Origin of the sequence: Pseudomonas sp. R25(2017), from assembly GCF_002112565.1 — a bacterium.
Lineage (GTDB): Bacteria > Pseudomonadota > Gammaproteobacteria > Pseudomonadales > Pseudomonadaceae > Aquipseudomonas > Aquipseudomonas ekonensis.
In genome coordinates this window covers 1-57,671 of sequence record NZ_NEHZ01000022.1, presented here as the reverse complement: position 1 = coordinate 57,671, position 57,671 = coordinate 1, and the positions used below count along the sequence as shown (strand labels likewise).

The following is a 57,671-nucleotide window of genomic DNA, read 5'->3' as shown; positions in this document are numbered from 1 at the left end:
CGCTGATCGACAAGATGCCCGGCGACCGCTGGCAGAAGTTCGCCAACCTGCGGGCGTACCTGAGTTTCATGTGGGCCCATCCCGGCAAGAAGCTGCTGTTCATGGGCTGCGAGTTCGGCCAGTGGCGCGAGTGGAACCACGATCAGCAGTTGGACTGGTATCTGTTGCAGTATTCCGAGCACCAGGGCGTGCAGAAACTGGTCGCCGACCTCAACCGGCTGTACCGCGAAGAGCCGGCGCTGCATGAGCAGGACGACGTGCCGCAGGGGTTCCAGTGGCTGATCGGCGACGACGCGATCAACAGCGTCTACGCCTGGCTGCGCTGGAGCCGGGACGGCACGCCGTTGCTGGTGGTGGCCAACTTCACCCCGGTGCCGCGCCAGTCCTACCGGGTCGGCGTGCCGTTCGCTGGGCGCTGGAACGAGTTGCTCAACAGCGATTCCGACACCTATGCCGGCTCCAACTACGGCAACGGCGGCGGCGCGTTCGCCGAAGAGGTGCCGAGCCACGGGCAGGCGCTGTCGCTGGAACTGAACCTGCCGCCGCTGGCGGTGCTGATCCTCAAGCCGGAAGGTTGAGCGAAGGTGTCCGGCCAGGCAGTTCCGAGGCTGCATGTGCCGGCCTCATCGCTAGCAAGCTAGCTCCCACAGGTTTTGCGGATGTCCACAAGGCCTGCGAACGCCCGAGAACCCTGTGGGAGCTAGCTTGCTAGCGATTGCGACCTGTCAGCCACCGGAGATGTCTGTGGGGCTCACCAACGCATCCGCACACCCAGGCTGCCGATCAGTCCGTTCAGGTCGTTGTCGTCCACATCGCTGCTGTAGTCGGCGCTGACGTACAGGCTGACCGTCGGCGTCATGCGGGCCACCAGGCCCAACCCCAGTTCCACCGTCGATGACTTGCGGCTGCTGCTGATCTTGTCCACCTGGTCCAGCGTCACGGTGTTGCCGGTGTACACCGTGTGCCACAGGTTGGTGCGCACGTAGGGTTCCACCGGCAGGCCGTTGAGGTCGTAACTGCCTTTCAAGCGGGCGCCGACCCGGCCGCTCCACGCCGAAATGTCGCTGGAGGACGCGTTGCCCGATCCCGCGTACGGCGTGTCGAGGGTGATGCGCTGGTTGATCAATTGCGCCTGCGGTTCGACCACCCAGTTGTCGGTCAGGCCGATGGGAAATCCGCCCTCGACCGAGAACGTCATCGCGCTGCCTTCGGTGGCCAGGCGTGCCCCTTGCTCGTTGCGGCTGAAGCCGCTGACCCGGCCGCCGCTGGCCGACAGGTCGACGTGCCAGCCTTGGGCACCGGTCAGGCTGTAGTAGGCCCCCAGGCTCTGGCCTTGCAGGTTGAGGGTGTCGCTGGTGGGGTCGGCGAGGGCGCGGCTGGTGACCAGCCCGCCGCCGTTGACCTGGATCTGTTTGACCCCGCCGATCAGGCCGATCCGTTGGGTGTGGCCGTTGTCGCTTCGCACCGTCAGCACCGCAGGGCCCTTGAAGTCGCCGCTGCCGGGCGTCGCGAAGCCGGGCGAGAGCACATCCAGCTGCGCCTGGCGCGAACTGGCGCCGTACAGCCGGTCCCAGGCGCCGGGGGCCAGGTCTTCGGTGATCAGGTGTTCGCCCTGGCGGTCGGGGCGCGGGTTCAGGCGTTGCGCCTCAGGGGTGACGAGGGTCGCGGGCAAGGTCATGACCGGTACATCCTTGCGATACCACGGCGTGGTCTCGTCCTGCGCAGGGCCGGCCTGCGCCTCCATGGACGAGCACAGCAGGATAGAGCTTGAAAAGGTGCAGAAGGTGATTGTGATCTCATGTGAGGTGAGTGAGGTTTTCATGGAGGTCAACCTTGCTATCGCATGCGCTGTCTCGCCTTGGCGTCTCTCCTACCCCGAATGAGGGGCGACCGAATGGAGCGGGGCGAACCGTGGCCGCCCGTTTTCGCGAGTGTCCGAAGGCCCGCCCCGGGTAGTGATTCCGGGGGTAGTAAGGTAGAGATAAGAAGACCTGCGCCAGTGCGTCAAGAAATTGGACGATAAGCGGTAGGCGCAAAACGGGCGCCACAAGCGATTGTTTAATGTGACTTATATAAGTTCTTGTTTGTGCGGCGTATCGCTCCGCGAGCACCCGCAGAGAGGCGTCCGGACAGCCGACAACCGGTCACCATTCGATGCGCAAGCCGAGGTCGGCGCTCATTTCCCGGCTGTCATTGCTGTCAATACTGCGGCTGTAGTCGGTACTGGCGTAAACGGCCACCGACGGCGCCAGCGACACCGTCACCCCAAGGCCCACCTGCGCGGTGGACGCCGCTTGGCGGGTGTCGATGCGATCGGCGTGGTCGAAGGTCACGCTGTCGGTGCCGGCGAACGTGCGCCACAGGTTGGCGCGCAGATAGGGTTGCACCGGGCGTCCCCAGACGCTGCCGTTGTCCTTGAGCCGTACGCCGAGGCGCCCGGTCCACGAATCGTCCGAATGAAACGAAACCCGCGCGACTCCGTCGTCCTGGCTGTCGAGGGCAATGTTCTGGTGGATCACCTGCACCTGCGGCTCGACGGCCCAGCCATCGTCCAGCGCCATCGGATAGCCCGACTCCACCGAGAGCGTCAGGGCGTGGCCGCGGTTGTCCAGTTTCAGGCCCCGGTCGGAGCGGCTGTCGCCCGAGAAGCGGGTGCCCATGGCCACGGTGTCCACGTACCAGCCCTGAGGGTCGAGCAGTGTCCAGTAGAGGCCGCCGCTGTCGCCCTCAAGCCGGACTTTGCCTGCCTGCTTGCCGGATATGCCTTGGTTGAACCCATCGACATCGCCCCGCAAGCGGCTGTGGCCGATGAAGAACCCCACGCGGTGGGTTCGGCCTTCGGCAGAGACCGAGTCCATCAGGTCATGGCCGACCTGGAACCCGGTGAGCGAGCCGTCCAGGCGTGGCGCGACGGTGCCGGCCCACGTGCGGTCGATCTGGTTGCCGTAGGCCCTGGCCCACCCGGCGCCGAACGTGGCGGGTTGCCCGGTGAGGCGTTGGTCGCCCTGGCGCTCGTGGTAGGTGCCCAGCGCGTTGAGGGTCAGGAGCGCGGCAACCGGGGGCAGCACCGACCAGGTCGGCACCTCCGGGCGGTAGAGCGGAATCGGCGCGGCGCCCGGAACGGCGACCGGCAAGGGCGCAGGCGTGGACACGGCGGGGGTGCCGGGGGAAGCGGCTGACGCAGTGACCGGTGCCGCGACCGGCACAGGCACCACGGGCACCGACAACGGCGGCAGCGCCGGGTCGGGATTGGGCACGCTGACGACCTGAGGCGCGACCACGGCCGAGCGCAAGTACCAGTTGTTTTCCGTCCCTACGGTGACGCCGCCCTTGAACAGGAAGTAGTCGTAGGCGCCGGCGGACACCGGGCCGCGCAGGGAAAACGCCGTGTTGTCACTGGTGGCGGTGCCCAGGGCCTGCACCAGCTCGATGCCGTTTTCCCGGGTCAGTGCGCCTGTACCCTGGAGGTTGGTCACCGCGATGACCGTCGTGCCGGTCAGGCTGCCGTTGTTCACCACCAGTCGGTCGCTGGGCGAGCCGTCACCGGCGACCTGGCTTTGCAGCCGCAGTTGGCCGCCGTTGCCGGCATAGTTGCCCTGGATCGTCAGGGTGTCGTCGGTGCGGGTGTTGTCGCGGGTCAGGTCGATGGCGCCGGCATTGTTGACGGTCACGGCCCGTCCTGCGACGGCGGGCGCCACTTCGCCCTGTGCGGCGCTCAGCACGCTGCTGGCGTCGATGTTCAGCACACCGCTGCCGGTTTGCGGGTCGCCCAGCACCAGCCGGGCGGCCGCCAGATCCAGCTGCGAGCCGTTGCTGAGGTTGACCGTTTCCCAATTGACGGCGCGCTGGGCGAGGGCGGTCCGGGTGTTGTCGTAGGTCAGCGTGTCTTGGCCGAGGCCGCCGTCGATGCGCGGCGTCGGGCCGAGGAGGGTGTCGTCGAGGTTGCGCAAGGTCGCGCTGTCGTCGTTGTCGCCCATCAGCACCGCGGAGCGGATGATCCCGCCGCCGTCCCACAGGAAGCGGTCGTTGCCGAAGCTGGTGCGCACTTCACCGACGATTTCGCCGCCGCTGACGGTCACGCTGTCGTCGCCGCCGCTGACGCTGAGGTTGCCGCCGATGCGGCCGCCGGACACGACGATGGTGTCCCTGCCGAAGCCGGTCACCAGATTGCCCAGGATCTGGCCGCCGGAGAGGTCGAAGACGTTGTCGTCCAGCTTCATGTCGACCCGGCCGATGGTGCCGCCGCTCATGCGGGCGGAGTCGCCGTCCTCGAACGCCCCGGCGATCGTGCCGCCGGTCATCGTGAATTGGTCGTACCCGTCGCCCTGGGCCAGCGAGGCGATGGTGCCGCCGTTCATGATGAACGTGTCCACGCCGCTGTGCTGGTGCACCTCGCCGGTGATCCGCCCGCCGTCGATCTGCAGCACGTTGGCGCCGTCGCCCATGTCGAGGTCGCCCTGAATCGTACCGGACTGCATGAGCACCCGGTCGGCACCGCCGCCGAAGGTGATGTTGCCGGGCACGTTGCCGTTGCCGCCTGTGGGGAATGTCAGGCTGTTGTTGCCGGAAAGGTCGGTGAGCGGGCCGCTGCCGGGGCTGTCGCAGACGTAGCGGTCGTCTCCCTGCGTCGGACTGAAGGCGCAGGCGGCGAGGGCGCCCTGCGGCAGGAGTGAGGCGAGCCCGATCGAAAGGGCCAGCCGTGCGATGGCGTACGGTGCAGGAAAACCGGGCGATTTCATGCCGTATCCCCGTCCATTGGCGCCGGTGGACAGCGCAATGCCTGCACCCTAACAAGGCTTTCCCAAGGTGCCTACTGTCAGGTCTGACAGGTGCGGCGGGGTATCAGATGCGCACCTCCACGGCCAACGGCAGGTGATCCGACAGGTGCGTCCACGGTTTGTTGCCGAGGATCTGCGGGTCATGGCTGCTGGCGTTGCGCAAGTAGACGCGGTCCAGGCGCAGCAGCGGGAAGCGGGCGGGGTAGGTCTTGGCCGGGCGGCCGTGGTGGCGTTCGAAGGCTTCATGCAGGTAGTTGCGCCGGCCCAGGGCGGCGTTGCCTTGCAGCTGCCAGTCGTTGAAGTCGCCGGCGATGATCACCGGCGCGTCGTCGGGAAGGGACTCCAGCAGTTGGCAGAGCAGTTGCAGCTGCAATTGACGATGGCTTTCCAGCAGGCTCAGGTGCACGCAGATGGCGTGCACCGCCGGGTGCCCCGGCACGTCCAGCACGCAATGCAGCAGGCCGCGCCGTTCGGGGCCGGTGATCGAGACGTCGAGGTTGCGGTATTCGCGGATGGGATACTTGGAGAGCAAGGCGTTGCCGTGGTGGCCGTCGGGGTAGACTGCGTTGCGCCCGTAGGCGAAATCGCTCCACATGCTGTCGGCCAGAAACTCGTACTGCGAGGTCGGCGGCCATTCGTTGTAGCGGCTGGAATGGCGCTCATGCTCGCCGACCACCTCTTGCAGGAACACCAGGTCCGCCGACGTGCTGCGCACCGCCTCGCGCAGTTCCGGCAGGATGAAGCGCCGGTTCAGCGCCGTGAACCCCTTGTGCGTATTGACCGTCAGCACCCGCAGCCGGTGGATGGCGGGCGGGTCGGCGGGCTGGACATTGCGGCTGTGACGCTCGGGATCGCTGGACACGTTCGCTCCTCTGAATCATGGCATGCCTGTGCATGCGACTGACCGCAGGCCAGGCAGTTCATTTTGCCTGCGCACGCCTTCGCGCCGCAGGCGGCTCAGACAAGGACGATTTCGTAGGGCAGGCGCATGCGTTCCAGGATCACCTTGGGCAGCAGCGGCTCCAGGCCCACCGCCGGCTCGCCGTTGAGCTGGCTGGCGTAGGCGTGGGTGGCGTGGCTCTTGCGCGCCACGGTCCAGGTGTCGAGCCGCAGCTTGCGCGCCCGCTGCCAGGGGATCAGCGCATGGTCGCGCTCCGGCCAGTGCCACGCCCAGACCGGCACGTCATGGAACGTGGCACCGGCCCTCTGGGCGGCCTGGGCGCTGGCGCGGCCCACCGCCTCATGGTCGGGGTTGCCGTCTTCGCACCAGGTGCTGAACACCACGTCGCCGGGGCGCAGGTAGCGGCTGATGAAGTCGGTCAGCTGGGATTCGTGCTCGATCAGGGCATTGTCGGCGAAACCGCCGCGCACCCACTTGAGGCTGTGCATCGGCAGGCCGAGGCGGCGCAGGGCCTCGACGCTTTCCTGCGGGCGGAACACGCTCAGGCGTTTCTCCGACCACTGGCGCGAGCCGGGGTGGCTGGCGCTGCCGTCGGTGATCGAGAGCAGTTGCAGGGGATGGCCCAGGCCGCTCAGCAGTTGCAGCAGGCCGCCGCAGGTCACCACTTCATCGCCCGGATGAGGGGCGATCACCACCGCGCGGGCGCCGGCGGGCACCAGGCTTTGGGTGTTGATGACGGGGATGTGTTCGATTTGCGGCGCGCTGTTCCAGATCTGCGCCGGCAGTCTCTGTTCACTCAGGGATAACGGTTTCATGGGTGCTACGTCCTTGTTGTGCGTTGCCCGCAGCCGAATGCGGCGCTTGAAATCCGGGTGCCGTCCGGTCTGTTGAGGCAGTGGGTTGCCGTGCGACGCTCCGAGCCCTGGATTGCCGCGATGCAGAGTATTGCTCAAGAAGCGCGGTTCGTCGCGCTGCAGATCAATCTGATCTGCTTTTTTTTGTCTTGCCTGTGTCGTGTGTCGCAGTTGGCCCCGTGAATCCGGGCGTTTGCTCATTCGTCTTGCTCATGCTGCAGCTCGAACAGCAGCAGCGAGCGGCCGGTGACCGAGTAGCGATGACCGAACGCGAACCGTTCCTGTCCGCGCACCTGCGGCTGGTGGGTGTCGACCAGGCAGATCCAGAAACTGCCTTCAGGCACGTCCGGCAGCGTGAAGTCGACGATGTCGTGGTGGGCGTTGACCACCAGCAGCAACGTCGCATCGCCGCCCTTGCGGCGGATCCCGGTTTCCTGGGCGCGGCCGTCGAGCAGCATGCCCAGGCAGCGGTTGTGCGCGTCGTGCCAGTGTTCGGTGGTCATCTCGCTGGCGTCGGGGGCCAGCCATGTCACGTCCTTGACCCCGATGTCCTCGTTGTAGTTGCCCACCAGGAAACGTCCCCGGCGCAGGATCGGGTAGGTCAGGCGCAGTTTGATCAGGCGCTTGACGAACTTGAGCAGGGCCTTGCCGTCATCGCTCAGATCCCAGTTGACCCAGCCGATCTCGCTGTCCTGGCAATAGGCGTTGTTGTTGCCGTCCTGGGTGCGGGCGAACTCGTCGCCGGCCACCAGCATCGGCGTGCCCTGGGCCAGCAGCAGGGTGGCGAAGAAGTTGCGCATCTGGCGGTGGCGCAGGGCGTTGATCTCGGGGTCGTCGGTGGGGCCTTCGACGCCATGGTTCCAGGACAGGTTGTGGTTGCTGCCGTCCTGGTTGTTCTCGTCGTTGGCCTCGTTGTGCTTGTCGTTGTAGGACACCAGGTCGTTGAGGGTGAAACCGTCGTGGGCGGTGACGAAGTTCACCGACGCATAGGGCCTGCGCCCGCGCTGGTTGAACATTTCGCCGGAGGCGGTCATGCGGTTGGCGAAGTCGGCGAGCTGGCCTTCGTCGCCTTTCCAGAAGGCGCGCACGGTGTCGCGGAAGCGGTCGTTCCACTCGACCCAGCCCGGCGGAAAGTTGCCGACCTGATAGCCGCCGGGGCCGCAGTCCCAGGGTTCGGCGATCAGCTTCACCTCGCTGAGCAGCGGATCCTGGCGGCAGGCCACCAGGAAGCTGTGGCGTTCGTCGAAGCCGTCGTGGTAGCGGCCCAGGATCGTCGCCAGGTCGAAGCGGAAGCCGTCCACGTGCATCTCGCCGGCCCAGTAGCGCAGCGAGTCGGTGACCATCTGCAGCACGCACGGGTGGCTCAGGTCCAGGGTGTTGCCGGTGCCGGAATCGTTGATGTAGAAGCGCTTGTCGTCGGGCATCAGCCGGTAGTACGAGGCGTTGTCGATGCCGCGCATCGACAGGGTCGGGCCTTGTTCGTTGCCTTCGGCGGTGTGGTTGTAGACCACGTCCAGGATCACCTCCAGCCGGGCTTCGTGCAGGTGCGCGACCATCTCCTTGAATTCGGCGATCTTTCCGCTGGCCAGGTAGCGCGGGTCCGGGGCGAAGAAGGCCAGGCTGTTGTAGCCCCAGTAGTTGGTCATGCCCTTGTGCAGCAGGTGCTGGTCGTTGACGAAGGCATGGATCGGCAGCAGTTCCACCGTCGACACGCCGAGCTTGCGAATGTGGTCGAGCACGTCATCGACCATCAGCCCGGCGAAGGTGCCGCGCACGTTCTCCGGCACCGAGGGGTGGCGCATGCTGAAGCCGCGCACGTGGGTCTCGTAGATGATCGTCTTGTCCCACGGCACGTTGACGCGCTGATCGTGGCCCCAGGTGTGCGCCGGGTCGATGACCTTGCACTTGGGGACGAAGGGCGCGCTGTCGCGTTCGTCGAAGCTGAGGTCGGCGTCCGGATGGCCGATGGTGTAGCCGAACAACGCCTCGGACCATTTCAGCTGGCCGATCAGCTGTTTGGCGTAGGGGTCGATCAGCAGCTTGTTGGGGTTGAAGCGGTGACCGTTGGCCGGGTCGTACGGACCGTGGACGCGGTAGCCGTAGATCAGCCCCGGATGGGCGTCGGGCAGGTAGCCGTGGAAAATCTCGTCGGTGTATTCCGGCAGTTCGATGCGTTCGAGCTCGACTTCGCCTGCGTCGTCGAACAGGCACAGCTCGACCTTGGTGGCGTGGGCGGAAAACAGGGCGAAGTTGACGCCCAGGCCGTCCCAGGTCGCGCCGAGCGGGAAGGGCCGGCCTTCGCGGATGCGGGTGGGTTCGGTGTGTGTGGCGGGCTCGGTCTGCTTGGGACGGGTCATGCCAATGCTCCTGCAAAACGGGAAGGGGCGGTTCGGTCACCGTCTTCCCTGTGGGAGCGCGCCTGCTCGCGATGGCGTCGTGAATGGCGACATCGGCGGTGGAGGGCCGTCCGCAATCGCGGGCAAGCCCGCTCCCACAGTGATTGGGTCAGTGATCTATATGTCAGGCCACCGGCGGCTTGCGCGGGGCCCGGGGCTTTTTCTCGGTCGCCTTTTCGCCCGGCGGAAGGACTTTGGCGACGCCGGCCGGTTTGACCTTGGCGGGGGCCTTGGGTTTGGTCGCGGCGGGTTTGCCGGCGGCCTTCGGCGGTTTCGTCGGCGCCAGCGCCTCGGCCTCCGCCAGCTTGCACGCCATCTCCCAGTGGCGCGCTTCCTGGCCTTCGGGTTTGCCTTCGGATTCCCAGATCTGATAGGCGAACTCGCGGATGCGTTTATCGTCGTTACTCATCGCAATGCTCCTGGACTGAACTCATGCTTTAGAAGAGTTGGATAAACAGATTGACCGGGATCTCCCCCAGCGCGGCGCTGACGTACAGCTCCCTGTTTTTTGTGACTGCCCCGCTTGAGAAAAGTCCCTTCAGGTTTGTTTCCCCGGGGGCGAACGGCAGCATCACCCGGGTGTCGCCCCAACGCAGCGCGTCCACCTGGGGCACGGCACCGTTTTCCAGCAGGGCGGCGCAGCGGATCGGCACCACGATGATGGCCCGCTGTCCCTCATGCTCGCGGGCGAACGCGAGCACGTTGTGCGCCTGGCTGCCCAGCACCTCAAGGGCCTGATAGGAACCCCGGCGAAACAGCTCGGTGTGTTCGGCGCGCCGTTGCAGCGCCTGGGCGATCAACGCCTGCTTGAGGCGCCCGTCGCGCCACTGCGTCAGCAACTGCGCAACCGGCACGTCGGCCTGCAACGCCTGCTCCCGCGCCGGGTAGTCCACCGGCCGGCGGTTGTCCGGATCCACCAGGCTGAAGTCCCAGAACTCGTTGCCCTGATACAGGTCCGGCACCCCCGGCACGGTCATGCGCAGCAAGGTTTGCGCCAGCCCGTTCAGGGCGCCGGCGGCGGCGATGCCGTTGACCGACTTGGCCAGCGCGGTCCGCAGCAGTTCGCCTTCGGGGGCCAGCAGCAGTTGTTCGGCGAAGGTGTGCGCGGCGTGTTCGTAGGGCTCGTTCGGCGAACTCCAGCTGCTTTGCAGCTTGGCTTCGCGCAGGGCCTTGCGTTGCCACTGGACGATGCGCCCGGCGTACTCGGCCATGGACGCGTGATCGTCGAGATCCAGCTGCAACGGCCAACTGCCGACCAGCGCCTGGTAAAGGATCAGTTCGTCGCCGGACGACGGCACCTGGTCACCGCTGCGCAGGGGGCGGGCCAGGGCGCGCCACAGCTCGACCTGTTCGGCGTACCACGGGCCGCGCTCGCTGATCGCCGCCAGGCGCGCGCGGGTGTCTTCGCCGCGTTTGTGGTCGTGGGTGGCGGTGGTCAGCAGGTTGTCGGGAAAGCTCGCCAGACGCTGTCGGTTCGCCTCGTGGAAGTCGCTGACCGGGGCGCTGAAGCGTTCGGTGTCGTAACCCACGTCGTTGCGCGACAGCAGCACCGCCGAGCGGTACAGCGCGGTGTCCTCCACGGCTTTGGCGGCGGTGGGGGAGGTCAGTTGCTGAAAGCGCACGCAGGCATGGCGCAGGATCTTGCGCGGGCGGCCCCGGGGCCTGCTGCGCCAAGGGTCGCCGCCGAGCCAGCGGGCCAGGCACTCGAGCACCGGCCAATCGCTTTCGCCCAGGCTTTGGCGTGCGCCTTCCAGGGCTTGCCCGAAGAACACCTCGTCGCGGGCCGGACGCCCCAGCGGGCCGATGTAGGTGCGGTACACCGGGAAGTGCACGATCAGCGCCTGCAACGCCCGGCGGATCGAGCCCAGGGTGAGGTCGCGGGTCATCAGGTCGTCCCGCGCCACTTGCAGCAGGGCTTGGGCGACGCTCTCGCAGTCGCTGGCCAGCGAACCGTTAAGGATCTGCTGCCGCGCCAGTTGCGCTTCTTCGACGAACGCGGCGGGCCGCTCCGTGCGACGCTGCCAGAGTTCGCCGAGCACGTGCTCGCCGGCCGGGTCATGCTGCAGCAGCGATAGCTGGTTCATGAACTCGTAGCCGGTGGTGCCGTCCACCGCCCAGTCGGCGGGCAGCGTTTCGCCGGGGCCGAGGATCTTCTCGACATAGATCGGCAAGCGGCGCCCCGGCGTCAGCCGGTCCAGCCTTCTGCGCAGCTTGCGGCAGTAGCTGCGCGGGTCGGCCAGGCCGTCGATGTGATCGATGCGCAAACCGTCGACCAGGCCTTCGGCGATCAGGCGAAAGATCGTGCCGTGGGTGGCCTCGAACACCGCAGGCCGCTCGACCCGCAGGCCGCCCAGCTCGTTGACATCGAAGAAGCGCCGCCAGTTGATGTCATCGGCGGCGGTGCGCCAGCTGGCCAGCCGGTAGCTCTGGCGCTCCAGCAGGCGGTGCAGGCGGGCGAAGCCTTCTTCGGTCTTCGAGTCGTACAGCGTCAGGTTGCGTTCGATGGCCTGCAGGATCGGCCCGTCGTTCGCCAGTTCCGCCAGTTCTTGCTTGAGCGGGATCGACAGCGAGCGGGCGTCGCTCTGGTAACTGAGCGCCTCGAAACGGTCGGCCAGCGCCTTGAGCCGAGACCGGCGCTCCTCGTCCAGCGATTCGTCGGGCTTGAGCAGTTCGCCGTAGTCGCTGGGGCAGACCGGGAAGCGGTGTTCGTAGTGTTCGACGTGGAAGGCGCCGGCATCGAAGGCCAACGGCAGGGTGGCTTCCTGCAACGCGACGCCGTAGTCGCTGCCCAGGAACGGCAGCAGCAACTGGCCTTCCATCAACGGGTCGGGGGAGTGCCACTGGATGTCGAAGAACTCGCCGTAGGGGCTCAGGCGTCCCCATTCCAGCAGGTCGAGCCACCACGGGTTGTCGCCGCCGCCCACGGCCATGTGGTTGGAGACCACGTCCAGGATCAGGCCCATGCCGTGCTCGCGCAGGGCCGCCACCAACTGGCGCAGCGCCGCTTCGCCGCCGAGCTCCGGGTTGACCCGGGTCGGGTCGACCACGTCGTAGCCGTGCAGGGAGCCGGCCCGTGCGGCGAGCAGCGGCGAGGCGTACACATGGCTGATGCCCAGCCGGGCAAAATACGGCACCAGCGGGATCGCCTGCGCGAGGGTGAACCCCTTGTGGAACTGCAGCCGCACCGTGGCGCGCAGCGGCCGGGCCGGCGGCGCGCTCATCGGTCACGCTCGGCGGCCTGCAGGCGAGCGCAGGCGAGCAGTTCCAGGCGCCGTGCGGCGTCCGCGCCGTCGAGCAACGCTTCGCCGAGGCCCGGCAAGCGCCTCGACCAGTTGGGGTGGGAGTCGAGGGTGCCGGGCAGGTTGGCTTGCTCGTCCAGGCCCAATGCATCTTCCAGCGGCAACAGCACCAGCGGCGCCCGGGTATGGCCGAGGAAACGCACGCTGGCGTCCACCACCTGATCGGCCTCGTGGGATTCCTCGCGAAAGTTCTGCGGATCCTGGCTCAGGGCGGCGCGCAGGCCTTCGCGCTCCCGCTCGCGGTAGCGGCGCCAGTCGATTTCGCCGTTGGCGTCGATCAGCCCCAGGCGCGCGTTCCAGTCGATGTCGCGGCCGTGCCACCAGCCGTTGAGCGTCGGCAGGTCGTGGGTGCTGGTGGTGGCCAGCGCGTTGTCGGGCCAGTCGAGGATCGGCTTGAAACGGGTGTTGTCCTGTTCGAACAGCAGCACGCGCATGCCGAGCATTCCCCGGGCGCTGAGCTTTTCCCGCAGCCCGTCGGGCACGGTGCCCAGGTCCTCGCCCAGCACGATGGCCTGATGGCGGTGGGACTCAAGCGTCAGCAGGCGCAGCAGGTCGTCCACCGGGTAGTACAGGTAGGCGCCGTCCGCCGGGGCCGAGCCGTTGGGGATCACCCACAGGCGTTGCAGGCCCATGACATGGTCGATGCGCAGGCCGCCGGCGTGGGCGAAGTTGGCGCGGAGCATGTCGATGAAGGCGCGGAAGCCGTTGCGCACCAGGCCCTCGGGGGAGAATGCGGAGATGCCCCAGCCTTGGCCGCTGCGGTTGAGGATGTCCGGCGGCGCGCCGACCGTCAGCGAGGCGAGCAATTCGTCCTGGAAGCTCCAGGCCTGGCTGCCCGCGCCGTCGGCGCCCACCGCCAGGTCGGCGATCAGGCCGATGCCCATGCCGGCGCTGCGGGCGGCGGTCTGCGCGCGCTCCAGGCCGCGGTGGATCAGCCACTGGCAAAAGGCGAAGTAGCCGATGCGGTCGGCCTGCGCCTCGGCGAACGCCTTCAGCGCCGCGCCTTGCGGGTCATGCCACTGGGGCGGCCATTGGCGCCAGTCGAGGCTTTCGCCGTTGGCGGCGCGCATGGCCTGGATCGCCTCGAACCGGCAGTGGTTCTCCAGCGCTTCGCCGCCGGCATGGCGGAAACTGGCGAAGTCCGGATGCAGCGGGTGCTGGCCGGCGATGAACCCGTCGTACAGGGCCTGCAGCAGCGTTTGCTTGGCGTCGGCGGCGGCCGGCCAGTCGATCAGCGTGAGGTCTTCCAGGTGCCTGAAGCGGTCGCTCAGGCCGCTGCTGTCGATCGCATCGCGCAGGGCCCGCTCGCCCAGGATCATTCCCGGCGCGGCGTACAGGGCATTGAGGAACAGGCGGCTGGACGGCGAATAGGGGCTGTAGCGCCCGGTGTCGGCACTGAACATCGCGTGCAGCGGGCTGATCGCCAAGGCATCGGCGCCGCGTTCGCCGGCCACCCGGGCCAGTTCCTCCAGGGCCTGGGTGTCGCCGAAGCCTCCGTCGCCGGGGCGGCGCAGGCCGTACAGTTGCACGCTCAGCCCCCAGGCGCGGGGAACCGGTTGGTCCACCGCGTCGGCGACGGTGTAGCAGCGCGGCGGCGCCACGGCCAGGGTGAAGCGCTGGCCGGCGATGTGCACGTTTTGGTAGCCCACCGGAACCAGGCCCGGCAGCCGGGCCTGGTCGTCCAGCCTCAGGGACAGGCGTGCGCCGTCTTCAAGGTGGATTTCGCAAGGTGTGTCGGCCTCGAAGTAGCGGGCCAGGTCCAATGGCGTATCGACATCGACGGTCAACAGGGGCGGCAGGCGGCGTTCCTGCTGGCGTTGCTGCAGCTCCAGCAGGCTGGCGTCGATCTCCTGGGCGGTGCCGGCCGGATGGCCGAGTTCGGTGAGCACCGCGCGCAACACCGCCGGAGCGACCTTCTGCGGGCGGCCGTTGGCGTCGATCCAGTCCACGGCGAGGCCTGCCCGGCTGGCGAGGATTTCCAGTTGCGCATCACTCATGCACGCTCTCCGTCAAAGGGGGCAAAGGGGTGGCGGCCGTGAGGCTGACCAGCGCGCAGTGCGCAGGCAGCAGGCCCGGTTCGGGCCACTCGTCGGCGGTTGCCGGGAACAACCGCCGGGCGTCAGGGCGTGGAGGGTTGACCTGCGGCGAGTCGCTCAGGTTCAGGTCGATTCGCAGTTCGCTGCCGTCGCCCAGCCGCCAGCGTGCGCTGACGGCGCCATGGCCGAGTACTTGAGTGCCCAGGGCCTGGGTGCCGGGCAGGTGCGGGATGATGTGCCGGTGACGCAGCTGCAGCAGCTGCCGGTACAGCGCCAGGGTGGCGTGTTGCCGGGGCGTGGCGGTGCCTGCCGGCCGTGGTTGCGAAGCGAGGAAGGTGCGTTCGGCGTTGGGGTCGGGAATCCGCTCCCGTGCGTGCGGGTCGGCGAACGCGCTGAAGGCGGCGAATTCGTTGCGCCGGCCTTCGCGCACAAGTTTCGCCAGTTCGCCGTGATGGCTGGTGAAGAACAGGAACGGCTGTTCGGCGGCGTATTCGTCGCCCATGAACGTCAACGGAATCATCGGCGACAGCAGGAGCAGCACCGTGGCGGCTTGCAGCGCCTTGGGCGCGGCCAATTGATGCAGGCGCTCGCCTAGGGCGCGGTTGCCGATCTGGTCGTGGTTCTGCAGGAACAGCACGAAGGCCGTCGAAGGCAGGTGTTCGCTGGGCTCGCCCCGTGGCGTGCCGTGGCGGGAGATGTCGCCCTGGAACACGAAGCCCTGGCTCAGGCACCGGGCCAACTGTTCGGTCGGGTGTTCGGCGAAGTCGGCGTAGTAGGCGTCGGTCTCGCCGGTCAGGAGTACGTGAAGGGCGTTGTGGCCGTCGTCGTTCCACTGGGCGTCGTAGGCCTCTTCGAGCAAGCTGGCCTGATTTTGTTCGTTTTCCAGGGTCAGCCAGACGTGGCGGGCCGGATCCACCTGCCGGCGCACGCGATGGGCCAGTTCCTGGAGGAAGTCCGGATCCTCGATGGCGTGCACCGCGTCCAGGCGCAGCCCGTCGAAGCGGTACTCAAGCAGCCACATCAGCGCGTTTTCGATGAAGAAGTCCCGCACTTCGCGGCGGCGGAAGTCGATGGCCGCGCCCCAGGGCGTGTGCTTGTCCTCACGGAAAAAGCCCTTGGCGTAGCGGTGCAGGTAATTGCCGTCGGGGCCGAAATGGTTGTAGACCACGTCGAGGATCACCGCCAGGCCATGTCCGTGGGCGCTGTCGATCAGGTGTTTGAGGTGTTCCGGCGTGCCGTAGGACGCCTGCGGGGCATAGGGCAGGACGCCGTCGTAGCCCCAGTTGCGCTCACCGGGAAACTGCGCGACCGGCATCAGCTCGATGGCGGTGAAGCCGAGCCCCGCGAGACGTTGCAGGTGCTGCTCGACCTCGGCGAAACCGCCCATGGCGCCGACGTGCAGTTCGTGGATCACCGCTTCGTTCCAGGGCCGGCCGTGCCAGGTGGTGTGCCGCCAGGCATAGGCATGGGGGTCGACCACCACGCTGGGCCGCGTAAAACCACCGTCCTGCGCCCTGGAGGCCGGATCCGGCACCTCCAGTTCGCCGTCGATGCTGAAGCGGTAGCGGCTGCCGGCCGGACACGGGGTCTTGATCACGAACCAGCCGTCGGCCTGGGGCAGCATCGGCAGCGAGCGGCCGCCGTCCAGTTCGACGCTGACGTAGAACGCATCCGGCGCCCACAGGGCGAACTGCGTGTGCCCGGTCTCCAGCAGGGTTGCGCCGTGGGGCCAGGTTTCAAGGGACCGTGACGGCATCGCTGACAACCTCCCTGGTTATTTGTGGCTCGCTTTGCCCAGCGCCTTGGCCACCAATTGCTCGTAGAGTTCGGCGTAGGGCTCGACGGCCTTGCACCAGTTGAACGGCGCGGCCATCGCCCGGCAGCGCATGGCGTTGAGCAGGCCGGGGTAGGCGAACACCTTGAAGGCGCGGCTCAACGCTTCGCGGTAACTGTCGGCCGTGGATTCGTTGAACAGGAAACCCGTGACGCCGTTCTCGATGGTATCGGCCAGGCCGCCGGTGTTGCGCGCCACCGGCAGCGAGCCGAAACGCTGGGCGTACATCTGGCTCAATCCGCAGGGCTCGTAACGCGAGGGCATCAGCAGGAAATCGCTGCCGGCGAACATCCGCCGGGCGTCGGTCTCGTTGAAGCCGATGCGCACGCCGATCCGCCCCGGAAAGCGCAACGCCAGTTCACGCATGGCCTGTTCCTCTTCCGGTTCGCCGCGGCCGATGATCGCGATCTGGCCGCCGTTGCGTACTATGTACTCCGACACCGCCTCGGTCAGGTCCAGGCCTTTCTGGTAGACCAGCCGCGAGACCACGGCGAACAGCGGGCCGTCGCAATCGTCCAGGCCGAACAGCTCGCGCACATGGGCGGCGTTGGTCGCCTTGCCGTCCCAGTCGCCGATGGCGAACGGCGCGAACAGGTGCGGGTCGGTCGCCGCGTCCCAGCTCTCGTCGATGCCGTTGGGGATGCCGCTGAGCAGGCCTTGCTGGGTCTTGGCGGCGAGGAAACCGTCCAGGCCGCAGCCGAAGTCCGGCGTGGTGATCTCCTGCGCATAAGTGGCGCTGACCGTGGTGATGTGGCTCGAATAAGCCATGCCGGCCTTGAGGAACGACATCTTGCCGTAGAACTCCATGCCTTCCTGTTGCAGGGCATGGGCGGGGATGCCCAGTTCCGGGCAGGAGCCCAGGCTGGTGACGCCCTGGTAGGCCAGGTTGTGGATGGTGAACAGGGTCGGGGTGCGCTGCCCGCGCCAGTGCATGTAGGCGGGGGCCAGGCCGGCGGGCCAGTCATGGGCGTGCACCAGGTCCGGGCACCAGTGGATCTGCGCCAGGTTGGCGGCGATGTCGGCGGCGGCGAGGCCCAGGCGGGCGAAGCGGATATGGTTGTCCGGCCAGTCGCGGCCGTTGTTGGCGCCGTAGGGCGAACCCTCGCGGGCATAGAGTTCGGGGCAGATCAGCACATAGATGACCAAGCCGTCGGGCATGTCCATGCGCCCGATCTTGCACGGCGGCAACGCCGCGTGGCCGCCCAGTTCGCCGACGACGTGGATCGGGTTTTCGCTGTTCATCACTTGCGGGTAGCCGGGGATCAGCACGCGGACATCGTGCAGGTGGGCCATGGCCCGGGGCAGGGCGGCGGAGACGTCGCCCAGGCCGCCGGTCTTGACCAGGTCGGCGATCTCCGAGGTGACGAACAGCACTTTCTTGCGGTTGGGGTTCTGGCCGGTCGCGGGCGTCAGCGGACGGGCCACCGGGGCGTTGATCGACCGGCTGCCGGAAACGGTCATGGCGTTCGCGTCGCCGAGGGACGAATGGGCACGCTCTCCCTGAATATCCAATGCCGCTCTGATCATTTGAATCTCCCGTGTCTTTGAACTGATTCTTGTCTGGAACAAGCGATGTCCATGGCCGGATCCTGTGGCCGGGCGCAAACGCGCCATGCATCGGAGAGCACACGCTACCCAACACGCGCAAGCAGAATGGGTGAAGAGGCCATTGCAAGAGTCGAACCAGCCGCCTTGGCCCTGTCTTTCTGATGACCTGTCGCGATCAGCAAAAGTTTCTATTGTTTTTCTACTTTGTGACCGGTCGGTCTTGTGCCGCGAAAATCAGTCTAGGCCAGATCCTAGAGCGGGCCATGACAAACGCATGAATTGTTTGACAATCCGTTTCCGGGCCTTGGAAACCGTGGGCTGCGGGGCGAGACGCACCGACGAAGTGCAGGTTTTGCGGCGGGCTTGGCCCCAAGTTGGTGACCGGTCAGTCACGATTCCGGGCGCGGGGAAGGGGCAGGTGCACTATTGCGGTGCGGTGGGCGGGGAGACAGTCAGGCATCATCGCGGGCAGGTTCGTGGCTACAGCATTCGACTGTAGACGCGTGCCTGCCCGCGAGGGCGGCGTCAGTTGAGCAAGCGCAGCGGTTCACCGGCGGCCCAGGCCTGAATGTCTTCGATCATCTGCGAAAAGAACAGGCTGTAGTTCTGCCGGCTGACATAACCGACATGAGGCGTGGCCAGTACGTTATCCAGCGTGCGCAACGGATGCAGCGCCGGCAGCGGCTCCTGGTCGAACACGTCCAGCGCGGCCCCGGCGATCTGGCGCTTCTGCAAGGCCTTGATCAGCGCCGCTTCGTCGACGATCGGGCCCCGCGCCGTGTTGACCAGCAACGCCGTCGGCTTCATCCAGCCCAATGCCTGGGCATCCACCAGGCCGCGGCTGCGCTCGCCGAGCACCAGGTGCACCGACAGCACATCGGCCTGTTCGAACAGTGCCTGCTTGCCGACCAGGGTGACGCCGGCCTGCGCCGCGCGTTCGGCCGTGAGGTTCTCGCTCCAGGCGATCACGCGCATGCCGAACACTTGACCGAACTGCGCCACCCGCTGACCGATGGCGCCAAGGCCCAGGATGCCCAGGGTCTTGCCGTGCAGGTCGCCGCCCAGGCCTTGCTGCCACTGGCCGGCGCGCAGGGCGTTGGCTTCGTTGACCAGGTTGCGGGTGGCGGCCATGACCAGCGCCCAGGTCAGTTCCGGTGCGGCGTGCTTGTAGCTGTCGGTGCCGCAGACCTTGATCCCCAGCCGGGCGGCAGCCGGCATGTCCAGCGCGGCGTTGCGCATGCCGCCGGTGACCAGCAGCTTGAGGTTCGGCAGGCGCCCGAGCAGGTCTTCGTCGAAGCGGGTGCGTTCGCGCATCACGCAGATCACGTCGAAACGGGCCAGGCGGGTGGCCAGGGTGGCGTTGTCCGCCGGGTAGTCGTGAAGGAACGTCACCTCGCCCAGCGGGTCCAGCACCGACCAGTCGACCACGTCGCGGGCCACGTCCTGCCAGTCATCGAGCACTGCAATCTGTACCGCCATCAGCCTTACCTCTTCAACGAACGGGAGGGGGGTTGTCCAGCCAGCCCAGCAGCGCCTGGTGGAACTGCGCGGGCTCTTCCATCTGCGGCGCATGGCCAAGGCCCGGGAACTCCACCAGCGTGGACTGCGGGATCAGCCGGGCGACCTGTTTGCCGAGCTCGTCGTAACGGCCGATCCGGGCTTTCACCGGCGGCGGAGCGATGTCCTTGCCGATGGCCGTGGTGTCCGACGTGCCGATCAGCAGCAGGGTCGGCATCTTCAGGTCCTTGAACTCGTAGTAGACGGGCTGGGTGAAGATCATGTCGTAGATCAGCGCCGAGTTCCAGGCGACCTGAGTCTTGCCCGGGCCGTTGCTCAAGCCCGCGAGCATGTCCACCCAACGGTCGAACTCAGGCTTCCAGCGGCCGCCGTAATAGGTGCTGCGCTCGTAGTCGCGGATGCCTTGGGCGGTGACCTTCAGTTCGCGCTGATACCACTGGTCCACGGTGCGGTAAGGGACGCCGAGGGCTTTCCAGTCTTCCAGGCCGATGGGGTTGACCAGCGCCAGCCGTTCGACCTGGTCGGGGTAAAGCAAGGCGTAGCGGGTGGCCAGCATGCCGCCGGTGGAATGGCCCAGCAGCGTGGCTTTCTGCACGCCCAGCGCCTTGAGCAATTGCTGGGTGTTGGCCGCCAGTTGCTGGAACGTGAACTGGTACTGCGCGGGTTTGCTGGAGGTGCAGAAGCCGATCTGGTCCGGGGCGATCACCCGGTAGCCGGCGTCGCTCAGGGCTTTGATCGAGCCGTCCCAGGTGGCGCCGCAAAAGTTCTTGCCGTGCATCAGCACCACGGTGCGCCCGTTGGCCTTGCCGTGGGCGGCGACATCCATGTAGCCCATCTGCAGGGATTGGCCTTGGGACTGGAAGGCGAAGTGCTTGAGCGCGTAGGGGTATTCGAAACCTTGCAGTTCGGGGCCGTACTGCGGGGCTTCGGCCAGTGCGGTCAATGGCAGGGCAGTCAACGGCAGGGCGGTGCTCAGGAACAGGCCGGGCAACCAGCGGCGGAGCGGGACGGGCATGGGACGGACTCCGGTGGAAATCGGCCGATGCTGGAACGGCCGGATTAGGGCGACGTTAAACACAGGCAATACCCGCACGGGAACGTTCAACCGGCCCAGCCCAGGGTCAGCAGGGCCAGCACCCCGTAGCGGGCGCCCTTGGCGAACGTGACGATGAGCAGGAAACGAGCGAGCGGTTCGCGCATGGCGCCCGCCACCAGCGTCAGCGGATCGCCGATCACCGGCAGCCAGCTGAACAGCAGCGACCAGCGACCGAAGCGCCGGTAGTGGGTACGGGCGCGGTCCATGTGCCGTGGGCTGACCGGAAACCAGCGCCGGTCCTGATACCGCTCAAGCCCCCGTCCCAGCCACCAGTTCACCAGCGAGCCGAGGACGTTGCCCACCGTCGCCACCGCCAGCAGGCCCCAGAGCCAGTAGCGGTCGCTGGCCAGCAGGCCCACCAGCGCCGCTTCCGATTGCAGGGGCAGCAAGGTCGCCGCCCCGAACGCGGCCAGGAACAGCCCGACGTACGCCGTGGCCATCAGTGGGCCGGGTAGTCCGCCACCACCACATCAGTGCCGTCCTTTTTCAGGCCGATGACCTGATAGGCGTCGCTCATGCCGTCCATCTCCATGCCCGGCGAGCCCATCGGCATGCCCGGTGCGGCCACGCCGAGCAGGTCGTCGCGCTGGCTCAGGGCCCGCACCTGTTCGGCGGGCACGTGGCCTTCGACGAACTTGCCGTTGAGGATCGCCGTGTGGCAGGACGCCAGGCGCGGCGGTACGCCGTGCTGTTGCTTGAAGGCGCTCATGTCGGACTCGACATGATCCTCGACCTTGAAGCCGTTGGCCTCCAGGTGGCTGACCCACTTCTTGCAGCAGCCGCAGTTGGCGTCGCGGTGGACTTCGATCGGGATGAGGTCGGCGGCCTGGGCCAGGGAAGAGAAGAGCAGGACGCCCAGGGCGGTCAGACGCAGGAGGTTTGGCATGGCAGGTTCTCGACTCGGGTGACGGCCAGAAAAGGAACGCATTCTGACCGGTTTTTCCGGCTCGGCATCAACGGAGTGTTTCCAATTAATACGAAGCGGGCTGACAGCATGATCCTAGATCAAGGCTGTCAGCCCGCTGAGCGCCAGATGACAAATCCGTCAGCCGCGCAAGGTTCACCGCACCTTGAACCGCCCCATGATCGCGCTCACCCGGCCGTTCGCCTCTGCCAGCTGGCGGGTGTTGAGTTCGCTGGCCTGGCCGCTCTGCACCAGTTCGTCGACCATCTGCCGGATCTGCACCATGCTGCGGTTGATCTCTTCGGTCACGGCGCTTTGCTGTTCGGCGGCGGTGGCGATCTGGGCGCTGAGGCTGTTGATGTGGCCGACGGAGCCGGCCATCTCGTCCAGCCCGGCGTTGACCCGGGCGGTGGCGTCAGCGGCCGACTGGCAGCTGGCCTGGGTGTTTTCCATGGCGCTGACCGACGAACTCACGCCCTGGGTCAGGCGGGTCAGCATTTCGTTGATTTCCGAGGTGCTGGCCTGGGTGCGGGCGGCGAGGGCACGGACTTCATCGGCCACCACGGCAAAGCCGCGGCCCTGCTCGCCGGCGCGGGCCGCTTCGATGGCGGCGTTAAGGGCCAGCAGGTTGGTCTGGCCGGCGATGGCGCCGATCACCCCGAGGATCTCGGTGATGCGCTGGGCGTCCTGTTGCATGCTTTCGACCTTGTGGGTGGCGCTGGCCACTTCGTCGATCAGCGCCACCACGCTGCCGGAGGCTTCGCCGACGACGACCCGCGAGCGGTCGGCGTTCTCGTTGGCGCGGCGGGTGAACGCGGCGGTCTCGGCGGCGTTCTGCGCGACGCTTTCGGCGGTGGAGCTCATTTCATTGATGGCCGTGACGGTCTGGTCGGTTTCCGAGGCGTGGCGCAACAGGATCTGGCTGGTATGCGCGGAGGTGCGTTGCAGGTTGTCCAGGCTCGAGGCCATGGCGCCGGTGGCCTGGGTCACTTCGCCGATCATGTTCTGCAGATAGGCGATGAACGCATTGACCGAATGGCCGATGGCCCCCAGTTCGTCCTCGGCGCGGATGGTGATGCGCCGGGTCAGGTCGGCGTCGCCGCTGGACAGGGAATCGATGTTGGCCTTGAGGGCCTTCATGCGCTGAATCAGTTGGCGGATGGCATAGACCTGCCACAGCACCAGCAGGATCACCAACGGAATCTGCAAGAGGCTCAGGGTGCCGAGCACGTCGTCGCGCTGGGCGGTGATGGTGCTTGTCGGCAGGGCGGTGGCCAGGAACCACGGGGTGCCTTCGATCGGGCGCATGAAGAAGGTGCTGGCTTCGCCGTTGTCGTCGAACTCGCTGCGCTGGGTCCGGTCGCGCTGCTGCAGGCCGGCCTTGACCTGGCTGGCGAAGGGCGAATTCAGCTCGCTGATGTTCTTGAGCACGATCGGGCCGCTGATGCGCGAGCTGTTGCTGATGATCTTGCCGTCGGCCTCGACGATCAGCATTTGCGCGTTGAGGTCCTTTTCCTTGCGCGCCACCAGGTCGTTGAAGAAGCCCAGCGTCACGTCGATGGTCGACACGCCCCAGGCCGCGCCGTTCTTCTGGATGGCCATGGCGCAGTTGGTGCGCGGCTCGGCGCTGGCGTCGTCCTTGTAGGCGGCGGCCCAGGCGCACTGGCCGCGCGGGGTCTGCATGCCGCCCTTGTACCAGCTCTGGTCGTAGTAGTTGGGGGCCGCGTCGCTGTTCCAGAAGGTGTTCACAGCCAGTTTGCCCGAGGCGTCGCGGTGCCAGAACGTGCTGAATTTGTTGCGTCCGGCCTCACGCTGGCCCGGCAGCGGCCAAATACCGCCGCCGAACACCTTGAGTTCGCCGTACTGATCCACCAGGCCCGGCAGCACCGTGTCGATGGCCGCGCTGTCGAGCAGGGGGACGGTCTGGGTGATGCTGCGTTGCTGGGCCTGGACCTTGTTCAGTTCGCCCTGGATCTGTTCGGCGACTTCGGCGATCCGGTTGAGCGCCACTTGCTCCTCGGTCTGGCGCAGCTTGGGCGCGACCAACTGACTGATGCCGACCACGGTCAACACAGAGAGCAAGAGGATGAATAGAACCAGAAACAACGTGTAGCGAGCCTGAATGGTGCGGAATGCGGGCATGAAGACCAGTCCTTGAGCGGCGATTCTTATTGTGGGCAGCGAAAAAAACACGCAGGTGTCCTTAGCTATCGTCGGCGTTTCGCGAAGCTTTAGGTACTTTCGTGCCAGAACGGCAGTGGGCGACAAACGGGCGTATCCGAACTGTTACAGAGAAACTAACCGAACCGTACGTTAGAGCAAAATAACTACTTCCGCCGTTCGCTTATGCCGCTCTGGGTCAATGGATTCGGGGTGTCCGTCATTTGTGTCAAGAATGTACAAGAATTGTAAAAAAGGACAGAAAACGGTTGGTGCTATCACTTTGCCGGCCGATACTCGCGTCCAATCAAGTCGTTCACCAAGGACTTTCCATGTTCATCCCGCAAGGAGCCCAATCATGACCGTCGGCTATACCGGCGCCTGGCAAAGCAAGGCAGGCTTGTTGGTCAGAGACACCCGTTCATCGAGCAAGCCCGTCTCCCAAAGCGTCAAGGTCAAGCAGATGCTCGCCCTGGTGGGCAACGACCCCACCGCGCTCAACACGGCGGAGATGGACAGGCAGCGCCTGCACAAGAACATCAAGGGGTTCGATCCGGAAAACGTTTCGCCCAAGCAACTGGGCACCCTGAGCACGTTCCTGCGCAGCCGCGGGCTGATCTCCGACATCACCGCGATGACCTTGCTCAACGCCGGCGACAAGTTCGACCGCTTCGGCGTCCAGAAGGATCCGGATGCCAAGTTCAACGCACTGGAGTATTTTGCCACCCAACTGGACACCATCCAGAACAACAACCTCAAGGGCAACAAGTACGCCAACGGGTTGATTCCGGAATACAAGAAAGCCATTTACGTGCTGCAGAACCTGAAGACGTACGGACAGGGCGGCGAACGTGCCCTTCCGAGCGACAAGGGCGTCAACGCCAAGGCGTGACGAACGACAAAGGCCCGCCCCCTCAAGGCGGGCCTTTTTTGCGTCAAGGCCGGGCGCTCCGCTGCAGGTCGTCCTGCAGACCCTGCATGTAAGGGCAGTGCAATGTCAGCGCGCATTGCCGAACGCCCCGGTGGAACAGCGCCAGCCAGCCGTTGCTCCCGTCATCCGGCGTCACGCCGCAAAACACGAACCCGGCCTGCGACAGGGTCTGCAGATCCGAGGCGAAGTCCTGCCCCAACCTGAGCCTGAGGGAAATCCGCCAGCGTTCCGGGAGGCCGATCAACTGCCGGGCCAACTCCGCGTCGAGCGCCTCAAACACCCCATCGTAGCGGTCGCCGCGCAAGCGCAGGCGTGCCGCGGGTCCGACCCAGGGCTCCGCTCGGTGATCCGTGCCGAAGACATCGCACAGGTGCTGCATGAGGCGCCGAGAACTGTGTGGCCAACGTTGTGCAGGCAGAGGCCGCCGATGGCCGGCGAGGGGCCGGTAACCGATGACGACGGACTCCGGTTCCGGATCGCCGACGGGCGAGGGCGCGTAGTCCGCAAACAGGGCGGTGCCGTGAAAACCCAGCGTCTCGGCCATGCGCTGGGTGTAGGGGTGCCGGGTCACTTGCTTGATCGTCACGCCCCGGTAGCCCATGGCCTCGGCTTGGGTCAACAGCTCCCGGCCCAGCCGTGTCGCGATGCTTCGGCCGCGGGCATCGGGGTGCACCACGCTCAGCGCCAGTTCGGCGGTGCGCCCGCCCTCGTCGCGGATCAGCGCCGCATGCCCCACCACCCGGTCAGCGCTCACCGCCAGCAGGGAGTGCCAGCGGCCATCCGTTTGGTTCTGGGTGATCATGCGGGGCAGATACACCTGGGGTTGAACGTAATGGTGTGCGTAGACCTCGCGGAACAACTGAGTCACGGCGGCCGCATCGTCGCTGCGGTAGCGCCGCAGAGTGACCGGCTCCATCACGGCTGCTCCTGGGGCTGATTTTGGTAGGGGCGCAGATCCACCACCCGCCGGCATTTGCCCGAGCGCGGATGGCGCAGCAACTGCTGCACCGTGCAGCGGCCGATGCGCAGCTCCAGCAAACCGTCGGCGATCAACCGTTCGATCTGCGGGTTCTGTGCGGTCAGCGCATCGCGCAGCGATTGTCCGGCGGTCCCGACATCCGGCTTTGAAGTGTCCGGCACCCAGTTCAGGCTGACGAAGTCCCGGCCTTCGCATTGCTCGATGAGCAGCTGCCAATCGTCACTGGCGGTGATGCGCCGCACGCACTCGCCGATGGCGTGCGGCTCCAGGCTCAGGATGCCGACCCGCACCCGCTGGCTGTCGCTGCTGCGGCCCGTCAGCGCGAATTTGCGCTGCGGCGTTCCGGGCGGCTCCCGCCAGCAGGCGCGGTCGCCGACCGGATAGCGGATCAACGGCATCAGGCGGCGGGTGAGGTTAGTGACCACCAGCCGGCCGGGGCGGTTGCAGGCTTCGATCGCTTCGCCCGTTTCCTCATCGAGGATCTCCAGCAGGCTGTGGCCGTCCGGCGTGCGGTGTTCATCCATCGCGCAATCGGGGTGGCGGGTGCCGATGAGCCCGGCATCGACGCTGGCGTAACCGATGGACGCCACGCGAGCCCGGGGAAAGGCCCGTTCGAGCAATCGCCGCTGGCCGGCGAATACGCTTTCGCCGCCGTAGAGCAAGGCCGTGACGCCCTCAAGCGTCTGGCCCCGGCCGGCGAGCCAGGCGGCGAACGTCAGCAGTTGCGCGGGCACGCCAGCCAATACGTTGATCCGATTGCGCACGACCGCCTCGGCCAGGGGCGCCGGATCCACGCTGCCGGTGAAGGGGTACTCGGTGATGGCGGTTCCGACGTGCGCGAGGGCATCGTGGACGAAAATGAAACTGGCATACAGATCGCCGACAAAGAACAGGTTGGCCACCCGGTCGCCGTGGTTCAGTTGCAGGGCCAGGCTGCGGCCGAAGTCCCGGGTCAGCATGTGCCATTCGTCACGGCTGAACACCGACAGCTTGCCGTCGCCGGTGGTGCCGCCGGTCTTGAACACCAGGGCGCCGTCTGCCTCACCCGTCAGCACCGGCCAGCGGTCAAGGTGTTGAGCGTCTTTCCAGTATTCGCCGGGATCGACGACCGGCAGTTGAGACAGTGAACCGAAGTCCCGGGGGGCGTCTGCATGAAGCAGTCGGTAGTAGCGCGAATGCCGACGGGCGAACGTCACCAGCCCGTTCAGCGTTGAAGTGCTCAGCATAATGTTCTCGACAGTGGATTCAGGGAGAGTGAGCGCTGCGCCAGCCATCAGCGGCGCGAGTCGATCAGCAATGGCGTCTTGCCGCTGTGCCGGTTGCGGGTGAACCGCTCGGCGGGGCACCTTTCGATCTCCAGCGTCAGCAATCCGGTGTCGATCAAGGTCGCCAGGATCGGGTAGCCCAGCAGTCGTTGGCGGGCATCCTCGACCGGCCGTTCGCTGCGGATCCGCAGGCGTTCGAGGCCGTCGGGGGCATGGTCGAGCAGCACCTGAAACGCCGTCTGCAGGTGCTGCGCAAGCTCGGCGAGGGAGATGAAGTCGGTGCCGATGCGAATGAGCTTGCCGTGGCGATCCAGCAGCTCGAAGCGCGGCGAAACCAGACCGCAGGCACAACGGCCTGGCACCCAGCGTCCGCTGTCGCCGATGTCATAGCGTTGCACGTCCTGGCTCTGAGCCCCGATCGAGGTGAACAGCAGGCGCCCGGGCTCCTGACCGTCCACCGGCCGGTCGGCATCGAACGCGACGATCTCCAACTGTTGGGTCTCGCTCATCAGATGAAAGATGCCATCGCCCGTGGCGCGGCAGGCGTGCCCCAAGGGGCCTGCGTCGACGCTGCCGTAAATGGCCGAGCGGATCAGCGAGACCCCGCAGCTGCGCATCAGCGCTCGGCTTGGCTCGCTCAGGTGCTCGCCGCCGGTGAACACCTTTTCCAGGCCGCCGTAGGCCCGCAGGCGTTCCTGTCCGTCGAGAAACAGGCGGTGCAGGGTGCTGGGCATGCCGACCAGCACCGTCACCCGCAGGCGAATGATCAAGTCCACGATTTCGCGGTAATCGTCATCGGCCGGGGCGCCCATGGGCAGGTGGGTGACGTCGAGCAGTTCCAGGGCCTTGGCGAAACTGAAGAATCCGCCGTACAGCCCGCCGCTGAAGAACAGGTTCATCACCCGGTCGCGGGCCGGTTCCAGGCCCGCCGCAAACAAACCGTCGGCGGTGGCGCGCATGTGCCGGCGGAAGTCGCGGTGGCTGAAACCCGCGAGCGCCGGGGCGCCGCTGCTGCCGCCGGAGCGAAAGTACAGCTGCGCCGCCGGGTCGACCGGTCGCTGGGTGAAGGCGTCCTTGGACAGGATCGGCCGCTCGCCGGGCGGCGGCGCGGCGGGCCCCTCATCCAGCGTGGTGCGGCTGCCCGACAGGGCCGCGGTCAGGCTGACCGACACTCGTCGGCTCAGGCGCTGCAAGGCGTAGACGCCATCGTGGGGTTCGCCGGGGTAGCCGTCATGGATGGACGGGGCCGGCGCAAGGCGGGTGACGCCGGCGGTGAGCAGCCGGCGCGACAGGTCGGCCACGTCCTGTTCGGCGCACTGCAGCGCGCAGCTTTGCAGCCTGTTGCGCCACGGCAGCAGGGTTTCAGTCAGCTGCGCACGGGGCACCGGGCAGAGGTGCACGGTGCGAAACAGCGGCGACGGTGTCAGCGGCTGGTCGTGGCTCCAGATCACCCGCCAATGCCGGCCGTCCCAGACGTGGCCGGTCTCTGCGGCGAAATGCCGGCCCAGCCGGGCCATCGCCGTCACGGTGGTGATTTCCGACGCCTCCTCAAGGGTCGGCTCAAGGATCGGCCAGTGCTGCGAGCGGCGTTCGAACGCCTGGGCCAGCGCCGCGCCGATCCGCTGCAGCAGCGCCGGATCGTCGCTGTCCACCAGCAGCCATTGCGGGCTGGAGCAGGCCTGTTGGTCGAGACGGCAGACTTCGTCGACCACCGCCTCCAATGCTGCCGGCGAGGCGCTGTCCGGGGTCAGGTACGCGAAGCTGATGCGGTGACCCCAGTCGATCCAGCGGCAGCCGGGCGGCAACTGTCGGCTGATCGCCTGCAACGCCGCTTCGCCGCCCCAGGCCGAGACGCCGTCGGCCCATTGGCACAGCTCGCGGGTTTGCGCGGTGGTGGCCGGCAGTACCGCCACATGGCCGGCGAGCAGGCCGTCGGGGGCGCAGTGCACCAGCGCGTGCAGCAGTTGTGCGGTCAGTCCCGTGTCGCTGGCGCTGGGGCGCAACCAGTTGACGTTGCCGGCCAGCAGGCTTTCGACCACGGCGCAGAAGGCCAGCAGCGGCGCATTGCCGGGGGTGATGTGAACCACCAGGCCCAGCGGGCTCCAGCGTTCAAAGCGCGATTGCCGGTAGTCGGTGCGGCGCAAGGAGTCCGGTTGCTCGCCGAGCTCGCGCTCGACTTTTTCGCGCAGCGCCGACGGCTGGCAGAAGTCGATCAGCGCCTGGCGTTGCTCGGCTTCCAGGATCGGCAGGGCAGAGACGTCCCGCAGACGTTCGGCAAGGGCGGCGGCTGCGGCGATCACGGTCGTTGATCGCACTGCGGTTGCCAGGCGTTGCGGCAGTTCGGTGCGCAGGTATTCGAGTGCGTCGCTGAGGGTGCAGTCGTCGCGCAGGTGTCCGTTGATCAGGTACATGTCAGTGGGTCTCCAACAGTTCGGCGGCGGCCATGGCGCAACTTCTGCCTGGGCTGGTGCCGGCGCGTCCGTGCAGTTCGAACCAGTCGCCGGTCAGGCCGCAGCCGCAGTCGGCGCCGGGGTGCAGGGTGGCGAGGTCGCTCATGACCACGGCATGGGCCGGGCTTGAGGTGATGTAGGGGGAAACGAAGCCCAGCAGGCCCGGACGGCCGTAGGGCTGGACGCGCAAGTCCGCCGGATCGCGCACGAACGCCTTGGCGTACACCGGCACATGAAAGCGGTGCCGGGCGCATTCGATGTAGGGCACCGCGTGCTCGACCGCGCCGTAGCCGTCGCGGCAGCGGGCCGGCGTGATGCCCAACTGTTGCTGAATGCGTCGGTAGAACTGCTGTTTGGGGATCTCTTCGCTGGCACGGGCCTTCCAGCCGCCGCCGAAGAACGCCAACGAGTCCGGCGGCAGCTGCAGGTCAGGCAGGCCCTGGGCGCTCATGTGCTGCAACGCTTGCCAGAGAAACGCGGGAAAGCCCAGGATGCGCACCGGCAGGCCTTCCTCGGCGAACGACTGCAGCGCCTGGACGACGCCGAACAGATCGAAGCGATGGCCGTCGGCGGTCGGGCGCAAGGCGTAGGCCACCCGGTGGGCCGGGGCGAACCGGCACAGGAACTGATCGGTGTAGGAGGTGCCCAGGCTGATGCGGCCCTGGGGCTCGTAACTGAGCAGCAGGTAATTGCAGGGCGCGTGCGGCGTGTCCCACCCGTAATGGCTGAAGATCCGGCCGACCATGAACTGCGCGGCCTCCAGGCTGCGCCGGTCATAGCGCATGCGGCTTTTCTGGCCGCGGGTGCCGGACGAGGTGAGTTCCAGGGCGTCTTCGCCGGTCGGGCTAAGCAGCATGCGGCGCTTGAAGAAGTTGGCGAACACCGGCGGCAGCCGCGACCAGTCATCGAGGCTGTCCAGATCCGCGACGGTCAGGCCGTTGGCCTGGAGCCAGGATTCATAGCCGGGCGTGTGCCGGGCATGGAACCGCGAGACTTCGGCCATGGCCCGGTCGAACAGGCCCGGCGGTACGGATTGCGGGCAATAGGGCTGCGTCAACGCGCAGAGCGCATCGCTGTGGGGGAAATGGAACACGGATTGTCCTTATTGTGGTGCCGCAGAAGTTCGGCCGTTTGGCTGGCCGCGAAGGAAACGGTGGAGCAGGGGCAGGCTGAGCAGGCCGCCCAGCGCGGCCCAGAGGGCAAAGGAGGCCAGCCGGGTGCCGCCGCCGACGGCGACGATGAGGGCGCCGCCGGCTCCCATGACGCCAATGGACAGCATGCCGGCGGCGGCGGACACCAGGCCTTTGCTGTCATCGCTGGAGAACAGCGCCAGGCGATACAGGGCGGCGTTGCTCATGCCCACGCCGAGGGCGTAGACCGAAAGCCCGCCGATCAGCCAGACCACCGAGGGCGAGGTCGCGGCTGCGCCGGCCAGGATGAGGAGTCCAAGGCAGAAGGGCCAGAGCGAAAGGCGGATCACGGCGGTCAGGTCGCGGCTCGCCAGCAAGCGGTCGAGGATCAGGTTGCCGACGATGACTGCGCAAAACACCGGTATCTGCCACAGCGCGTACGCTCGGGTGGACAGGCCTGAAACCTCTACCAAAAGCAGCGGCGCCAGCCCGATCCAGGCCATCAGCGGCAAGCTCATCAGGCCCAAGGCGAGGCAAGCGCCCAGGAACCTGCGGTTGCGCAGCAAGGTCAGGTAACGGCGGCCGATCCGGCGCCAGCAGAACGGGGATGAAGCCTGTGGCGTGCGGCCGTGCCGCAGGCTGGCGACCGTTTCCGGCATGCACAGGTAGAGCCCGATCCATGCGACGGCGCCGATGATGCCCAACCCCAGAAACAGGTCGCGCCAACCGATCCATTCCAGCAAAAGACTGCCGAGCAGCGGGCCCAACAGGGGAGACAGCAAGGCGACGTTGCCCAGCAGCGCCATGAGGCGCACGGCGTCGGCCTCCCGGAACGCTTCCTGCAACGCCGGATAGCTGACGGCCACGACAAAGCCCAACCCGATGCCTTGCACAAAGCGCAAGGCATTGAAGGCTTCAATGCTGTGGGTGGCCCATGCCGCCGCGCAGGCCGCACTGAACAGCGCACAGCCGGCCAGCAGGGCGGGGCGTCGGCCGAACCGATCCGACAAGGGGCCGATCAGCCATTGCAGGCAGGCGCCGCCGATCAGGTAGAGATGAAAGGCATACGGAACATGGCGCGTATCGGCTTGCAGCTCGCGGGTGACGGCTGACATCGCGGGCATGACCACGTCGCTGGCCAGGTAGGTCAGGCTTTCGAACAGGGTGATGGCCAGGCAAAAGCCGAACACCTGTACGGGCCGAAGGGGGATGAGGGTTCTTTGCATGCGCGTCCATGGCGGTCAATCGATGAGGAGCGCAAAGAATAGGGGGCGGGGGCGGGAGGCTGCCACGCCACAGGTGTGACCCGATGTTTGGCCGATTTGCAACGTGTTGCCAAAGAGGCCTTTCCTGCGCTGGCCGGTTTCTTTTCCGGTGCGTTTCAGGCCGGGTGCCCCACGAAAAATGCCCACATCCTCGTGGGCATTCCTTCAGGTGTTCATCAATTGGTTACAGTTGAATGGAGCGCGACAGGCTCCTGGGCGACGGGCTTATCGATGGTAGTAATAGCCGGGGCCTTGCGGAGCGTAGTAACGGTGACCGCCATGCCAGCCGTCGTGGGGAAAGATGATGCAGCCGCTGAGGGTCAGCAGTGCAAGAACCGGAATCAGCCAGGTGATTCGACGCAGCATTTCGAAAATCCTCATGGTTAAGGCCGCCTGCGAGCCAAAACTCGTCATCGGCTGTAACATGAGACCCCGCCCGCTGCCGCGCATCCCCGCAATACGGTAAGCGCATGGCATGCAAGCCGATACAAACCGGATACATTCCAAGATTCAGGAACCCGCAATGACCCAGTCGCAACGCTTGAAATATTCGATTCTGATCGCCCTGGCCGTTCTGGCGATCATGCTCGGCCTGTCCTGGCTGCAGAACGCCGGCATGATCGGCGAGAAAACGTTCCAGTACATCGCCATCGGTGTGGCGGTGGTCGTGGTGGTGATCAATGGCGTGATGCGCCGCAAGGTCAAGCCCTGACGGCGATCGCAGGCGGCCTCAGTCGGCGTTGAGCACGGCGCAGGCCTGAGGGTGCAGGCTGTAGCTCTTGTCGGCGTTGTAGATGACCACGCCTTCGGTGCACAGGCGTTTGAGCACTTCGCGCACGCTGAGGAAGGACAAGGGAATGTCCAGGTCCAGCAACTGGCTGTGCACGCCGCGCACACCCAGGCGGCGGTCGTTCTCGGCGGCGACCAGCAGGGCGTCGATGACTTTCAGGCGAATCAGGCTGGTGCGCAGGCCGAAGCTTTTGAGCAGCAGGCGGATGCGCTCGTTGCCGTGGCGCTCGGGGCGTTGACCGAAATTGCTCGCGAGGGGGCCCATCGAAGCGCCTTGCGACGCCAGGCTACCGTCCGTTGGTAGTGGTGGGTTGTACATGGGATTACTCCTTTCTCAGAGCCTGATCAGGAAAATGTGGCTGCTCTCTCTGTAACAAGACGAATCAGCACGCCAAATCATGAAGGTCAAAATGTAGAAAATTTGTCGCCGATTCGTTGTTTCTCCGTCATCACGGGGCGGAACGGGCGTCGGGCCGATTAAATTTTTTTTACCGGGCTCGTTCTCTGATAAGGCTCATTGCGCGTGGACGCGTGGGTGTTTCCGGAGCGGATCCGGTCTGTCCCGGTGCCCGGGCAAGACGATCGGACCTGCTCTTCGGCATTTGATCAGGAGCGAGCGTGATTATTTCCAGGCAGTTAACCGGACTGGCCCTTGCCGGTATGTTTCTCGGGCTGAGTCTGCCCGCCCATGCGTTGAGCCCCTCGGCCCAGACCGGCGCCGACATCCGCCGCACCGGTTTCGGCGTGCCGCACATCAGCGCGCAGAACGAGCGCGGCCTCGGCTTCGGCATCGGTTATGCCTACGCGCAAGACAACCTGTGCCTGCTGGCCAACGAGATCGTCACCGTCAACGGTGAGCGTTCGCGTTATTTCGGGCCGGAACAACTGACGGTCGAGGAACGGGAGAACCGCGTCAGCGACCTGTTCTTCACCTGGCTCAATACCCCGCAGGCCGTGCAGGCGTTCTGGCAGGCGCAGCCGGCCGAAGTGCGCGACCTGGTGGAAGGGTATGCCGCCGGCTACAACCGATACCTGGCCGAACGGCGCCCGCAGGGGCTGCCGCAGCAATGCCAGGGCGATTGGGTGCGTGACATTTCGGCCCAGGATCTGGTGAAGCTGACGCGCCGTCTGCTGGTCGAGGGCGGGGTCGGGCAGTTCGCCGAGGCCCTGGCCGGCGCCACACCGCCTCAGGCGAGCGCCCGGATCGCCGACGATGCGCGGGCCTACCGGGTGGCCGACCTGCACATGCAACGCTTCGCGCTGGATCGCGGCAGCAACGCGGTGGCCGTGGGCAGCGAGCGCTCGTTCAACGGTCGCGGCATGCTGCTGGCCAACCCGCATTTCCCCTGGGTCGGCGGCATGCGCTTCTATCAGATGCACCTGACCATCCCCGGCAAGCTGGACGTGATGGGCGCGGCCCTGCCGGGCCTGCCGGTGATCAATATCGGCTTCAACCGTCACCTGGCCTGGACCCACACCGTCGACGCGTCCAAGCACTTCACCCTGTACCGTCTGCAGCTCGATCCGAAGGATCCGACCCGCTACTTGCTCGACGGCCAATCGGTGCCGATGGGCAAGCAGACCCTGACCGTGCAGGTCAAACAGGCCGACGGGCAGGTCGTGCCGGTGACGCGTGACGTCTACAGCTCGCAGTTCGGGCCGGTGGTGCAGTGGCCGGGCAAGCTCGACTGGGACAACCAGTACGCCTACAGCCTGCGCGACGCCAACCTCGGCAACGACCGGGTGCTGACCCAGTGGTATTCGATGAACCGCGCCGCGGACCTGAAAGCCTTCCAGGACTCGGTGCACAAGATCCAGGGCATCCCGTGGGTCAACACCCTGGCGTCGGATGACAAGGGCCAGACCCTGTACATGAACCTGTCGGTGGTGCCCAACGTCAGTGCCGACAAACTGGCCCGATGCAGCGATCCGCGTGCGGGCCTGCAAATGATCGTGCTCGACGGCTCGCGCCGCGACTGCGCCTGGGACATCGACCCCAAAGCGGCGCAGCAAGGCATCTACGCCTCCGGCCAATTGCCGCAGCTGCTGCGCAAGGACTTCGTCCAGCATTCCAACGATTCGGCTTGGCTGGCCAACCCGGCCCAGCCGCTGACCGGGTTCTCGCCGCTGATCAGCCAGGAAGGCCAGCCGTTGGGCCTGCGTTCGCGCTTCGCGCTGGACCGCCTGGCCTCGTTGGGCAAGAAAGGCAAGCTGTCGGTGCAGGACCTGCAGGCCATGGTGATGGACGACCAGGTGTACCTGGCGACCCAGGTCATGCCGGATCTGCTGAAGTTCTGTGAGGCGAGCGCCGACGGGCAAGCGCTGAAAACGGTGTGCGCGGACCTTAAGGCCTGGAACGGCCGGGCCGATCTGGATGCGGGCCTTGGGCTGGTGCACTTCCAGAACATCATGCAGGCCTTGCAGGAAGCGCCGGACGTCTGGCGTGTCGCGTTCGATCCCCAGCAGCCGCAGACGACCCCGCGCGGTCTGGCGGTCGAGCGGCCGGCGGTGGCCAAGGCAGTGGGTGAAGCGATGCAGGCGTCCGCCGAATCGGTCGCCAAGATGGGCCTGCCGGCGCAAGCCCGTTGGGGTGACGTGCAAGTGGCCAGCAGCGGCGCGCATCACACGCCGATCCATGGCGGCCCGGGCACGCTGGGCATCTACAACGCGATCCAGAGCGTGCCGCGCGAAGATGGCCGGTTGGAGGTGGTGAGCGGCACCAGCTACCTGCAGGTGGTCACGTTCGACGACAACGGGCCCCATGCCCAAGGGCTGCTGGCGTTCTCGCTGTCGAGCGACCCTGCGTCGCAGCATTCGAAGGACCAGACCGAAGCGTTCTCGAAAAAGCGCTGGAGCGTGCTGCCGTTCACCGAACAGCAGATCAAGGCCGATCCGCAGTATCGGTTGCAGACGGTGCGAGATACCAACGAGAAGGCCGGGAAGGTGGCGGCGCAGTAAGCGCCGCTAAACGGATGCAGCATGAAGGCCGTACCCTTTGCGGGGTACGGCCTTCAGCTTTTCGGGGGTTGCTGCGGCATCGAGTTGATGACCGGATTGCCGTCCTGGTTGCGGGTCAGGTAGACCGGCAGCACCTTGGGCAGCGAGGTCACGAGGCTGTCGAGCTCTTTGACGTTGTAGATCCCGCCGACCCGGATCGTGCCGGTGGCGTTGTCGGCGAGCATCAGCGGCTTGGCCAGGTAGCGGTTGATCTGCGGCAGGGCTTCGGTCAGCGACAGGTTGTCCAGCACCAGCTTGCCGCTGCGCCAGGCCAGCGAACAGTCGTTGGCGTAGGTCTGGCTGATCTGCGGCATGAAGTCGCCATGATGGTAGCGGGCCTGCATCGACGGCCCCAGGCGCAGGCCGTCGCCCGGCAGCTGTGCATTGCTGGTGACCAGCACCGAACCTTCGATCAGGTTCACCTTCACCTGATCCTCGTACATCCAGACGTTGAAGCGGGTGCCGGTGACACGGATCCGCCCCTCGCCGGCACGGACGGTGAACGGGTGGTTCGGGTCATGGCTGACCTCGAAGAACGCTTCACCCTTTTTCAGGGTGACATGGCGTCCGTCCTTGTAGTTGGCGTAGGTCAGTTCGGTGTTCAGGTTCAGTTCGACCTGGCTGCCGTCCTTCAAGGTGACCTGGCGGACATTGCCGGAGGCTTCGACATGCTGGTAGCTGTTGGGCAGCCAGCCCAGGTTCCAGCCGGCCCAGGCCGCCAGCGGCACGGCCAGCGCGCTGAAGCAGGCGGCGGTGGCGTACTGGCGCCAGGTCCGGACGGGTTTGCCGAGGGGCACGACCACGGAGGGTTCCGGGCGCGGCAAGTGCTCGGCGATGTCCCAGATCTCCAGCATCGCCTCGTACTCGAACGCGTGCACGGGATCGGCATCGCGCCACTGCTCGAATGCGCGACGCTCATCGGCCGTGCAGTCGACCGCGTGCAGGCGCATGCACCAGTGCGCGGCGGCATCGGTGATCGCGTCGTATTCGGCTTCCGAAAGGGTGTTCTGGGTCATCGAGTCGTCCTGATTTGCTGCATTCTAACCTTGACGGGAAGGGGACGAGAACAGCCGTCATGGCTAATTCCCATCAATGAGGCCCGTTTTTCCCGTACGACATCCTGAAAACAGGCTGTATTGAGAACAGTATTCATACGCAGCGTGAAAAAATGATCAAAAGACGGGTCCAGTCGCCGGCGCTCGGCGCGTCTGGCGCGCTCATCACAGAAAACGCGCAGGTTCGGGGGGGCTGCGCGTTTGCACGTACGTTCGTCAGACCGGGCCGGCCGGACGCTGGGGGACGGGATCCAGTTGGCGGCCCATCTCGCAGATGAGGAAGGCGATCGAGTCGGCATTGCGCAGGATCGTGTCGATGCGCGGCACGGGGTTGGTCGGGTGAAGGAACGCGGTGCGTGCCTCATCCAGCGTGCGGCTCGATGTGGCGGCGAGCACGGCCTTGGCCACATGCTTGGTGGCCGTTTCCTGATCCATGTCGATCCAGGCGCTGTCTTCATCCTCCCAGCGGGTGAACAACTGCTCCCTGGGGGTGGAGCGGGACAGGGCTTTACGCTGAAACGCCACCTGATTCTTGTGCATTTTCTTCCCTGCGTGGGTAATGGTGGCGATCAGATCCGAGAACGGTCGTCGCGCTTCGAGCGACGCGATATCCACGGCGCCGCTGACCTGATGGGCCAGCTCATGGAGCAGCGTTGCGGCTTGCGCGTGGCAGTCGACGTCGAACGGCTGGGTCAGGCCCGACTTGTAACAGTCCAGTTCCTGGTTGAAGAAGTGCTCGGTGAAGTGAATTCGATTGCGGTGATCGACATCGACCACGAATGCAATCACGTTTTCCTCCGCGTGTCGGCTGGATCCGATGACGAAACGTTCAGTGTCGAGCAGGTCGTCGGTCGGCTCCACCAGCGCCCGGCAGACCGGCTTAACGGCATTGGCGATCTTTTCCATCAGATCGGTGCCAATGGTGTTGAGGTCGAAGAATTCCTTGAGAAACCGATCGAGCCGGGGGGCGGACGCCATTGTTTTGAACTGGGCCAGGTTGTGCAGGCTGTTGAAGGCGTAGTGTCGGGCCAGATACACCGCCTGCATCAACGCGCGGGCCTTTTCCGGATGGCAGGCGCGAATCTGCTCCATGCCCTGGGCTTCGACGTTCATCTTGAGCCCGACTTCGCGCTTGCTCGCGTACCGGTCAAGCAGTCTCGACATGGCCTTGCCGTAATGGACGGTATGCTGGTTCGGATCGATCGCCCACAGTCCGGATTTCGTCCTTTCCAGTGCCGGGCCCTCCTGGGTGTCATCGATGAGACGCCATCCCATTCCTGACCGGGCGGCGCGGTACACCTTGCCGGCCACCGCCGCGTAGCGCTTCACGCTCGTCGGATCCGCAAAGGTGCCGCTGACCCTGTCGCGCTTGAGGTTCTGCAAGGACACCATGGGCGCCTCGAATGCCTTCAGGCAGGTACGGGCCGGCGCCGTCGACCTGATCTTGTCCCACTGCGGATCGGGCAGGGCCGGCGCAGGTTCCGCAGCGGCGGCCTCTTGGAGGCCGAACAGCGATTTCAGGCGCAAGCGTCTCAAAACGACCAGTTGCGCGGCTGCGTTGATGATGTCGCCCAGCGCTTGTTTCCAATGGTGGTGCTCCAGCGCCTCGACGGAGTGTCGCAGATCCTTGAGGCTTTGCCACAGGAACGGTATGGCGCCGATCTTGCCGGGCAGCAGCATGGCGAGGAGGTTGACGGTTTTCCCGAACATTCGTTTGACGGTTTCCCAGTCCGGCAGTGCGCCGGTCAACGACCGCCCGGCGATCAAGCGCTCCAGCAGCAGGATGTTGTCGGTGAACAGCCGATCCAGCAGGTTACCGCCGATGGGGCTGAAAGCCAGGGACATCTCGCTGGTCTGTCCGGCACTGTCCTTGAACAGTGAAGCGAACACCGATCGCTGGGCCTCGGGCAGGCGTCGTACCAGCATATCCTGCAGTGTGCCGGGCACGTTGAACGCGGCGATGACAGCCGCTTCGTCGGCGAACTCGCGAAACACCTGTTCGGCATGGTAAGGCGCATACAGCACCTGCGGCCCGGCGATTGCGCGGGGCGGACCGATCAGGTAAAGGCCCAGCGCCTGTACCGGCTCGGCGCCGGCGGTCTTGACCAGCTCCAGCGGGCGCACCAGGGCATGTGCGCCCTGGACGAGGCTCCGGGCGACCGCATCCGGCATGTCCAGCACTTGATGCACGAGGTCGAAGGCGACGGCAGAAAGGTATTGCTGCAATTTCAGCGCATGGGCGTGCTGAAGCAATTGCCAGGACACTTGCCGGGCGAAGCGTTGCTTGCGCACGCCTGACGCATCGGTCGACAACGCTTCGCTCACCTGCCTGGCAAACGTGGCGGGGATCTCGAGCGAGAGCAACAGTTGCCGGATGGCTTGGCGGTTCAGGCCGGCCGGCACAGGTTCGAGTGAGCGCAGGGCAACCGTGAAGTCGCCTTGCGTTTCGTCGACATGTCGCAGGGCATATTCCGTCAGGCTGCACGCCGGCCCGGCCAATGCCAGCACCGGGGCGATTTCGATCTCGTCCGGATTGAGCCCAGCGCCGGGGAAGCGGCGCGCCAGCAACCGGTTGAGGGTTTCGCGCACCTGGTCGGTCAAGGACGGCAGTCCGTGCAGATAGTCTTCGTTGTCCAGGATCCTCAGTTGTTCGAGCAGTTCGATCTGCAGTCGCTGATCCTCGACGGCAGCCATGCCCAACCAGGCCGGCAAGGTCTGTTGCAGGGCGATGGCACGGGCCAGCGCAGCCGCCCGTTGCAGGTTCGTGTGGGGCTGGGAGCCGGCCAGCGTCTGCAGGGCGCGCTGCAGTGAGGCGGCTTTCGGTTTGAGCTCGCGCCAATAGGTGCATTCTTCCATGAACCGGTCGAGGGACGATTCGGCCCGGTCTTGCCGCACGTCGCCGTCGATCAACCGTAGCGGGCCGAGTATGAAGTCGCGGTGGAAGCGATCGGCGGACGGCGCGAGGTTTTCCAGCAGGGTCAGACGTGCGCTGCTGTCCTGCAGACGTTGACTCAGCGCCGCCTTGGCCTGGTCGAGTGTGTCGAACACTTCCAGGCCCAGGGCCGGCGTCCACAGCAGGGCATGGCCCGAGTGTTGTGCGTCGAGTCCGCCGCGTTCGGTCAGCAGGATGCAGTTGGCCAGCGGCACGGTGTGCATCGCATCGGCGTATTGCAGGGTCAGGCGGTAGGCGTCCGGCCTGAAACCGCCAACCGCGCGACGGGTGCGCCGGTTCGGGTGCTCAGCGTTGAACACCGCTTTGACGATCTCCTCATCCTGGTGCGTCAAGTTGCCCGTGAGGGTCGCGAGATAGGCCTCCCCGCTGAGGCCGACGAACAGGGCGTGGGCGAGCCGCGGCACCATGTCGAGCAGATAGCTCTGCTGATCTTGCGCGGGATCCAGTGGCTGACGGGAAAACTCCCGGGCGATGGGTATCTGCACGCTGGCGAACTTCTTGGCCTCGGCCTTCGCCCGATCCGCCAACACTTGCGACGGTTGCAGGCTGCCCGTCAAGACCGGCCGGGTGCTCCAGCGGCCTCGGGGATCGAGGCCCATGAGTCTCTCGTCGACCATTGAGCGGATATCCAGGGCCTTGTCGTAAAGGGCCTCCAGATTCACTGTGCCGTCGCTGTGGCGGTACACCTGCAGGATGTATTCGAGGTTCTGCCGTTGCTTGGTGATGATGGCCTCGAACAGCACCTTGAAAATGTCCCCGGCGATGACGTCGCCGGAAACCGTCGGGTACTTGAAGCCCAGGAAGCGCTGGCGCTCCTCCAGGCTCAATAACCCGTAGAGCTCATCCTCGTGCCCGGCGGCCTTGAACTTGGCCAGCAGCGTATCCTTCAGATCCGCATGGTCCTTCAGCACCTGCAGGCCCTGGGAAGGCGTATACAGGAACGCCTCGGTCCGGCTGGTCATCAACGATCCGGCCAGTTCCACCGGTCTGGCCGGGTTCTCCCACAACCGTACGGTCTCCAGCGCGACGCTGCGGGAGGGGCCGATGGCCGTGTCGGGCCGGATCCAGCGCAGCAGATCCGTGAATTGCACGTCGTCGATGATGCGGGCCTCCCGCTTGAGCACAAGGTCGTTGAAGGCCTGCTGCGCCAAGGCGCGGGCGAAGTATTCACGGCGCGAGTGACCGTCTGCCGAAGGCTCGTCCCAATATCGCTCCATGCGATCGAACAGCAGCGGCAGCAGCATGCCGGCGATTTGCGTCAGCGATTGCTCCCAGGCTTTCGCCGACGTGGCGTCAGAGGCTTGAGACGGGTGGGTGAAGCGCACCTGGGCGTCAGGCTCCAGCGGATGACAATAGACCAGGAGCGCGGCTTCGCTCAGGGGCATCGGCGCCGGCCAGCGGGCGCCCGGGAAGCTTACGCGGGTCAGGCGCTGGTCGATGCCCGGAAACACTGTCCGCAACCGCTCGGCGAACATGTCCTGTATCGCATCCGCCAGCGTGGGGAGCCGCAGCAGTTCATCCAGCATGGCCTTGGCGTTGTCTGCCGGGCCTTGCTCGATCACCGTGCGCTGGTCATCGAAGATGTCGCCGTTGATCAGGGCGTAGGAGACTTGCACTGGCTGCCCGGAGACCAGGCGCTTGCGTTGCGCGAGTGACATCAGCGCGAGCAGCGGATCGTCCTCCTTGGCCGTTTGGATGTAGTCGTTCAGGTGGAGGGTGAGGGCATTCAGATCGAAGAACTTGCGCACGCCGCCCAAGGGTGTGTAAAGCACGGCGGCAGCGTCGTCAGGCGTGCCGTCCAAGGCAAAGCTTCCGGCCAGCGGCACCGCCGGGGCGTCTTTGGCCTTGAGCATGATGCGGTAAGCGAACATCGGCGAGCTTTCCCGGCTGCGGCGCTCATGGCTGGCCAACTCCACATGGCACAGCCATTTCAGGTCATTTTCGGACAGCCCGAGCGGCGTGCCGAGCTCTTTCCAAAGGGAAGGGGTTTCCAGGATCTGGGAAAACAGCAGCGGTGCGGGGGAAGCGGTCATCGTTGACACTCGATCGGGGCGCGGGCGCCGTGAATGGAGCGTCAAGGTTAGGTGCCGTGTCGCGTTGCAGGTGGTACACCGTTATATACGCCGCCGAGACAGCGGTCGTTCCACGCAAGGGTTGACAGCCTGTCGTCGGGGCATGGTTAATCGGCGGGCGAGTTGTCCGAACGCTGTCGTTCCCTCCAATAATTACTCTGGAGCTTCAGATGTCTGCGCCACACGATCCTGCTGTCTCGTCCACCCTGTCCCTCGATGAACTGACTCATTTGCTCGAAACCATCTTCGTGCGTCACGGCACCTCGGCCGAAGTGGCCCGGACCCTGGCCGCCAACTGCGCCGGCGCCGAACGGGACGGCGCCCACAGCCATGGCGTGTTCCGCATGCCCGGTTACGTCTCGACGCTCAGCAGCGGCTGGGTCGACGGCCGGGCCGTGCCCCAGGTCGAGGACGTGGCGTCCGGCTTCGTGCGGGTCGATGCCGGCAACGGCTTCGCCCAGCCGGCGCTGGCCACCGCCCGGCCGTTGCTGGTGGAAAAGGCCCGCTCGGCCGGCATCGCAGTGCTGGCCATCCGCAACTCCCATCATTTCGCGGCGCTGTGGCCGGATGTCGAGCCGTTCGCCGAAGAAGGTCTGGTGGCCTTGAGCGTGGTCAACAGCATGACCTGCGTGGTGCCCCATGGCGCCGACCGGCCGCTGTTCGGCACCAACCCGATCGCGTTCGCCGCGCCCCGGGCCGACGGCGCGCCCATCGTGTTCGACCTGGCCACCAGCGCCATCGCCCATGGCGACGTGCAGATCGCCGCGCGCCAGGGCGAGAAGCTGCCGGCGGGCATGGGCGTGGACAGCCTCGGCCAGCCGACCCAGGATCCGAAGGCGATCCTGGGCGGCGGCGCGCTGCTGCCGTTCGGCGGGCACAAGGGCTCGGCGCTGTCGATGATGGTCGAGTTGCTGGCGGCGGCGCTGACCGGCGGAAACTTCTCCTTCGAGTTCGACTGGTCGAACCATCCGGGCGCGAAAACCCCGTGGACCGGTCAGTTGCTGATCGTCATCGACCCCAGCAAGGCGGCGGGGCAGAGCTTCGCCGAGCGCAGCCAGGAACTGGTGCGGCAGATGCACGGGGTGGGGCTCAAGCGTTTGCCGGGCGATCGCCGGCACCTTCAGCGGACGCGGTCGCTGAGCGAGGGGATTGTGCTGGACGGCGCGACAATGGCGCAGCTGCGCGAATTGGCAGGCCTTTGAACGGACTGTGGCCAGGGAGCACGCTCCCTGGCCACGTGTTCAGCGACGGCCGAGCAGCAGTCCCACCACCAGGCCGAACCCGGCGGAGATCGCCACGGTCTGCCACGGATGCCCGCCGATGTAGTTCTGGGTGGCTTCGACCGCCGGTTGCGTGCGGGCACGCACGTTCGTGACCGAGTCCCGCGCCTGCTGCAACTTCTGGGCGATCTGCCCGCGCAGGGTCTCCGCTTCTTCGCCGACCAGCGCGGCGCTGCTCTTGAGCAGTTTTTCCGATTCTTCGATCAGGGCCTGAAGGTCGCTGAAGGCTTGATCCTTGATCTGGTCTTCGGCGGTGTGCGCGGCGGTTCTACGGGCCATTGGGTGACTCCTTGCAGGTGAATGGACAGTGATCAATGGAGTGTGGCGCAAACTGAAAAGTTGCAGCGATTTCATCTGCGGCAGAAAAACCGCCGCCGGAGAATTCCGTCCAGCGTGTAAGATGTCGCCATTTCATGCAGCAGGTAATTTCCGATGAGTTTCAATCTGGCCGACAAATCCCTCGCAGAGCGCGCCGCGCTGGAAGACGAGAAATCCCGACTGTTCGAACTCTGGAAGACCAACCTGGGCAAGGCCAAGGGCGAAGCCGCGCGTCTGTTCGGCGAGCGGGCCAAGCGCAAAGGCAAATGGGCCGAGTGGGTGCGGTCGGAGCTGGACGGCATGTCGCCGCCGGAGTACTCCAACATGGTGCGCAGCGAAGTCAACCGGCTGATGGCGGCGAACAAGTAACCCGCCGTCACGCGTTGGCGAAACAGGCGATGATCGCCTCGCGCACCTTCAGCACCACCGGATCGGTCTGGGGGCTGGTGCGCCAGCCCAGCTCCACCGGGTAACGCGGCAGCGCCAGGGGGCAGGGCAGCAGCGCCAGGCCGCTCAGCGACGCGATGGCCTCGGCGGCATGAGCCGGGATCGTCGCCACGGCGCCGCTGCCCTTGAGCAGGTGCGGCAACGCGGCGAAATGAGTGGTCGAGGCGCCTACCCGGCGGCTCAGCCCCAGCGCCGCCAACCCTTCGTCGGTGATGCCGATGAAGCCGCCCGAGGACACCAGCAGGTGCTCGCGGGCGACAAACTCCTCCAGACCGATCTGCCCCTGGCCGGGCGCCAGGCTCGCCGGATCCGCCAGACAGGCATACCCCCCTTCACCCAGCACCTGACGGCTGAGCAGCCGCTCGGCAAACCCGCCGGCGGTGATCGCCAGGTCGAGGCTGCGCTCCATCAGGGCGCGGGCGACGATCTGGCTGTGGGTCTGGCGGAAGATCACCCGCAGTTTCGGCGCAGCGTCGGCGATCGCGTCGATCAGCCGCCGGCCGTAGGCGATCTCGAAATCGTCCGACAGCCCGATGATCACCGAGCGGCCGTCGTATTGATCGGCGGCCGGGTCGACCATCGCCAGGCTTTGCCGGCATTTGTTCAACGCATCGCTGACCACCGGCTTCAGCTGATTGGCCTTGAGCGTCGGCGCCAGGCCCCGGCCGGTGCGAACGAACAATTGATCCCCGTACACCTCGCGCAAACGCCGCAGCGCCGCGCTGACCGCCGACTGGGTCACGCCCAGGCGCAGGGCGGCGCGGCTGGCGCTGGACTCTTCGTGGAGGGCTTCGAAGGTTTTCAGCAGGTTGAGGTCGAGGGTCGCGATATTCATGTGGCTCATATCATTCAGCAGCGGGCAGGGCTTTATTCATGATCCCGTGCGGCCGGAGAATCGGCAACACCTGATCCTCACGGAGTGAACGCAATGCCCAAATCCATCGTTGCCGCGCTGCAAATCGGCGCCTTGCCCGGCGGCAAAGGCGAAACCCTGGAACAGATCCTGAGCTGGGAGGCGGCCATCGTGGAGTCCGGCGCCGCGCTGGTGGTGATGCCCGAAGCGCTGCTCGGTGGCTACCCGAAAGGCGAAGGTTTCGGCACGCAACTGGGCTATCGGCTGCCGGAAGGGCGCGAGGCCTATGCCCGCTACTTCGACAATGCCATCGATGTGCCTGGCGCTGAGACCGAGGCGCTGGCGGGCCTGTCGGCGCGCACCGGGGCGAACCTGGTGATCGGCGTGATCGAGCGTGCCGGCAGCACCCTGTACTGCACCGCGCTGCATTTCGACCCTCAGGCGGGCCTTGCGGCCAAGCACCGCAAACTGATGCCCACCGGCACCGAACGCCTGATCTGGGGCAAGGGCGACGGCTCGACGCTGCCGGTGCTCGACAGCCAGGTCGGCAAACTGGGCGCGGTGATCTGCTGGGAAAACATGATGCCGCTGCTGCGCACGGCCATGTACGCCAAAGGCATTGAAGTGTGGTGTGCGCCGACGGTGGACGAGCGCGACATGTGGCAAGTGAGCATGCGCCACATCGCCCATGAGGGGCGCTGCTTTGTGGTCAGCGCGTGCCAGGTGCAGGCTTCGCCGAACGAGTTGGGCGTCGAGGTCGCCAACTGGCCGGCGGACCGTCCGCTGATCGCCGGCGGCAGCGTGATCGTCGGACCGATGGGCGATGTGCTGGCCGGCCCGCTGAAAGGCGGGGCAGGGCTGCTGACCGCCGAGATCGATACCGACGAGCTGGTGCGCGCCCGTTACGACTACGACGTGGTGGGTCACTATGCGCGGCCGGACGTGTTCGAGTTGAGCGTGGATGAGCGGGCCAAGCCCGGAGTGCGCTTTATCGCCTGATCCGCAAGCCCTGCGGTGCCTTCACTGACGCCATCGCCAACAGGCTGGCTCCCACACTGTTATGCGGTGACCACAGATTCTGCGCTCACCTTGAATCCCTGTGGGAGCCAGCCTGCTGGCGATGGCGTCAGCCGGATCGGCGCAGAACCCGGCCAGCGTCACCAGGTGGCGGCGCTGGCCCTGGGCAGGCTGAGCTTGCCGCGGTCGGTGAAGCGCATCGTGCCGAACGCGCCGCCCGCCAGTTTGCCCCGCAGCACGTAAGGCAGGTTGTCGAGGTTCTGGGTCTGGCTCAGGCCCAGGGTCTGGCGCAGCACCGAGAACGCCGAAACGCTCACCGGCACGCTGACCACCGCCTCGGAGAAGCGCGGGATCGAGCCGGACTGGTCGCTCACCCCCGAGGCCAGCGGACGGCCGTTGACCTCAAGATCCAGCGCGATGCCGTTGTAGTCGATGGCGGTTTCATTGGGGTTCTGCACCCGCAGCTTGAGGGCGAAGCGCATTTCCAGTTCTTGGCTGGGCAGCGGTTCGAGGCCGACCACGTTGATGTTCACCGGGTCGCGGGAAGGGAACAGCGCACAGGCGCTGAGGGACAGCACAAGCAGGGACAGCAGCAGGGCGGGGAGACGGCGCATGGGGCGTTCTCTCGATGAAGAAAAAGGGCCGGACCGCCAACGGTCCGGCCCTTTGATTGTGCGGCGGGCCGCCTCAGCGGTTCAACGGTGCGACCGCAGGCGGCTGTGCAGGTTCAGCCTTGGCCGGCATTTCCGGGTTTTCCATGACCTGCAGGATAGACGCCTCCGGGTCGAAGTCGTCCTCTTCCAGTTCGATGAACTCTTCCGGCAGGAAAATGTTCAGCACGATCGCGCACAGGGCGCCGACAGTGATCGGCGACTCGAAGATGTTGCGCAGGGCCTGCGGCAGTTCGCGCAGCACTTCCGGCACGGCGGCGATTCCCAGGCCCATGCCCACCGAGATGGCCACGATCAGCATGTTGCGCCGGTGCAGCCCGGCCTCGGCGAGGATCTTGATCCCGGCCACGGCCACGGTGCCGAACATCACCAGCTCGGCGCCGCCCAACACGGGCTTGGGCATCAGTTGCAGCACTGCGCCGATCATCGGGAACAGGCCCAGCAGCACCAGCAGACCGGCGATGAAGAACGCCACGTAGCGGCTGGCCACGCCGGTGAGCTGGATCACCCCGTTGTTCTGGGCAAAGGTCACCATCGGCATGCTGTTGAACACCGCCGCCATGGCCGAGTTGAGGCCGTCGGCAAGCAGCCCCGACTTGATCCTGCGGATGTACAGCGGGCCCTTGACCGGCTGGCGCGAGATCATCGAGTTGGCCGTCAGGTCGCCGGCGGCCTCCAGCGGCGACACCAGGAAAATCACCGCCACCGGCACGAAGGCCACCCAGTCGAAGTTGAAGCCGTACTTGAACGGCACGGGAATGCTGACCGCCGGCACCTGCGGCAGGTTGGCGAAATCCACCTGGCCCGTCAGCCACGCCACCACGTAGCCGAGGGTCAGGCCGATGACGATGGCGCCCAGGCGCAGGAACGGCACATCGACCCGGTTCAGCACCACGATGGTGCCCAGCACCAGCGCGGCCAGGAACACATGGCTGGCCGCCCCCAGGTCCGGTGCGCCGAAGCCGCCGGCGATGTCGGTCATCGCCACCTTGATCAGCGACAGGCCCATCAGGGTGATGATGGTGCCGGTGACCACCGGGGTGATCAGCATGCGCAGCTTGCCGATGAACTGGCTCAGCACCACTTCGATGAACGCCGCGAAGAAGCAAACGCCGAAGATCGTCGACAGGATCTCGTCGGTGCCGCCGCCCCGGGCCTTGACCATGAAACCTGCGCTGAGGATCACGCTGATGAAGGAAAAACTGGTGCCTTGCAGGCACAGCAGCCCCGAGCCCACCGGGCCGAAGCGCCGGGCCTGGACGAAGGTGCCGAGGCCGGAGACGAACAGCGCCATGCTGATCAGGTAAGGGATTTCGCTGTGCAGGCCCAGGGCGCTGCCCATGATCAGGGTCGGGGTGATGATGCCGACGAAGCTGGCCAGTACGTGCTGCAGGGCGGCGAACACCGTGGCGGTGAAGTCCGGACGGTCGTTGAGGCCGTAGATCAGGTCGTTGTTGCGCGGGGCTTTTTCGGAGACGGTCATGGTGGTGTGCGCGCCGCAAGGCGCAGCCGGGTCAGAAAATGGGTGCGCAGGATGCCGGAAGCGAGCGGTGAGGGCAACGCAATAAAATTGCCTGAAAGGTCAGGTTTTACGCGGCCCTCAGGCAAACGCCGCCAACAGATCCTCCTCGAACGCCTTCTGCGCGTCCCCCGGCACCTGGGCCCGGTGCCGGGCCAGGTGAAACGCCACCTCAAAGCTTAATCCGCCTTCGCGCACCGGTCGCAGCAGGCCTTTGTCCACCCATTGGCGGGCGTAATGGCTCGGCAGGTAGCCGACGTGCTTGCCCGACAGGATAAACGCCAGCGTGCCTTCGACCTGTTCCGAGCGCGCCGAGCAGACCTGGCCCTGGAACGGCTCGTCGCTGCGCAGGAACCGGTACGGATGGTCGACCCGGTCGCAGGCCTGCAGCGCCGCGTCGTCCGGTGCGTCGTCGGTGAACAGCGGATGGCCGGGGGCGCAGTACAGGTGTTGGGTCTCATGGAACAGTTCGCGGTAGTCGAACGCAGTCTGCGCCTGGGAAAAGTAACCGATGGCCAGGTCCAGCCGCTGCTGCAGCAGCAGGCGCTCCATTTCCCCCGGCATGGCGCTGATCAGCTCGATGCGCACCGCCTCGTCCCGCGCGCGAAAGCGCCGGATCGCATCAGCCACCCGTTGCAGCACCGAGTGGTCCACCGCTTCGGACAGCCCCAGGCGCACCTCGCCGATCAGGCGCCCGGCCACGCCGTTGGACTCATGACGGAACGCTTCGATGGACTGGAACAGCGCACGGGTCGCGGCCAGCAACCGTTCGCCCTTGGGCGTCAGGCTGAAGCCGGCCTTGCCGCGGTTGCACACCCGGTAGCCCAGGCGCGTCTCAAGCTTGGCCATCTGCTGGCTGATGCTGGACTGGCTCAAGCCCAGTTCCCCTTGGGCGGCACTGAAACCGTTGCATTCGACCACGCCGACGAACAGGCGCAGCAGTTGCAGATCCACGTCGTGGAGTTGACCGAGCATCACATTGTCTCCGGCTAATGTCAGGTTAACGAACTTGAGATTTTTGTAATGTATCCGCCGGCGCATCCTGCCACCACTCCCCTCGGTCAGGTGTTCGTCATGGCTTCTGTGTTCAAACTGGGCTTGCCCGCGCTGTTGATCTCTGCTGTGTTCACGGCCCACGCCGAGGACAAGACCCTCAACCTCTACAGCTGGGCCGATTACGTGGCGCCGCAGACCTTGCAGCGCTTCGAGCAGGAAACCGGCATTCATGTGCGCTACGACACCTTCGACACCACTGAAGTGCTGGAGACCAAGCTTCTGACCGGCGGCAGCGGCTACGACGTGGTCGTGCCGTCCTCCACCGTGCTGGCCCGCGGGCTGGCGGCGGGCGCCCTGAAGGAAATCCCCCGTGAAGGGCTCAAGGGCTACGCCAACCTCGATCCGGATCTGCTGGAGAAACTGGCGGCGGTGGATCCCGGCAACCGCTACGGCGTGCCCTACACCTGGGGCACCCTGGGTCTGGGGATGAACGTGGAGGCCGTCAAGAAACGCCTGCCGGATGCGCCGCTCAACAGCCTGGATCTGCTGTTCAAACCGGAATACGCCGGCAAGCTCAAGGACTGCGGCATCGCGATCCTGGATTCGCCGCAGGAGGTCATCGGCCTGGCCCTGCATTACCTGGGCAAGGATCCCTACAGCAGCGACAAGGCAGACCTGGCCGCCGCCGAAGCCCTGTTGCAGCGGTTGCAGCCGTCGGTGCTGTACGTCGCCACCGGCCGGCAGATCAACGACCTGGCCAACGGCAGCGTGTGCCTGGCGCTGACCTACAACGGAGACGCAGGCATGGCCGCCGACCAGGCGCGCAAGGCCGGCAAGCCGTTCGAGATCGCCTACCGCATCCCCCGTGAGGGCACGCTGGTGTGGCAAGACAACCTCGCCATCCCCAAGGACGCGCCGCACCCGGAGGCCGCCCGGGCCTTCATCGAATTCATGCTGCGGCCCGAGTCCGTGGCGGCGCTGACCAACACCCTGTTCTTCGCCACCGCCAACCAGGCCGCCACGCCGCTGGTGGACGAGGCGGTGCGCAACGACCCGGACATCTACCCGCAGCCCGGTGTGCGTGAGCGGCTATATGCCGACCGCAGCATGAGCCTCAAGGACATGCGCCAGCGCACCCGCCTGTGGACCGCTTTTCGCAGCCATCAATAAAAAGGAGATTCACCGTGGACGTGCCGATGCAAAACGATCAAGCCATCACCCGCGACAGCCTTTTCGGCACCGCCGCCGAAAGCACCTACGCCGGCATCACCAGTTTCATGCGCCGGCGCTACAGCCGTGACCTGCGCGGAGTGGACGTGGCCGTCAGCGGCGTGCCGTTCGACACCGCCACCAGCAACCGCCCGGGCGCCCGGTTCGGGCCTCGGGGGATCCGCGCGGCGTCCGCCGGCATCGCCTGGGAACGCCACTGGCCGTGGACGTTCGACCCGTTCGATCATCTGGCGGTGATCGACTACGGCGATTGCGACTTCGATTACGGCGCGCCGCATTCCATCCCGGAAAGCATCGAGGCCCATGCCGAGCGAATCCTTCAGAGCGGCAGCGCCATGCTCACCTTCGGCGGCGACCACTTCATCAGCTACCCGCTGCTCAAGGCCCATGCACGCAAGCACGGCACGCTGTCGCTGATCCACTTCGACGCCCACAGCGACACCTGGCCGGACGAAGGCGGCAAGCGGGTCGACCACGGCACCATGTTCTGGCATGCGGCGCGGGAAGGGCTGGTGGATCCGGCGCGTTCGGTGCAGATCGGCCTGCGCACCACCAACGACGACCCTCAGGGCTTTCAGGTGCTGGATGCGCGGCAGGTGCACCGGCGCGGCTGCGAGGCCATCGTCGAGGCCATCCGTGCGCGGGTCGGCGAAAGCCCGGTGTACCTGACCTTCGACATCGACTGCCTCGACCCGGCCTTCGCCCCGGGCACCGGCACCCCGGTGTGCGGCGGCCTGAGCACGGTGCAGGCGCTGGAGATCCTCGGCGGCCTGCGCGGGATCAACCTGGTGGGGATGGACGTGGTGGAAGTGGCGCCGGCCTATGACCACGCCGAAGTCACGTCCCTGGCGGCGGCGACCCTGGCCATGGAGATGCTGTGCCTCTACGCGGCCCGTCATAAGGTCGATGCCTGAGGCAGGTTTGTCCCTGAGGTGCCTGGGCTGAAGCCATCGCCAGCAGGCTGGCTCCCACATTATTGGCTACACCGCATAACCCATGCGGGAGCCACCTGCTGACCTGTGGGAGCCAGCCTGCTGGCGATGGCGTCGGTCCGGCCGACACATTCATCGCCTGATGCACCGCCATCGCGGGCAAGCCCGCTCCCACAGGTTTTTGGGTGGGGCATGACTGCAGAGACCTGCTGACAGAATCTGACAGTGCCCGGTGCTAAGCTTCGGCCATTTTCCGGACGGAGCCTGCACCGTGTCGCGTACCACCCGTTTACTGACCCTGCTGCAAGTGCTGCGCGGCAAGAAGCGCCCGGTGACGGCGGCGACGCTGGCGGCGGAGCTGGAGATCTCCGAGCGTACGCTGTACCGCGACATCGCCGAGCTCACCGCCCTGGGCGCGCCGATCCACGGCGAGGCCGGCGTCGGCTACGTGCTGCGCAGCGGCCTGTTCCTGCCGCCGCTGATGCTCAATGCCGATGAGACCGAAGCCATCGTCCTCGGCCTGCGCTACGTCGATCAGCGCGGCGACGAGGTGCTGGGCAAGGCCGCCGCCGATGCCCTGGCCAAGATCGCGGCGGTGCTCGACCCCAAGGCCCGGGACGCCTTGCTCAACCCCACCGTGATGCCGGGGCCGGCGGGGTACGGCTTCCCGCAGAACGTCGTGCCGCTGAGCGTGCTGCGCCAAGCCATCCGCGAGCAGAGCAAACTGCGGATCGACTACGCCGACGCGCAGCAGATGCCCAGCCAGCGCTCGATCTGGCCGCTGGCGCTGGGCTTTCTCAATGAAGTGCGGATCCTGGTGGCCTGGTGCGAACTGCGCGGCGCCTACCGCACCTTCCGCACCGACCGGATCGCCGCCGCCACGGCCGCTGACGGGCGCTATCCGGGCCGGCGCAGCGACCTGCTGCGCACCTGGCAGCAGCAGATGCAACAGGACGAAACCCGGCGCTTCACTCCTGACAAGAATTGACGCAGGGCTGTTCTAGGATGGCGGCAGAACCACTCAACAAGGAGTTGCAACCATGTCCCATCCGACTCTGGCCCCGGCCATCGCCGGGTACATCAACGCAGCGAACGCCCGTGACACCACGCAGATCGCGAGCTTCTTCGCCGAGAACGCCAACGTGTTCGACGAGGGCCACCATCAGGTCGGTCCTACGGCCATCGCCCACTGGATCGAGGACAGCGGCCGGCGCTACCAGCCCCGCGTCGAGGTGCTGGACGTGCAGCACCGCACCGGCAAGGTGCTGGTGCACGGGCTGGTGTCCGGCGACTTTCCAGGCAGCCCGCAGCCGCTGCGCTACATGTTCCGGCTCGACGAACAGGGCAAGATCGCCCGACTGGACATTTCCCTGTAGCGCTCATGGCATACTGCCGCGCATGACATTCGACTCTCCGCTCAGCGCCTGGCAGTACGCCATCGAACACGACGGTTTCATCCAGGATGAAGCCCAGGAACATGCCGTCTTCGCACTGCACAAGTGCCACGAGGCCTTGCACGCCGGTGTCCGTTCGGTCACCGGCGTTTACTTGTGGGGCCCGGTCGGGCGCGGCAAGACCTGGCTCATGGACCGTTTCCACCAGAGCCTGCGGGTGCCGGCCCGGCGTCAGCACTTCCACCACTTCATGGGCTGGGTGCACCAGCGCTCGTTCCAGTTGACCGGCATCGCCGACCCGCTGCGGGCGCTGGCCCGGGAATTGGCGGCCGAGGTGCGGGTGCTGTGCTTCGACGAACTGTTCGTCAACGACATCGGCGACGCCATCATTCTGGGGCGGCTGTTTCAGGTGATGTTCGATGAGGGCGTGGTGGTGGTCTGCACCTCCAACCTGCCGCCGGACCAACTGTATGCCGACGGCTTCAACCGCGACCGCTTCCTGCCCGCCATCGCCGCGATCCAGGCGCACATGCAAGTGGTCGCGGTGAACGGCGCCGAGGACCATCGCCTGCACCCCGGCGCGCACGCGCAACGCTACTGGGTCGCCGCGCCGGGGCAGAGCAGCGCCCTGGGCGACGTGTTCAAGGCACTGACGGCCGGGCAGGCTTGCCATGCCGGCCCGGTGGCCGTCGGTCACCGGAGCCTGCCGGTGGTGCAGGCCGGCGGGTCGGTGGTGTGGTGCCGTTACGCCGACCTTTGCGAGCAGCCGTTCGCCGCCATGGACTTCATCGCGCTGTGCGACAGCTACCGGGCTATCCTGTTGAGCGAGGTGCCCAACCTCAGCGCGAAGAAGCGCGAAGGCCGGATCGCCCGCGGCACCGAGGATGGCGCCGAACGGGTGGCCGCCGGCGACCGCGAGTTGCCGCAGCTGTCGGTGCACGACGACGGCGTGCGCCGCTTCATCGCCCTGGTGGACGAGTGCTACGACCGCAAGGTGCCGCTGTACATCGAGGCGCAGGTGCCGATGGAGGCGCTGTACACCGAGGGCTATCTGGAATTCCCGTTCCGCCGCACCCTCAGCCGCCTTAAGGAGATGCAGCTGCAACGCTTTGCCGAGACCTGAAGCGAGGAGGGCGCGCGATGACGCAGCCACTGTCCCACCACTTGCTGACCATGGCTTACCAGAACGCCTGGGCCAACCATCGGCTGGCCAAGGCCTGGAGCCGCCTCGACGCCGCGGAGCTGGCGGCGCCACGGGTGAGCTTCTTCCCGAGCATCCGCCTCACGCTCAATCACATCCTCACCTGCGACGGGTTCTACGTCGATGCGCTGGAGCGCGAATTGCGCGGCGATGAGCCGCATCCCGATTGCTATGCGTTCTTCGCCGTCGACGAACCGTTTACCGAAGGGCATTCCCTGCGCCTTGAGCAGGCCCAGGTGGACCGGCGCCTGATCGCCTATTGCGAGCAACTGCGCGACGCCGATCTGGGCCGGGTGGTGACCATCGCCCGGGACACGCCGCAGCACGACACCCGCCTGCGCCTGCTCTCGCACCTGTTCGAGCACCAGATCCACCATCGCGGACAGGTGCATGCCATGCTCAGCGGCACCTCTGTGGAACCGCCGCAGCTTGACGAGTTTTTCTGCGCCGGCGAGTCGGTCCTGCGGGCCGAGGACTTCGCCGAGCTGGGCTGGACCGAGGAACTGATCTGGGGGCGCTGACCGCGACTGGCTGCGCAATGAAGGCGTTGAATCAGGCACCAGGGATGTCGGATGTGGCGGCCCTATCGCTGGCAAGCCAGCTCCCACAAGGATCGTAGACATTCGCAGGATCAGCGGCCAGCGCAAAACCTGTGGGAGCTGGCTTGCCAGCGATGGCGTCGGGCCAACCGACACATTCATTCCCTGACACGCCGCCTGCACAGTCCTCTGGGAGCAAGCCAATGTTTGTCTTGTCGCCCGTGCCGCCGCCACGTTATGGTCTGCGGGCCTTTCAACGCGCAAGACGCGCGCCGGGGCCCCGTGCGATCGAGGATGGAAATGGATTCCGCAGAAATTCTTGTGCTTCAAGCCAGCTATACCAATCCGGTGCATGCCGAGGCCATCGGTGTCGTGCTCAATCACTATGCCGAAGACCCGATGGGCGGCGGCCAGTCGCTCGCGCCCGACCTGCTGCGGCGTCTGCCTGAGGAGCTGGCCAAACGGCCCCACGCCTTCAGCGTGCTGGCGTTCGTCGGCGGCGAGCCGGCCGGATTGGTGAATTGCTTCGAGGGGTTTTCCACGTTCGCCTGCAAACCGTTGGTCAACGTGCATGACGTGGCGGTGATGACGAAATTTCGCGGCAGGGGCCTGAGCCACAAAATGCTGCGCAAGGTCGAGGATATCGCGCGTCAGCGCGGCTGCTGCAAGATCACCCTTGAGGTGCTCGAAGGCAACGACGTGGCGAAGGCGTCCTATGCCAAGCTCGGGTTCGTGACCGGCACGCGGGATCCGGCGCAGGGGCCGATGCTGTTCTGGTCCAAATACCTGCAGGCATGAAAAAGGGCGCCCGGGAGGCGCCCAACTGTCCACTGCGGATCCGTCGCAGGGTCATCGGTAGATCATCGGGCCATCAGGGGCGATAGGACTCGGTCACTTGCGCGGTCTGGTCGTCCGGAACCTTCAGCTCATCGGCTTTGCTGTCGGCCTGTTGCCCGGCGGCGTCGTGATGCACCGGGAAGTTCTGGTAATAGTGCCGCATGCGCTCGGCGCCGCCTTCGGCGAACGCGCTGGCGGATCCCAAGGCGAGCAGTGCGGCGAGGATTGCGGTGGTGATGTTCATGGTGCCTCCCACTGTGAATGTCGGAGCCTTTCGTCCATGAATCGAGGTCTCGGCGCGCAGTGTCCGCCGGAGGCATTAACTAAGGGTTAACGGCTGCCTGTGACGAGGGAACCCGCCACAGGGGATGCCCAACTACCTTGGGGTCAAAGCTTCCAGTCCAGGCTCAGCGTCACCGTGCGCGGGTCGCCCCAGAACACGCCGTTGTAGAAGCCGACGTTGTCGTAGTACTTCTTGTCGAACAGGTTGTCGACGTTCAGCGACGCCGACAGGTGCCGGTCGAACTCGTAGCGCGACATCAGCTTGACCACGGTGTAGGCGTCCTGGCTGATCCGCGTGCGGCGCGTGACGATCTCGCCGTCGGCGTCGCGCCCCACGGGGCGATTGGCCTTGCCGTAGATGTCGCTCTGCCAGTTCACCGCGCCGCCCACCGTCAGCGCGTTCCAGCTGCCCGGCAGGCGATAGGCTGTGGACAGGCGGAACAGGTTCAGCGGCTGGTTGGTGTTGGTGCGCCGTTTCTCGCCGTCGGCGGAGTGGGTGTAGGTGTAGCCGGCGGTCAGGTTCCAGCCGTCCAGCACCTCGCCGGACACCTCCGCCTCGAACCCGCTGACCTTGTTGCCCTTGCCGCCGCTCTTGTAGAACTCTTCGCCGGTCTTCGGGTCCGGCGGCACCGAATCGTCCACCTCGGCGACGTTGTCCTGCTTGCTCCAGAACAGCGCCGTGGCCAGGTTCAGGCGCTCGTCCAGCAGGCTGCCCTTGAGCCCCAGTTCGTAGTTGCTGCCCACCACCGGCTCCAGGTATTTGCGGTTGGCGTCGCGGTTGGTCTGCGGCTTGAAGATGTCGGTGTAGCTGACGTACACGGTGTATTCGGGCGTGATGTCGTAGAGCAGTCCGGCGTAGGGCGTCCACTGGTCGTTGTGCTTCTGGCGGGTGGTGTCCACGGCCGTCACGTGCAGGTCGTCGCCGAAGGTGTTGCTGGTGCTGGACGACTCCCAACTGCCGTAACGGCTGCCGAGCACCGCATGCAGACGGTCGGTGAGGCTCAGGCGGGTGGCCAGGTAGCCGGCCTTCTGCCGGGTATCGTCCTTGGATTCGGTGAGCCCGGTGACGGTGTCGGGGAACTTGGCGATAGTGCCCATGTATTTCCAGTCGCGGATGGTGCCGTAGTCGTCTGACCGGGGGCCGGCGATCGCGTAGGGCGAAGCGGAGCGCCGTTCGGCCTCGCCGTACCCCAGCATCAGTTCGTGTTCGCGGCCCAGCAGCGTGTAGGGACCGGAGACGTTGAAGTCATAGGCGGTCATCTTCTGCGTGCCGAGCATGTGCGAGGTGTAGGCCGTCATGCCGCTGCGGTCCGCCTCGGGGAACCCGGCGCCGCCGTAGTAGACCTTGCCGTCGGTGTCGCTCTGGCGGTGGGTGTAGGCGGCCTTGAGGTGCCAGCCGTCGGCCAGCGCCTGGTCGAGGGTGGCGAACGCGGTCTTGTCCCTGATCGGCCAGGAGCTCCAGGACGTCGCCATGTTGGTGGAGCGGCCCAGGCCGGCCTTGCCGCCGTCGGCGTTCCAGTACGGCACGGTGCCCCAGGAGGTGCCTTGCACGTGCTTGTCCTGGTAGTCGTAGCCGACCGCCAGCACGGTGGAGTCGGTCAGGTCGGCTTCGAGGATGCCGTAGCCGACTTCCCGCTGCAGCGCGTACTTGTCGCGGAACGACTGGCTGTCGCGGTAGGCCAGCACGCTGCGCCCGCGCAGGCGCCCGTCGAACGCCAGCGGCCCGCCCACGTCCACGTAGCTGTAGTAATCGTCGTAGCTGCCGCCGCTGACCCCGGCCTGGGCCTGCCATTGGGCGGTGGGGCGCTTGCGCACCATGTTGATGGTCGCCGACGGATCGCCCGCGCCGGTGGTCAGGCCGGTGGCACCGCGCACCACCTCGATGCGGTCGTAGATGATCGTGTCCGAGTCCGACTTCATGAACGTGAACGTGTTGAGCATGCCATCGACCTGGAAATTGTTGATCGAATAGCCGCGCGAGGAATAACTGATCCGGTCCGAGTCGTTGTGCTGCACCACGATGCCGGTGGTCTGGCTCATGGCCTCGGACAGGGTGCCGAGCTTGAAGTCGTCCATTTGCTGGCGGGTGACCACCGACATCGATTGCGGGGTGTCCTTGATCGACAGGTTGAGCCGCGTCGCCGTGCTCATCGCGCCGGTGGTGTAGGCGCCGGTGTGTTCGGTGGTGCTGCCCAGGCCCTGGGCCGTGACGCTGGTGGCGGCCAGCTCCAGGGCCGGCGCGTCGGTTTCCGGGCGCTGCTCGGCCTCGGTCTCGGCCAGAAGGTCCGGGCTCAGGGCGACACTGCACAGGCCCAGGGTGAGGGTCATGGAACGGGTGATGGGCGCGAACATCGCAGCCGACTCCTTGTCATCGAGGGAAAATTTCCGTTTGCTCAGAGACGAAGGGGAAGGGCGCGATTTAGGGTTAAACGAGAAATATTGTTATTTGGAGCGCCCGGACATGAGGCCGGTGTTCACCGCCAGACCGTGTGGGAGCCCGCCTGCTGGCGATGGCGGCAGGTCGGCCGAGTGTGATGTTGGCTGACCCATCGCTATCGCCAGCGGGCTGGCTCCCACAGGATTTTGCGTCTGGTCAAAGGGCCGCGTCGGCCTTCAGCTCCAGGCTGTCCAGCACCCGGTTCACCGCCAGTTCGCCGAGCATGATCAGCTGCGCGATGCCTTGCGCCGTATGCCGGTGCTGGCCGTCTAACAACCCCGCAAAGTTGTTGGCCATGACCTTGGCCGAGGTCAGGGTCTCGCAGGCGTCGGCCAGCAGTTCTTCGTTGTCGGCGGCGGGGGCGATGGCGTAGAGCTTGCTGATCTTGAGCGCAGGTTCAGGGACGAACATCGGGTTGAGGTAATGGTCGAGGGCGCGCTCGGCGGCTTCGTTGAGCTTGCGCGAGTCGGGGGATTCGTAGGGGGACGTGGGGTCGGTTTCGGGTGGG

45 protein-coding genes and 2 pseudogenes (1 of these 47 running past the window's edge) are annotated in these 57,671 nt (G+C 66.2%); 14 read left to right on the top strand and 33 right to left on the bottom strand.

The window, feature by feature from the left end; genetic code table 11:
- Positions 1-578, top strand: partial view of a 1,4-alpha-glucan branching protein GlgB gene (gene glgB / locus CAG31_RS24650; protein WP_085586109.1) — the final stretch only. The gene continues 1,654 nt to the left of window position 1, outside the view; the window shows 578 of its 2,232 coding nt (coding positions 1,655-2,232); its start codon lies off the left edge, out of view; its stop codon occupies positions 576-578.
- 173 nt (positions 579-751) lie between these two features.
- Here the strand turns inward: glgB and CAG31_RS24645 are convergent, their stop codons facing one another.
- From CAG31_RS24645 to CAG31_RS29110, 16 genes and pseudogenes are all read right to left on the bottom strand, one after another.
- Positions 752-1,822 (bottom strand): autotransporter outer membrane beta-barrel domain-containing protein, encoded by a 1,071-nt coding sequence (locus CAG31_RS24645; protein ID WP_085586107.1) that lies wholly within the window; start codon positions 1,820-1,822, stop codon positions 752-754.
- 322 nt (positions 1,823-2,144) lie between these two features.
- The gene (locus CAG31_RS24640; RefSeq protein ID WP_085586105.1) at positions 2,145-4,739 is read right to left on the bottom strand and encodes an autotransporter outer membrane beta-barrel domain-containing protein; all 2,595 of its coding nucleotides are present in this window, start codon (positions 4,737-4,739) and stop codon (positions 2,145-2,147) included.
- A 103-nt stretch (positions 4,740-4,842) separates the two neighbouring features.
- The gene (locus CAG31_RS24635; protein ID WP_085586103.1) at positions 4,843-5,640 is read right to left on the bottom strand and encodes an endonuclease/exonuclease/phosphatase family protein; all 798 of its coding nucleotides are present in this window, start codon (positions 5,638-5,640) and stop codon (positions 4,843-4,845) included.
- A gap of 95 nt (positions 5,641-5,735) precedes the next feature.
- Positions 5,736-6,494, bottom strand: a complete 759-nt coding sequence (locus CAG31_RS24630; protein WP_085586101.1) for a PIG-L deacetylase family protein — start codon at positions 6,492-6,494, stop codon at positions 5,736-5,738.
- A gap of 236 nt (positions 6,495-6,730) precedes the next feature.
- Positions 6,731-8,890: a glycogen debranching protein GlgX gene (glgX, locus tag CAG31_RS24625; RefSeq protein ID WP_085586099.1), complete on the bottom strand. Its 2,160-nt coding sequence runs from the start codon at positions 8,888-8,890 to the stop codon at positions 6,731-6,733.
- Between the two features lie 163 nt (positions 8,891-9,053).
- On the bottom strand, positions 9,054-9,338 hold the full coding sequence (locus CAG31_RS24620) for a DUF2934 domain-containing protein (RefSeq protein WP_085586097.1): 285 nt from the start codon (positions 9,336-9,338) through the stop codon (positions 9,054-9,056).
- 28 nt (positions 9,339-9,366) lie between these two features.
- The gene (locus tag CAG31_RS24615) at positions 9,367-12,150 is read right to left on the bottom strand and encodes a malto-oligosyltrehalose synthase (protein ID WP_085586094.1); all 2,784 of its coding nucleotides are present in this window, start codon (positions 12,148-12,150) and stop codon (positions 9,367-9,369) included.
- Complete coding sequence (malQ, locus tag CAG31_RS24610) at positions 12,147-14,225, bottom strand: 4-alpha-glucanotransferase (RefSeq protein WP_085586092.1); 2,079 nt, start codon at positions 14,223-14,225, stop codon at positions 12,147-12,149. The genes CAG31_RS24615 and malQ overlap by 4 nt, the downstream gene beginning before the upstream one ends.
- Entirely contained in the window at positions 14,218-16,020 is a 1,803-nt protein-coding gene (gene treZ / locus CAG31_RS24605) for a malto-oligosyltrehalose trehalohydrolase (protein WP_085586090.1), read from the bottom strand. The genes malQ and treZ overlap by 8 nt, the downstream gene beginning before the upstream one ends.
- A gap of 18 nt (positions 16,021-16,038) precedes the next feature.
- Positions 16,039-17,625 (bottom strand): glycogen synthase GlgA, encoded by a 1,587-nt coding sequence (glgA, locus tag CAG31_RS24600; protein WP_085586088.1) that lies wholly within the window; start codon positions 17,623-17,625, stop codon positions 16,039-16,041.
- 546 nt (positions 17,626-18,171) lie between these two features.
- The gene (locus CAG31_RS24595; protein WP_085586086.1) at positions 18,172-19,125 is read right to left on the bottom strand and encodes a D-2-hydroxyacid dehydrogenase family protein; all 954 of its coding nucleotides are present in this window, start codon (positions 19,123-19,125) and stop codon (positions 18,172-18,174) included.
- Positions 19,126-19,138: 13 nt separating this feature from the next.
- Positions 19,139-20,179 carry an alpha/beta fold hydrolase gene (locus CAG31_RS24590; protein WP_085586084.1) on the bottom strand — a complete coding sequence of 347 codons (1,041 nt, stop codon included), beginning with the start codon at positions 20,177-20,179 and terminating at the stop codon, positions 19,139-19,141.
- Positions 20,180-20,265: 86 nt separating this feature from the next.
- Positions 20,266-20,700 (bottom strand): YqaA family protein, encoded by a 435-nt coding sequence (locus CAG31_RS24585; RefSeq protein WP_085586081.1) that lies wholly within the window; start codon positions 20,698-20,700, stop codon positions 20,266-20,268.
- On the bottom strand, positions 20,700-21,146 hold the full coding sequence (locus tag CAG31_RS24580) for a DUF411 domain-containing protein (protein WP_085586079.1): 447 nt from the start codon (positions 21,144-21,146) through the stop codon (positions 20,700-20,702). The genes CAG31_RS24585 and CAG31_RS24580 overlap by 1 nt, the downstream gene beginning before the upstream one ends.
- 174 nt (positions 21,147-21,320) lie before the next feature.
- Positions 21,321-21,848 (bottom strand): annotated as a pseudogene (locus tag CAG31_RS29115) (methyl-accepting chemotaxis protein); the annotation flags it as partial.
- 333 nt (positions 21,849-22,181) lie between these two features.
- A pseudogene (locus tag CAG31_RS29110) lies at positions 22,182-23,306 on the bottom strand (cache domain-containing protein); the annotation flags it as partial.
- Between the two features lie 376 nt (positions 23,307-23,682).
- Between CAG31_RS29110 and CAG31_RS24570 the strand changes: the two are divergent.
- Positions 23,683-24,216 (top strand): hypothetical protein, encoded by a 534-nt coding sequence (locus tag CAG31_RS24570; RefSeq protein WP_085586075.1) that lies wholly within the window; start codon positions 23,683-23,685, stop codon positions 24,214-24,216.
- 43 nt (positions 24,217-24,259) lie between these two features.
- On the opposite strand, the gene CAG31_RS24565 is transcribed toward CAG31_RS24570, so the two are convergent.
- From CAG31_RS24565 to CAG31_RS28510, 6 genes are all read right to left on the bottom strand, one after another.
- Complete coding sequence (locus CAG31_RS24565) at positions 24,260-25,171, bottom strand: GNAT family N-acetyltransferase (protein ID WP_085586073.1); 912 nt, start codon at positions 25,169-25,171, stop codon at positions 24,260-24,262.
- Complete coding sequence (locus CAG31_RS24560) at positions 25,171-26,460, bottom strand: phenylacetate--CoA ligase family protein (protein ID WP_085586071.1); 1,290 nt, start codon at positions 26,458-26,460, stop codon at positions 25,171-25,173. Before CAG31_RS24560 ends, CAG31_RS24565 begins: the two co-directional genes overlap by 1 nt.
- Positions 26,461-26,507: 47 nt before the next feature.
- Positions 26,508-28,910: an aldehyde dehydrogenase family protein gene (locus tag CAG31_RS24555; protein WP_085586069.1), complete on the bottom strand. Its 2,403-nt coding sequence runs from the start codon at positions 28,908-28,910 to the stop codon at positions 26,508-26,510.
- A gap of 1 nt (position 28,911) precedes the next feature.
- Complete coding sequence (locus CAG31_RS24550) at positions 28,912-30,042, bottom strand: acyl-protein synthase (protein WP_085586067.1); 1,131 nt, start codon at positions 30,040-30,042, stop codon at positions 28,912-28,914.
- 9 nt (positions 30,043-30,051) lie between these two features.
- A complete protein-coding gene (locus CAG31_RS24545; RefSeq protein ID WP_085586065.1) occupies positions 30,052-31,305 on the bottom strand; it encodes an MdfA family multidrug efflux MFS transporter in 1,254 nt (417 codons plus the stop codon).
- Positions 31,306-31,569: 264 nt separating this feature from the next.
- Positions 31,570-31,710, bottom strand: coding sequence for a hypothetical protein (locus CAG31_RS28510; RefSeq protein WP_170930006.1), 141 nt, complete (start codon positions 31,708-31,710; stop codon positions 31,570-31,572).
- Positions 31,711-31,867: 157 nt separating this feature from the next.
- On the opposite strand from CAG31_RS28510, the gene CAG31_RS24540 reads away from it, so the two are divergent.
- Entirely contained in the window at positions 31,868-32,056 is a 189-nt protein-coding gene (locus tag CAG31_RS24540; protein WP_085586062.1) for a hypothetical protein, read from the top strand.
- An 18-nt stretch (positions 32,057-32,074) separates the two neighbouring features.
- Here the strand turns inward: CAG31_RS24540 and CAG31_RS24535 are convergent, their stop codons facing one another.
- Positions 32,075-32,452 (bottom strand): fe2+ zn2+ uptake regulation protein, encoded by a 378-nt coding sequence (locus tag CAG31_RS24535; protein WP_085586060.1) that lies wholly within the window; start codon positions 32,450-32,452, stop codon positions 32,075-32,077.
- Positions 32,453-32,751: 299 nt separating this feature from the next.
- Between CAG31_RS24535 and CAG31_RS24530 the strand changes: the two genes are divergently transcribed.
- On the top strand, positions 32,752-35,091 hold the full coding sequence (locus CAG31_RS24530; RefSeq protein ID WP_085586058.1) for an acylase: 2,340 nt from the start codon (positions 32,752-32,754) through the stop codon (positions 35,089-35,091).
- A 53-nt stretch (positions 35,092-35,144) separates the two neighbouring features.
- On the opposite strand, the gene CAG31_RS24525 is transcribed toward CAG31_RS24530, so the two are convergent.
- Both CAG31_RS24525 and CAG31_RS24520 read right to left on the bottom strand, forming a co-directional pair.
- Entirely contained in the window at positions 35,145-36,146 is a 1,002-nt protein-coding gene (locus CAG31_RS24525; RefSeq protein ID WP_085586056.1) for a FecR family protein, read from the bottom strand.
- Positions 36,147-36,401: 255 nt separating this feature from the next.
- Positions 36,402-41,171 (bottom strand): DUF6543 domain-containing protein, encoded by a 4,770-nt coding sequence (locus CAG31_RS24520; RefSeq protein ID WP_085586054.1) that lies wholly within the window; start codon positions 41,169-41,171, stop codon positions 36,402-36,404.
- 209 nt (positions 41,172-41,380) lie between these two features.
- Between CAG31_RS24520 and CAG31_RS24515 the strand changes: the two genes are divergently transcribed.
- Entirely contained in the window at positions 41,381-42,412 is a 1,032-nt protein-coding gene (locus CAG31_RS24515) for an Ldh family oxidoreductase (protein WP_085586052.1), read from the top strand.
- A gap of 39 nt (positions 42,413-42,451) precedes the next feature.
- Here the strand turns inward: CAG31_RS24515 and CAG31_RS24510 are convergent, their stop codons facing one another.
- Positions 42,452-42,769: a YqjD family protein gene (locus CAG31_RS24510; protein ID WP_085586050.1), complete on the bottom strand. Its 318-nt coding sequence runs from the start codon at positions 42,767-42,769 to the stop codon at positions 42,452-42,454.
- 153 nt (positions 42,770-42,922) lie between these two features.
- Between CAG31_RS24510 and CAG31_RS24505 the strand changes: the two genes are divergently transcribed.
- A complete protein-coding gene (locus CAG31_RS24505; protein WP_085586048.1) occupies positions 42,923-43,177 on the top strand; it encodes a hypothetical protein in 255 nt (84 codons plus the stop codon).
- A 7-nt stretch (positions 43,178-43,184) separates the two neighbouring features.
- On the opposite strand, the gene CAG31_RS24500 is transcribed toward CAG31_RS24505, so the two are convergent.
- The gene (locus CAG31_RS24500) at positions 43,185-44,099 is read right to left on the bottom strand and encodes a LysR family transcriptional regulator (protein ID WP_085586046.1); all 915 of its coding nucleotides are present in this window, start codon (positions 44,097-44,099) and stop codon (positions 43,185-43,187) included.
- An 84-nt stretch (positions 44,100-44,183) separates the two neighbouring features.
- Between CAG31_RS24500 and CAG31_RS24495 the strand changes: the two genes are divergently transcribed.
- Positions 44,184-45,107, top strand: coding sequence for a carbon-nitrogen hydrolase family protein (locus CAG31_RS24495; RefSeq protein WP_085586044.1), 924 nt, complete (start codon positions 44,184-44,186; stop codon positions 45,105-45,107).
- A gap of 158 nt (positions 45,108-45,265) precedes the next feature.
- On the opposite strand, the gene CAG31_RS24490 is transcribed toward CAG31_RS24495, so the two are convergent.
- The 3 genes from CAG31_RS24490 to CAG31_RS24480 form a co-directional block, all read right to left on the bottom strand.
- Positions 45,266-45,739 carry an LEA type 2 family protein gene (locus tag CAG31_RS24490; protein WP_085586042.1) on the bottom strand — a complete coding sequence of 158 codons (474 nt, stop codon included), beginning with the start codon at positions 45,737-45,739 and terminating at the stop codon, positions 45,266-45,268.
- A 73-nt stretch (positions 45,740-45,812) separates the two neighbouring features.
- Positions 45,813-47,279, bottom strand: coding sequence for a nucleobase:cation symporter-2 family protein (locus CAG31_RS24485; RefSeq protein WP_085586040.1), 1,467 nt, complete (start codon positions 47,277-47,279; stop codon positions 45,813-45,815).
- A 117-nt stretch (positions 47,280-47,396) separates the two neighbouring features.
- Complete coding sequence (locus tag CAG31_RS24480; protein WP_085586038.1) at positions 47,397-48,290, bottom strand: LysR family transcriptional regulator; 894 nt, start codon at positions 48,288-48,290, stop codon at positions 47,397-47,399.
- A gap of 99 nt (positions 48,291-48,389) precedes the next feature.
- Between CAG31_RS24480 and CAG31_RS24475 the strand changes: the two genes are divergently transcribed.
- From CAG31_RS24475 to CAG31_RS24445, 7 genes are all read left to right on the top strand, one after another.
- Positions 48,390-49,481, top strand: coding sequence for an extracellular solute-binding protein (locus CAG31_RS24475; protein WP_085586202.1), 1,092 nt, complete (start codon positions 48,390-48,392; stop codon positions 49,479-49,481).
- Between the two features lie 14 nt (positions 49,482-49,495).
- Entirely contained in the window at positions 49,496-50,455 is a 960-nt protein-coding gene (speB, locus tag CAG31_RS24470; RefSeq protein ID WP_085586036.1) for an agmatinase, read from the top strand.
- A 289-nt stretch (positions 50,456-50,744) separates the two neighbouring features.
- A complete protein-coding gene (locus tag CAG31_RS24465; protein ID WP_085586034.1) occupies positions 50,745-51,461 on the top strand; it encodes a YafY family protein in 717 nt (238 codons plus the stop codon).
- A 52-nt stretch (positions 51,462-51,513) separates the two neighbouring features.
- The gene (locus CAG31_RS24460; RefSeq protein WP_085586032.1) at positions 51,514-51,849 is read left to right on the top strand and encodes a nuclear transport factor 2 family protein; all 336 of its coding nucleotides are present in this window, start codon (positions 51,514-51,516) and stop codon (positions 51,847-51,849) included.
- A gap of 22 nt (positions 51,850-51,871) precedes the next feature.
- Positions 51,872-52,990, top strand: a complete 1,119-nt coding sequence (zapE, locus tag CAG31_RS24455; RefSeq protein ID WP_085586030.1) for a cell division protein ZapE — start codon at positions 51,872-51,874, stop codon at positions 52,988-52,990.
- 17 nt (positions 52,991-53,007) lie between these two features.
- Complete coding sequence (locus CAG31_RS24450) at positions 53,008-53,589, top strand: DinB family protein (RefSeq protein WP_085586028.1); 582 nt, start codon at positions 53,008-53,010, stop codon at positions 53,587-53,589.
- A gap of 318 nt (positions 53,590-53,907) precedes the next feature.
- Positions 53,908-54,405: a GNAT family N-acetyltransferase gene (locus CAG31_RS24445; protein WP_085586026.1), complete on the top strand. Its 498-nt coding sequence runs from the start codon at positions 53,908-53,910 to the stop codon at positions 54,403-54,405.
- A gap of 73 nt (positions 54,406-54,478) precedes the next feature.
- On the opposite strand, the gene CAG31_RS24440 is transcribed toward CAG31_RS24445, so the two are convergent.
- The 3 genes from CAG31_RS24440 to CAG31_RS24430 all read right to left on the bottom strand — a co-directional run.
- Entirely contained in the window at positions 54,479-54,688 is a 210-nt protein-coding gene (locus CAG31_RS24440; RefSeq protein ID WP_085586024.1) for a hypothetical protein, read from the bottom strand.
- Between the two features lie 143 nt (positions 54,689-54,831).
- The gene (locus CAG31_RS24435) at positions 54,832-57,078 is read right to left on the bottom strand and encodes a TonB-dependent siderophore receptor (RefSeq protein WP_085586023.1); all 2,247 of its coding nucleotides are present in this window, start codon (positions 57,076-57,078) and stop codon (positions 54,832-54,834) included.
- Between the two features lie 241 nt (positions 57,079-57,319).
- Positions 57,320-57,671, bottom strand: a 352-nt coding sequence (locus tag CAG31_RS24430; protein ID WP_085586021.1) for a DUF6124 family protein, incomplete at its 5' end; no start/stop codon positions are given.

Bases quoted from the DNA above. Each gene is read 5' to 3' on its own strand.
- treZ (WP_085586090.1), bottom strand. From the start codon at position 16,020: ATGCCGTCACGGTCCCTTGAAACCTGGCCCCACGGCGCAACCCTGCTG.
- CAG31_RS24535 (WP_085586060.1), bottom strand. From the start codon at position 32,452: ATGTACAACCCACCACTACCAACGGACGGTAGCCTGGCGTCGCAAGGC.
- CAG31_RS24640 (WP_085586105.1), bottom strand. From the start codon at position 4,739: ATGAAATCGCCCGGTTTTCCTGCACCGTACGCCATCGCACGGCTGGCC.
- CAG31_RS24525 (WP_085586056.1), bottom strand. From the start codon at position 36,146: ATGACCCAGAACACCCTTTCGGAAGCCGAATACGACGCGATCACCGAT.
- CAG31_RS24490 (WP_085586042.1), bottom strand. From the start codon at position 45,739: ATGCGCCGTCTCCCCGCCCTGCTGCTGTCCCTGCTTGTGCTGTCCCTC.
- CAG31_RS24435 (WP_085586023.1), bottom strand. From the start codon at position 57,078: ATGTTCGCGCCCATCACCCGTTCCATGACCCTCACCCTGGGCCTGTGC.
- CAG31_RS24495 (WP_085586044.1), top strand. From the start codon at position 44,184: ATGCCCAAATCCATCGTTGCCGCGCTGCAAATCGGCGCCTTGCCCGGC.
- CAG31_RS24500 (WP_085586046.1), bottom strand. From the start codon at position 44,099: ATGAGCCACATGAATATCGCGACCCTCGACCTCAACCTGCTGAAAACC.
- CAG31_RS24645 (WP_085586107.1), bottom strand. From the start codon at position 1,822: ATGAAAACCTCACTCACCTCACATGAGATCACAATCACCTTCTGCACC.
- CAG31_RS24485 (WP_085586040.1), bottom strand. From the start codon at position 47,279: ATGACCGTCTCCGAAAAAGCCCCGCGCAACAACGACCTGATCTACGGC.
- CAG31_RS24555 (WP_085586069.1), bottom strand. From the start codon at position 28,910: ATGTACCTGATCAACGGACACCTGCGCGACGACTGCACCCTCAGCGAC.
- CAG31_RS24475 (WP_085586202.1), top strand. From the start codon at position 48,390: ATGGCTTCTGTGTTCAAACTGGGCTTGCCCGCGCTGTTGATCTCTGCT.
- CAG31_RS24480 (WP_085586038.1), bottom strand. From the start codon at position 48,290: ATGCTCGGTCAACTCCACGACGTGGATCTGCAACTGCTGCGCCTGTTC.
- CAG31_RS24520 (WP_085586054.1), bottom strand. From the start codon at position 41,171: ATGACCGCTTCCCCCGCACCGCTGCTGTTTTCCCAGATCCTGGAAACC.
- glgA (WP_085586088.1), bottom strand. From the start codon at position 17,625: ATGATCAGAGCGGCATTGGATATTCAGGGAGAGCGTGCCCATTCGTCC.
- CAG31_RS24445 (WP_085586026.1), top strand. From the start codon at position 53,908: ATGGATTCCGCAGAAATTCTTGTGCTTCAAGCCAGCTATACCAATCCG.
- CAG31_RS24585 (WP_085586081.1), bottom strand. From the start codon at position 20,700: ATGGCCACGGCGTACGTCGGGCTGTTCCTGGCCGCGTTCGGGGCGGCG.
- CAG31_RS24510 (WP_085586050.1), bottom strand. From the start codon at position 42,769: ATGGCCCGTAGAACCGCCGCGCACACCGCCGAAGACCAGATCAAGGAT.
- CAG31_RS24620 (WP_085586097.1), bottom strand. From the start codon at position 9,338: ATGAGTAACGACGATAAACGCATCCGCGAGTTCGCCTATCAGATCTGG.
- CAG31_RS24565 (WP_085586073.1), bottom strand. From the start codon at position 25,171: ATGGAGCCGGTCACTCTGCGGCGCTACCGCAGCGACGATGCGGCCGCC.
- CAG31_RS24590 (WP_085586084.1), bottom strand. From the start codon at position 20,179: ATGCCCGTCCCGCTCCGCCGCTGGTTGCCCGGCCTGTTCCTGAGCACC.
- CAG31_RS24630 (WP_085586101.1), bottom strand. From the start codon at position 6,494: ATGAAACCGTTATCCCTGAGTGAACAGAGACTGCCGGCGCAGATCTGG.
- CAG31_RS24570 (WP_085586075.1), top strand. From the start codon at position 23,683: ATGACCGTCGGCTATACCGGCGCCTGGCAAAGCAAGGCAGGCTTGTTG.
- CAG31_RS24560 (WP_085586071.1), bottom strand. From the start codon at position 26,460: ATGCTGAGCACTTCAACGCTGAACGGGCTGGTGACGTTCGCCCGTCGG.
- CAG31_RS24595 (WP_085586086.1), bottom strand. From the start codon at position 19,125: ATGGCGGTACAGATTGCAGTGCTCGATGACTGGCAGGACGTGGCCCGC.
- CAG31_RS24545 (WP_085586065.1), bottom strand. From the start codon at position 31,305: ATGCAAAGAACCCTCATCCCCCTTCGGCCCGTACAGGTGTTCGGCTTT.
- CAG31_RS24580 (WP_085586079.1), bottom strand. From the start codon at position 21,146: ATGCCAAACCTCCTGCGTCTGACCGCCCTGGGCGTCCTGCTCTTCTCT.
- CAG31_RS24460 (WP_085586032.1), top strand. From the start codon at position 51,514: ATGTCCCATCCGACTCTGGCCCCGGCCATCGCCGGGTACATCAACGCA.
- CAG31_RS24440 (WP_085586024.1), bottom strand. From the start codon at position 54,688: ATGAACATCACCACCGCAATCCTCGCCGCACTGCTCGCCTTGGGATCC.
- glgX (WP_085586099.1), bottom strand. From the start codon at position 8,890: ATGACCCGTCCCAAGCAGACCGAGCCCGCCACACACACCGAACCCACC.
- malQ (WP_085586092.1), bottom strand. From the start codon at position 14,225: ATGAGTGATGCGCAACTGGAAATCCTCGCCAGCCGGGCAGGCCTCGCC.
- CAG31_RS24450 (WP_085586028.1), top strand. From the start codon at position 53,008: ATGACGCAGCCACTGTCCCACCACTTGCTGACCATGGCTTACCAGAAC.
- CAG31_RS24515 (WP_085586052.1), top strand. From the start codon at position 41,381: ATGTCTGCGCCACACGATCCTGCTGTCTCGTCCACCCTGTCCCTCGAT.
- CAG31_RS24540 (WP_085586062.1), top strand. From the start codon at position 31,868: ATGACCCAGTCGCAACGCTTGAAATATTCGATTCTGATCGCCCTGGCC.
- CAG31_RS28510 (WP_170930006.1), bottom strand. From the start codon at position 31,710: ATGCTGCGTCGAATCACCTGGCTGATTCCGGTTCTTGCACTGCTGACC.
- CAG31_RS24505 (WP_085586048.1), top strand. From the start codon at position 42,923: ATGAGTTTCAATCTGGCCGACAAATCCCTCGCAGAGCGCGCCGCGCTG.
- CAG31_RS24615 (WP_085586094.1), bottom strand. From the start codon at position 12,150: ATGAGCGCGCCGCCGGCCCGGCCGCTGCGCGCCACGGTGCGGCTGCAG.
- zapE (WP_085586030.1), top strand. From the start codon at position 51,872: ATGACATTCGACTCTCCGCTCAGCGCCTGGCAGTACGCCATCGAACAC.